The following is a 56495-nucleotide window of genomic DNA, read 5'->3' as shown; positions in this document are numbered from 1 at the left end:
GCTCAGACGCAGCGCGCAGTAGAGAACTTTCCCATCTCGGGCACCGGCCTTGAGCCCGCTCAGATCGTCGCTCTCGCCCGCGTCAAGCGTGCCGCCGCAATCGCCAACAGCGAACTCGGCAAGCTCGACCCCGCCATCGCGGATGCCATTGTGGGCGCCGCAGACCAGATCATCGACGGTCAGTTCCACAACCAGTTCCCGGTAGACACCTACCAGACCGGCAGCGGCACCTCCTCGAACATGAACATGAACGAAGTTCTTGCGCGACTCGCCACCGACTCGCTCGGCAGTGCCGTTCACCCCAACGACCACGTGAACGCATCGCAGTCGTCGAACGACGTGTTCCCCACCTCGGTGCACCTTGCCGTGACCGGTGCGCTTATCGGTGACCTCATCCCGTCGCTTGAGCACCTCGCTGCAGCGCTCGACGTGAAGGCAGAACTGTGGAAGGGCGCGGTCAAGGCTGGCCGTACCCACCTCATGGATGCCACTCCCGTCACCCTCGGCCAAGAATTTGCCGGCTACGCCCGCCAGATTCGTCTCGGCATCGCCCGCATCCAGTCGGCAATCCCCCGCGTCGCAGAGGTTCCCCTCGGCGGCACCGCCGTCGGCACAGGCATCAACACCCCACTCGGCTTCCCGCAGCGCGTCATCGAGATCCTCGCCGAGAACTCCGGTCTGCCGATCACCGAGGCTGAAGACCACTTCGAAGCTCAGGGTGCGCGCGACTCCCTCGTAGAGGCATCCGGTGCTCTTCGCGTGATCGCCGTCTCCGTTACCAAGATCTGCAACGACCTCCGCTGGATGGGCTCAGGCCCCAACACCGGTCTCGGCGAATTGCAGATCCCCGATCTCCAGCCCGGCTCCTCGATCATGCCCGGCAAGGTCAACCCGGTCATCCCCGAAGCCGTGCTCATGGTCTGTGCTCGCGTTATCGGAAACGACGCGACGATCGCGTGGGGTGGAGCATCCGGAGCCTTCGAACTCAACGTTGCGATCCCCGTGATGGGAACCTCGCTGCTCGAGTCGAGCCGCCTGCTCTCCAACTCGCTGCGCGCCCTCGCCGACAAGACCGTTGACGGTCTCGAAGCGAACCTCGAGCGCGCCCTCGCCCTTGCCGAATCATCGCCGTCGATCGTGACGCCGCTGAACAAGATCATCGGGTACGAAGCAGCGTCCAAGATTGCCAAGCACGCTGTTGCACAGTCAATTACCGTGCGTGAAGCCGTCATTGATCTCGGCTTTGTTGAGCGCGGCGAAGTCACGCTCGAACAGTTGGATGCCGCCCTCGACGTTCTGTCGATGACGACACCTGGCTAACTAGTTGTATCAAGCAGTGTGAGCGGCGTTCCGTCGAGGCCCTCGACGGAACGCTCTCCGATCACATCATTCAATGTGATCGGGATGAGCACTGAGCCGGTGAGGTCTTCACCGAGCGGGCACGCTTCTGCGTTGTCGGGCTTCGAACCATCGCTTGGCGTGGGCAAGCCATACTGAACCGCGATTTGCACGCTCTCGGGCCCCTCAACGACGACAACCCGACGAGGAACACACAGCAGCGGGCCACGCACATGAATCAAGACATCAGCTCGACCAATCGTCGAATCTGTTTCGTCGGGCTCACTGCCGATGTAGCCCGGAATGTTCGTGGTGCCTAGCCGCGAAAAGGGTTCGAGGTCGAGCAAGTACAGCGGCGCCGCCTCATCGTCGTTCACCGGGAGGTAATTCTCGATCGGTACCTCAACGAGGGCGGGATCAGGCGTCGTCGCGGGTTGGAACGTGCGGTACACGAACAACGGTGCTGGCGATCCCCACGTCTGTTCGAGAACGCTGACGTGCGAGGGCTCTTGCGGTGTGCGTGCGGTAGTAGCGATCACGGCGAAAACCACCACGAGCAGGGCGAGCCCGAGCGCAATGCCAGCGATGAGTTGGCGAGAAGCGTAAGCCGCGCCGCCTGGCTCTGAGGAGTGGGCGTTAGCTACCGACCACGAAAAAAGGCTCCGCCATTGGTTTCGGGGTGCGAGTATCGCCCACACCACGGCAACCCCAAGGGGAATTGCCAAAAACCACCACACCGAGCCCACGAGAAAACCTTACGTTGTCTGATCGCGCCGCGCTGACACTCACGCGGCGCGCTCAGACTTTGAGAGCCAATCGTTAGGCGATGTCGTTGCCCTCCAGAAGCTCGGTGACGAGGGCAGCGATTGCCGATCGTTCCGATCGCGTGAGGGTGATGTGCCCGAAGAGCGAATGTCCCTTGAGCGTTTCAATCACTGAAGCGACTCCATCGTGGCGTCCGACGCGGAGGTTGTCGCGCTGTGCCACATCGTGGGTCAACACCACACGTGAGTTCTGACCGATGCGGCTGAGCACCGTCAACAGAACATTGCGCTCAAGCGACTGCGCCTCATCCACAATCACAAATGCATCGTGAAGCGAACGACCACGGATGTGAGTGAGCGGAAGCACCTCGAGCAGTCCCCGATCAAGCACTTCCTCGAGAACGTTTTCCGAGACAACGGAGCCGAGAGTGTCGAACACTGCCTGCGCCCAGGGGTTCATCTTCTCGGCCGCATCGCCGGGTAGGTAGCCCAATTCCTGACCACCGACGGCGTAGAGCGGACGGAACACCATGATCTTGCGGTGCTGCTGCTTCTCCAACACTGCTTCCAAGCCAGCACACAGAGCGAGGGCAGACTTTCCCGTACCGGCGCTTCCCCCGAGCGAGACGATGCCCAGTTCAGGATCAAGAAGCATTTCGATCGCTAGTCGCTGCTCGGCGCTACGACCGTGCAGTCCGAAGATTTCGCGATCGCCTCGAACGAGCGACATCGTGCCGCGGGCCGTCACCCGGGCCAAGGCCGAACCTCGTTCGGAGGTGACCACAAGCCCGGTGTTGATGGGCAGATCTCCCACCGCCCGCGTCTGCAAACGCTCCTTGTCATAGAGCTCGGCGACCTGATCGCCGCTGAGTTCAATCTCAGCCTGGCCAGTCCACCCCGAGTCGACAGCGAGTTCTGCGCGGTATTCCTCGGCCGCGAGACCGATGGATGCCGCCTTCACCCGGAGGGGAAGATCTTTCGAGACGACCGTGACGTCCAGCCCCTCGTTCGCGAGGTTGAGCGCAACGGCAAGGATTCGCGAGTCGTTATCGCCCAGCTGCAGCCCGGAGGGAAGCACAGACATATTGGAGTGGTTGAGTTCGACGCGCAGCGTGCCACCGTCGTCGCCCACCGAGATGGGAAAGTCGAGGCGCTCATGCTTGACGCGCATCTCGTCGAGACTGCGCAGCGCTTGCCTGGCGAAGTACCCAATCTCGGGGTCGTTGCGCTTGGCTTCGAGTTCGGTGATCACTACAACGGGCAGAACAACATTGTGTTCAGCAAACCGCTTGATCGAGCTCGGATCGGAGAGCAAAACTGATGTATCAAGAACGTAAGTACGTTCGGCTTGTCGTTGGGCCCGCCCTCCCGCCTTCGACGTGGTGATCGTGGTCTTGGGGGTTGCTAGGTCGGCCAACGTGCACTCCATCCCCGAGTGCGAGCACTCGGATCCAGTCTGCGAAGACGGCCAGTACTTTACGAAAACGAACTTACGTGGCCGTCTCGATCAGGCGCCATACCTGATGGATTGAACGCTAAACCCGTCACGCAATCTGGGCGCAGCGACACGCCACAAGACACCATCGCGTCACATTTCGTTCGCGGTTAGGCACCGAAGCGACGGTTGCGCCGCGAGAAATCACGAAGGGCGCGCAAGAAATCGACTTCACGCAGATCGGGCCCGAGTGCTTCCATGAAATACAACTCGCTGTGGGCAGATTGCCACAACATGAAGTCGCTAATACGCTGCTCCCCCGAGGTACGGATAACGAGGTCGGGATCGGGCTGACCCTTGGTGTAGAGGTGCTCACCAATGAGTTCGGGAGTGAGAAGTTCAGCGAGCGCGTCAAGGCTGTGACCTTCATCGCTATGGTTGCGCACGATACGGCGCATGGCTTCGGCGATTTCGTGGCGTCCGCCGTAGCCGATGGCGAGGTTCACGTGCAGGCCGGTGTTGTCTGCGGTGCGCTCGTGAGCACCCTTGAGCTGCGCTTTGAGCTGCTCGGGGAGACCAACATCCGATCCCACATGCTGAACGCGCCAGTCGCGGAAGTGCGACAGATCTTCGGCAAGGTCACCAATGATTGTGAACAGCTCTTTCAGCTCTTCTGGCGATCGGCTTGTGAGATTGTCGGTGGAGAGCAGGTAAAGCGTCGCCACTGAAATGTCGAGGTCGTCGCACCACACCAAAAACTCTCGATACTTGGCCGCACCGGCTCGATGGCCGTGCGCTGCCGTCTCAAGATCTTTCAATTTAGCCCAGCGCCTGTTGCCATCAATGATCATGGCTACGTGGCGCGGCAATTGCTGGCCCTCTAGCTGGCGCCGCAGTTTTTTCTGGTAAAGACCGTAAAGAAAACCGCGACCTAATGCAGACTGTCGCTTACTCACGGGACTACGTTAGACCACTGCGGCGCTCAGCAAGTGAATCTACGTCAGGCGTAAACTGTGAGCATGAACCAAGATGCCGCCGATATCGCTGCTGCAGCGGCCGTTGAACAGGAAGACGCCTCGCGCCTTCCCGAGCTTCCGTTCGTCGATGATGTGATGACGAACGACCCGGCGGAGAAGAAGCCGACGTGGCGTGGTTGGATCCACGCGGGCACGTTCCCCGTTGCTATAGCGCTGGGCGTCATTCTGCTCGTGATGGCCGATGGCACCGCTGCCAAGGTCAGTTCAGCAGTGTTCGTCGCCTCGTCGCTCATGCTGTTCGGCATTTCTGCCCTGTACCACCGCTTCAACTGGAGCGAGAAGACGCGGATGATGCTGAAGCGTTTCGATCACTCCAATATTTTCTTGCTCATTGCCGGTTCCTATACCCCGATCACGGTTTTGGCGCTTCCGCCGGAGAAGGCGACCATTTTGCTGTGGATCGTCTGGAGCGGCGCTGCTCTCGGCATCGGCTTCCGGATCTTCTGGGTAGGGGCCCCGCGCTGGCTCTACGTTCCCCTGTATGTGCTGCTCGGTTGGGGCGCGATGATGTTTATCGTCGACTTCTTCCAAGCGAACTGGATCATGATGACCCTCATCTTGGCCGGTGGACTGTTCTACACCGTTGGTGCCGTCATCTACGGTCTCAAGCGACCGAATCCCGTGCCCGGAGTGTTCGGGTTCCACGAGATTTTTCACACGCTGACGCTACTGGCGTTCCTCTGCCACTGGGTCGGCATCTTCCTTGTGGCGACTAATCCGCCCGTTGTGTAGGCGCAGCATCATCAGCATCGCCCGCATCAGCATCGCCGGAATCAGCCGAATCATCAGCCGCACCCTCGGTGAGACCATCAGTTTTGCCGGCGGCAGCAGCCTGCTCGGCCCGGATCGTTTCCTGCGCGAGCGCCCGGTAGCGAACGCGGCGCACGCGACGGTTCATGTCCATGACGATAACCAACGTGGCGACCGCGACGAACAGGATGCCGATGAAGCCGAGCACGCCGGGAGTGACCAAGTTGGGGTCGCCCTCGTAGGCCGGGTACAGCGTCGGCTCAGGGCTGGGAGTAGCCGTCCAGAGAATCGCACTGGTTGCGAGCGAAGTGAAAGAAATCAACTGTTGTCCTCTGGGATGTTCACTCCATGATTTCATCATGCGAGTTTGCGAATAACCTTGCAGTAACAAGAATACCGTCGCAAGAAGGAGCCCCGCGTGCCCGAAGCATCCAGTAACCCCACTGGCACGGCTCGCAGCGCCGCATCCGGCACCGCAGCAGCCACCGATTTGGATGCCCGTTATGGTCGCAGCCCGAAAGCGAAACGCAACAACCGGGTGATTGTGATCGCCGTCGCAGTAGCCTTCGTTGCGGTCTTCACGGCCTGGCTGGTGTGGGGCGGCCTGTTGGAATCACCCGCTCAGTTCGAGGCAAAAGACACCGGCTACGAGCTCATTGATGACACTGCGGTCGAGGTGCGGTGGCAATTCAACGTTGCCGAGAACCAGGATGCTCGCTGTGCAGTGCAGGCCCTCAACTCCACTTTTGCCATCATCGGTTGGAAAGTCGTCGACGTTCCCGGGAGCGATCAGCGCAATCGGGAGTTGAGCACCACCGTTCGCACGACCGAACTAGCAGTGTCAGGCTTGATCTACCGGTGCTGGCTCACCTAGGCTGTAGCAAATCATCTCGAAACCGGTCGTCTTCGGCCGGTTTCTCTTTTGTATAGGGAGAAACACAGTGGCTGCAGAAAACGACGTCACGTGGTTGACCCAGGAGGCGTTCGACCGTCGCACCGCCGAACTGGAACAGCTCACGGGCGAAGCACGGTACGACATCGCCAAGAAGATTGAAGCCGCCCGCGAAGAAGGCGACCTCAAAGAGAACGGTGGCTACCACGCTGCCAAGGAAGAGCAGGGCAAAATTGAGGCCCGCATCCGCGTTCTCACCCAGCTTCTTCGCCATGCCGTAGTCGGCGACGTTCAAGATGACGACGGTGTCGTTGAGCCCGGAATTCTGGTCACGGCCGAGATCATGGGCGAAGAAAGTGTCTTCTTGCTCGGCAGCCGTGAAATCGTTGCCGAAGATAGCGATCTCGATGTTTACAGCGAGAAGAGCCCGCTCGGTCTCGCCATCAACGGGCTCAAGGTCGGGCAATCGAAGAAGTACACCGCCCCTAACGGCAAAGAGATTACCGTCAAGATTCTGAAGATCGCGACCTACTCCGGCTAACTATCTAGCCTGACTAGAAGTCGACCTGAGGGTCAAATCCTTCGTCTCTGAGCCGCGCGAGCACTGACTCCGCGTGCTCAGGGCCACGGGTTTCAATGTGCAGTTCGAGCTGAACCTGGCTGAACTGCACTTTGTTGTTGTGCCTGCTGTGCAGCACCTCAACAACGTTGGCGTTCGCTTCGGCGACGAGCGCCGAGATGCGCGCCAATTGACCGGGGCGGTCAGGCAGCGGGATGCGCAAACGCAAATAGCGTTCGGATGCCGAAAGTCCGTGACTGATGATGCGTTCCATCATCATGGGGTCGATGTTGCCACCGCTCAGCAGCACCACAGTGTTGCCGCTTGGCGAGATCTTGCCCGCCAAGATGGCAGCAACTCCGACCGCGCCCGCCGGCTCGACGACCTGCTTGGCGCGCTCTAGAAGAACGAGCACCGCGTAGGCGATCTGGTCGTCAGAGACGGTGATCACTTCATCCACGAGGTCGCGGACCATGCTGAAGTTGAGCACGCCCGGGCGGCTGACAGCGATGCCGTCAGCGATCGTGGGAGTGGTGCGCACTTCAACGATTTCGCCCTTCTCGAGCGAGGGGGTGTACGCAGACGCGTTGGCTGCCTGCACCCCGATGACGCGCACGTTACGGCCTTCGAGGCGGGCACGCTGTTTGATCGCACCGGCAACGCCGGAAACGAGTCCGCCGCCGCCGATGGGAACGATGATCGTGTCGACCTGGGGAACCTGATCGAACACTTCAAGCGCGAGAGTTCCTTGACCCGCCACCACATCTTCATGATCGAAGGGATGGATGAGCACGGCACCGGTCTCTTCAGAGAAACGGGCGGCCGCACGCAACGGCTCTTCGACGGTGTGACCGCGCAGTACGACCTCGGCACCGTAATCGCGCGTGGCCTGCAGCTTCGGCAGGGGCACGCCTACGGGCATGAAAATGGTCGACTTGATACCTAGCTCACGGGCGGCGAAAGCGACGCCCTGGGCGTGGTTTCCGGCCGAGGCGGCCACGACTCCGCGCGCCTTCTCCTCCTCGGAGAGCCCCGCAAGACGGTTATAGGCTCCACGCAGCTTGAAGGAGCCCGTGCGCTGAAGGTTCTCGCACTTGAGAAAGACGGGTGAGCCCAAGATTTCCGCGAGAAAACGCGAAGTCTGCATGGGGGTGACATCGGCAACTTCTGCGACCCGGACGCGTGCTGCTTCGTACTCAGCGAGCGTGGGGCCGGGCATCCGGTTATTTACCATTACCGAGCACGTCCGTGATCGTGGGGCGACCATTGAGACGCCAATCGCCGCTGGCGATGTATTTGGTCATGACATTGACGACCGCGACGAGCGGCACGGCAAATAGCGCGCCGGGGATACCGGCCACGAATGAGCCAGCGGCTACCGCGAAGACGACGGCGAGGGGGTGAACCTTCACTGCCGTGCCCATCACGAGCGGCTGGAGAATATGACCTTCAAGTTGTTGCACAAGCAAAACGATTCCCAACATGATCACGGCGGGGAGTGGACCCAAGAAGACGAGGGCGATGAACACCGCGAGCGCCCCTGTAACAAGTGCACCCACGACGGGGATAAACGAACCTAAGAACACGGCGACGGCAATGGGGATGACGAGCGGGAACCCACCGTAAAACAAACCGAGGATCCACGCACCGACGCCGATGCCGATGGCATCCACCGCGGCCACAAAAATTTGCACCTTGACGAACGTGGTGAGGGTGAGCCATCCCGCTACTCCGGCGCCATCGACCGCGTTACGAGCCTTGCGCGGGAAGAGTCGAACAGTCCACGCCCAGATGCCCTTGCCATCGACCAATACGAAGATGGTTGCGAACAGGCTCAAGAGCGCACCGGTGAGAACGTGACCGGCTGTGGAACCGACCGAGAGGATGCCCGAGACGAGCGCTTGAGAGTCACGCTGGATGACGTCAAAAATCTCGGTGAGGTAACCATCGAGGTCTTGGTCACTGAGCTGCAGCGGAGAGTTGCGCAGGAATTCACGCAGGTTCTCGTAGGCGGTGGCCGACTGAGTTTGAAGAGCGGGCAGCCCGGAACGGACTTGGCCGACGACGACCACAACGAGGCCGCTGACTACGGCAAAAAATCCGATCAAAACCACAGTGACGGCAAGCCAGCGCGGCCATTTAATGCGCACCAAGAAACCGACAACGGGAACGAGAAGCGCCCCGATAAGAATCGCGATCAGGAACGGAATCACGATGTATTTGAGCGTAATCACCAAATAGATGAGAACTGCGACGAGGCCCAATACGACAAGCATGCGCCAGGAGTAGGCAGCCGCTATCGAAAGCCCGGCGGGAACCTCAGCGGCGTCTGTTGTGCTGGCGCGTGACGAGACCCGACTGTCTGGTTTCTTAGGTCGACCGAATATCACGTGCCTATCTTAGTTGTGCCAGAGTGCGCACTTGCTGCGCCCCAATTCGATCGCGTGTGGCCGCTACTTCTTCACCTTGGGAGGCAGTGCACTCACGGGTGCACCCTTGAGCCGCACCGTGACAGCCTCACCGGGCAGCGGATGCCGCTCCACCTCATGCTGGATGGCAACGACCGTGTCGTCGAAGAGTCGCACGCGCGTGCGGCGCAGGGAGCCCAAGAAGCTCGACGAGATGACCGTGCCGGCGATTCCGTCGGTGGAGAGGGCGATGTCTTCCGGGCGAACGAGCGCGATGACGGGGCCATCAGGCATGGGGTCGCCGAGAAGGTTGAGGCTGCAGCCGTGGAGGGTGACTTGGCCGTCAATCAGCTCGGCGGGCATCCGGTTGCTGAGACCAACAAAGTCGGCGACGAAGGCATTGGCTGGCGTCGCATAGAGCTCTTCTGGCGTGCCGATTTGTTCGATGCGACCGTCGCGCATGACGGCGACGCGGTCGGCGACGGCGAGCGCCTCTTCTTGGTCGTGGGTCACGAAGACGGTCGTGATGCCGAGTTCAGTTTGCAGGCGACGAATCTCTTCGCGCAGCTGCACCCGCACCTTGGCATCGAGGGCACTGAGCGGCTCATCGAGGAGCAGCACTCGGGGGCGCGTGACGAGGGCACGGGCGAGAGCAACACGTTGCTGTTGGCCACCCGAGAGCTGGTGGGCGAAGCGGTCTTGGTGCTTCGTGAGACCGACCATGTCCAAGGTCTCGAGGGCACGTTCGCGGCGACGAGCGGCGGTAACCTTGCGCATCTTGAGGCCAAACTCCACGTTCTCGAGCACCGTCATGTGTGGGAACAGCGAGTAGGCCTGAAAGACCATCCCGATGTCGCGCTTATTCGTGGGAGTGTCTGCGACATCCACGCCATCGATGAGGATGCGACCGCTGTCGATGCTCTCAAGCCCGGAGATACTGCGCAGCGCGGTGGTCTTGCCGCAGCCGGAGGGACCGAGCAGCGCTACGAGTTCGCCGGGGGCAACGTCGAGGTCGATGCTGTTGAGCGCGGTGTGGCCCGAGAAAGCCTTCACGACGGCACTGAGCTGAACGGTTGCTCCCGCAGTCGGCGTGTGGGTGGCGGTGGGGCCCGTCATAGTAAACGTGGCGGTCATGATTTTCTCCTAGAGGGCGTTGCTGATCCGAGGCGGCCGATGATCAGCAGCAAGACGAAAGCGAGGGCAAGGGCGGCGAGCGCAAAGATCACAGCAACCCAGGGGTCGGACTGCGAGACCTGAAGCAGCGCGGTTTGCAGGTTGCGACGATTGAGCAGGCTCGCAATGGTGAACTCACCAAGCACGACCGCAATCGAGATGAAGGATGCCGCGAGCACTCCCCGGCGCAGGTTCGGCAGCAGGATCGTCCACAGCACGGTCAGCCAGCCGGCACCGAGAGTGCTGGCCGCTTCGCTGAGGGTCTTCACGGGGATCGCATCGAGGTTGCCCTGAATGGCGCGATAGGCATACGGCAACACGGTGATGCCATAGGCGAAAGCGAGAGTCCAGGTGGAGCCGCCGAGCACTTGCACGACCACCGAGTACACCGGCGCGAGACCGACGACGAGCACGATGGCGGGCACCGTGATGGGGATGATGCAGATGAATTCGAGGGTGCGCTTGAGGCGCGGGAACTGCATGTGCACAAGCACCATCGTCGGCAGCAGCAACACGAGCACGATGGCGACGGTGACGGCGGCGAGCACGAGTGAGTTCTCGATCGCCTGATACAGACCGCGGTAGGTGCGGGCGCTGTCTTCGGTGAAGAGTCCCGTCCAGTGGCTTGTCGTGTAGTCGCCGGCGAGGCCGTTGCGGAAGGTGAACTCGATCATCGCGATCACGGGGATCAGGAAGATACCGCCGATGATGCCGAGGATGAGTCGGCGGGCAAGCGTGCTCGGCTCGGCTCCGATGCGCACGGCTTGGTTCGCGGTTTTCGGGCTCCGCTCTGCGGGCGCTGACGCGGGAGCGGGCTCCACCGGGCTCAGCGGCGCTGCCATGTCGGCGCTCACTTTTGCCACCGCGAGGTGCGAGCCTGCAGCACGGAGTACGCCCACATGACGACGACCATGACCACGATCATCCCGAGCGCAAGAGCGCCCGCCATATTTTCGCGGCCGAGAACGGTTTCGCTGACGAGCGCCGCACGGATCTGGAGGGGCACGATTTGCGAGCCCTGGCTGATGAGGGCGGCAGCCGTGGCGAATGACGAGAAGGCGTTGGCGAAGAGCAACAGTAGCGAGCCGAGGAACGCCGGGGCGAGCACGGGGGCGGCGATGTAGCGCCAGTAGGCGAAGCGGGTGCCGCCGAGCGTTGCACTGGCTTCGGCCCACTGCGGGCGCAGCGCGGTGAGGGCGGGCAGGAAGGTGATCACTATGAGGGGAACCTGAAAGTAGACGTAGGGAAGGATGAGGCCGGGCACCTGATAGAGCCACACGCCATCCGCAAAAATATCGACGCCGAAGGTGTCACGCAGAATGACCGTGACGAGCCCTTGCACGCCGATCGTCGCGATGAACGCGAAGGCGAGCATCACGCCACCGAACTGGGCGAGCACGCTGGCCGCCGACTCGATGATCGTACGCAGTAGGCCACCAACCTTGGTGCCGAGCATCGCGTAGCAAATGAGGGCACCCACAACGGCACCGATCACGGCGGTGACACCCGAGAGCCAGAACGAGCTACCAAAGGTGGCGAGGATGGTCGGGGTAAACAGTCCCGTGATGTTGTCGAACGTCAGCGAACCGTCGTCGGAGAAGAAGCCCGTGACCACCGCAAGGATGGTGGGAAGGGCAAGGAAGATGAGAACGTAGGCCGCAAACGGCGTTAGCCCCGCATAAGCGAGGCGACGACGCCGATTCGACGGCTTGACCAGGGCCACCCGAGGATGGTGCCGAGCGGTGAGCTCGACACCATCCTGTTCGGGCGCTGGCGCGGTGGCTAGCGACACGATGTATTAGCTAAAGGTGCGTGAGGGAATCAGCGTTAGCCGATTGCCGCAGCCCACTTCTCAGCCAGGATCGTTGCGTTTTCTTCAGCCTGCTCGGGGGTCGGGGTGACAAGTTCACCCTCGAGGGCACCGAGCGCGTCGAGTGCTGCGGTGTCAACGGTTCCGGCATCCTGCAGAGCCTGAATCGTGACCGGGTAAGCGCCACCGACGATGAAGAGGTTCTGCGCTTCGGGGCTGTAGAGGAATTCTTGCCAGAGACGCGCAGCAGCCGGGTGCGGGGCATCCTTGCTGACGGCCTGGTTGTAGAAGCTCGTGTACACAGCGCCGGGAAGAGTCGTGACCTTCCAGCCGTCAACCGTTGCTGCGGCAGCGAGGTTGTTGTAGCTCCAGTCGAAGGCAACCTTGGTCTCGCCGGCAGCAATGGTTGCTCCCGTGACGTTGACCGGGATGAAGTTGCCGGCGTCGTTGAGCTCTTCGAAGAACTCGATGCCGGGCGTGAAGTCATCGAGGGTTCCACCACTGTGAACCGTGGCGAGTCCGACAGCAGCGAAAGCCGCTCCGGCCTGCGTGGGGTCACCGTTCAGCGCAACAGCGCCACGGTAGTCAGCCTTGAGCAGGTCATCGAGACTCGTGGGCTCGGGAACCGAGTTGGAGTCATAACCGATCGACATGCTGCCGGTGTAGTCGTTGACCCAGAGGCCGGTTGCTTCCTTGTTGCCCTCAGGAATTTCATCCCAGTTGGCAACCATGTAGGGAGCGAAGTAGTCAAGGCTGTCGAGCGTGACAGCGGTACCGAGGTCGAAGACGTCAGGAGCGGTGTCCTGGCCCTTGAGGTTGTCAGCAGCGGCGATTTCTTCGGCGCTAGAAACGTCGGGGTCAGCCGAGTTGACGATGATGTCGTACTTCTCTTCGAAGAGAGCCTTGATCTCGCCATAGTTTGCCCAGTTGTCAGGCAACGCAATGACATTGAGTTCGCCCTCAGCCTGCGCGGCTGCGATAAGAGCGTCCATTCCACCGAAGTCTTCAACGGTGGTGGCAGTCGATGCGTCAACATCGCCAGCAGCTGCCTCAGTGGTGCTGCAACCACTGAGTGAAATCGCCGAAGCTGCAACGAGTGCAACAGCGGCGAGGGTGCGCTTAGTGAACAAGACTTCCTCCAACGACCGTCGCAGCCGCCCGCGCTGTAAACGGGCAGAGGGTACCGAAACGATCCGGAGTTGACGGTACGCAGCCTGATGCGGCGTTCGCTTTCATCTTGGTAAACGAACGATGAACGATACAAACACAATTACTCGGTGGAGCTGTTCGGCGCCCTAGCGAGTGGATGTCGCCGCCGCTCGGTAGAGTCGAGCCGTGGTTGATTCCCTCTCTGCAGCGCAAGCACGCCGAGTGCTGCTCGCCGCCCAAGGCTTTGGGCGCGGCACCGCGACTGCGGCCAACCCCGCGGGAACGCGACAGCTCAACCTACTTTTTGACCGCATCCGGCTGCTGCAACTCGACTCGGTCAACGTGTTCGAGCGCAGTCACTACCAGCCGGTGTTCGCTCGCCTCGGCCACTACGACAAGGCCGCTCTTGATGCGCTGACGTTCCGCACGCCAACCGCGCGCATGCCCGGCCGGTACGTCGAATACTGGGCGCACGAAGCCGCGCTCATTCCGCTCGAATCGTGGCCGTTGTGGCGCTGGAAGATGGAGTCGCTGCGCGAACGCGATGCCGTGCGCTACGAATGGGTGCGTGACAACCAGCCCATGCTGCAGTGGCTGCGCGAAGAACTCGCCACCACCGGCCCCGTTACCGCCCGCGAGATCGAACACGAGGCCAACCGCCGCACCGGACCCTGGTGGGGGTGGTCTGACGTCAAGCAAGGACTCGAAATGCTGTTCCGCTGGGGCGAAGTCGTCAGCGCCGGCCGCACCCGCTTCGAACGCACCTACGCGCTGACCGAGCACCTGATTCCGGCCGAGCTGCGCGAGCGTGAGGTGTCCCGCTCCGACGCGCACCGCGCCCTGATTGCTGAGTCAGCACGGGCGCTGGGTATCGGCACGGCATCCGACCTCGCCGACTACTTTCGCCTCAAAGGCGCTGACGTTCGCCCGGCTATTGCCGAACTAGCGGATGCCGGCGAGCTCGTTCCCGTGACCGTGCGCGGCTGGGATCAGCCCGCCTGGCTGCACCGGGAGGCGCGAATCCCCCGCCGCATCGACCACGTCGCCCTGCTCTCGCCCTTCGACCCCGTGGTCTGGGATCGCAAACGCGCCGAACGCATGTTTGGGTTCCACTACCGCATCGAGATTTACACGCCCGAGCCGCAACGCCAGTTCGGCTACTACTCACTGCCTGTGCTCGTGGATGACGCCCTCGTCGGCCGCATCGACCTCAAGACCGACCGCCAAGCGGGTGTGCTTCGCGTGCAATCCGCGTGGCACGAAGACGGAATCGACGCCCTGCCCGGAGGCACCGGAGCCCTCGCCGAACGCATCGTGCCCAGCCTGCGCGAGATCGCGCACTGGCAAGGCATGGGCGAGATTGCCGTGACCGGCCGCGGCACCCTCTCCCCCGCCATCGAGGCAGAGTTGCAGCGCTAGCCAGCACCAGCTGAACGCCGCGACTGCGGCAGCCAGAATCAGCTCCGTCGGCTAGAAGCCTCCGCCGATCTTGCCAAGACGCGCAACACGGTCAGCGAGCGGCGGATGCGTGCTGAAGAGACGATCCATGATGCCCGGCTTCGTCGGATCCGAAATCCACATGTGGGCCATCGTCGAGTTTTGCTTCTGCATCGGACGGCTGTAATCCGACAGCTTCTGCAAAGCGCTAGCCAGAGCATCCGGGTGACGCGTCGTCAACGCACCAGTGGCATCCGCAAGATATTCACGCTGACGCGAAATCGACGCCTGCACTGCCGCCGCGACAAGCGGCGAAATGAGGAGAGCAGCCAGTCCAACGATAATCATCACGGGGTTCGAGTTGTTGTTATTGCCGCGACCGCCAAACAGAGTGAAGCGCAACGCAATGTCCGAAATAAAACCGACAGCAACGACGAGACCGAACACGATCATCGATACCCGGATGTCATAGTTCTGCACGTGACCCATCTCATGGGCCATCACACCCTCGAGCTCCGAATCGTCAAGCAGATCTAGGAGCCCCGTTGTCGCAGCAACAGCAGCATGTTCCGGGTCACGCCCGGTAGCGAAAGCGTTCGGCGCCGGATCGTTGACGATGTACACCTTGGGCATCGGCGTGCCTGTCGTGATCGACAGGTTCTCGACAATGCGGTACAACCGCGGATTGTCGGATTTTTGAATCTCGACAGCGCCGCTCATTGCCAACGCCTGCTTCGACGCCGCGTAGTACTGAATCAGCGTGAACGCACCGGCACCAATGATCGTGCCGATCGTGATTGTCATCGGGTCGCCCCCCATCAGGAAGCTCAGCGCAAAGCCGAGAAACCCAATGAGGATAACGAACAGGATGATGATCAGAACGGTGTTGCGCTTGTTTTTCGCTATGGCGCGATACATCTAGAACATCCTGGTCACGCGGTTAGAAAGACGAAGACTTAGAACTGCACGCGCGGCGGCTCAGCGATGGATGCGGCATCCGCAACCTCGAAGAACTCACGCTCGTGGAAACCAAGATTGCGCGCGAACAACGTGTTCGGGAAGATCTTGATCTTGGTGTTGAGCTCGCGCACACCACCGTTGTAGAAACGACGGCTGGCCTGAATCTTGTCTTCAGTGTCAACAAGTTCGCCCTGAAGCTGAAGGTAGTTCTGGCTGGCCTGCAGCTGCGGGTACGCCTCAGCGACAGCAAAGATGCTCTTGAGGGCAGACTGCATGTGGTTCTCGGCAGCAGCCGCATCGACGGGACCCTGAGCGTTCAACGACTCGGCGCGGGCCTTCGTGACGGCCTCAAAGACGCCCTTCTCGTGCGCGGCATAGCCCTTGACCGTCTCGATGAGGTTCGGCAGCAGGTCAGCACGACGCTTGAGTTGCACCGTGATATCGCTCCACGCCTCATCAACGCGCACGTTGAGCGTGACCAGCGAGTTATACGTCGACCACAGGTAGATGCCGACGATGACTGCGAGCAGGACGATTACGCCGATTACGATCAGGAATTCCATGCCTCAACTATAGAACGTGCTCCTGTGCCTCCACCGAGAAACTGGGCCACTTGCGACCCCCAATAAAGGGCGGACACACCGCTCTACTCCGGCTATGTGAACGTCTTAGTTCCCGTGATCGTGGAGGTGACGAACTTGCCAATCACCGGCGCTGTCAGCAGGGCGAGGCCCGCGCGGCGCTTCCAGAGCTGGAACAGGGTGTGCGGCAGAAAACCGTTCGCTGCCCGACGGCCAGCGGCCTGCTTATCGGCGACCAGCGGCATCCATTCTTCTTCGTATTCGGCGAAGGTGGCGCTGAGTTCTCGATCGCTCGAAATCTTTTCGGCCAAGAGCAATCCACCAGCGATCGCCAACGACGCTCCCTGCCCGGCAAGCAACGAAACCGCTTGGCACGCATCGCCCGCGAAGACAACGCGGCCACGACTCCACACGGGCAGTTCGATCTGGGCAACCTGGTCGTAGTAAATCTTGTCGGGCTCCGGGCACTTCTCGAGCGCCTCAGCAACGTCATCGCCCATGCCCGCGTAGGCAGAGCGAATGGCCGCACGCGTATCGGCAGGAAGCACCGTGTCGTTCACGCGGTGGGCAGCGAAAAGCGCCACCTTGCCATCGCGCAATCCATACAAACCGACCATGCGATCCAGCTCATCTGTTGAGATCAGAGCGTCGCCGAGCTTGGCGTGAAGGCGTGGAGAGTCGAACGTATAAGCGCAGGTGTGCATCCCCAGCTGGCGATCGAACGCCGCCGAATCACCAAAGAGATCATGCCGAACAGCCGAATGGATGCCATCCGCTGCCACCACAATGTCTCCCGAAATGCGCGACCCATCGGCGAGCACCGTGGTGACGTAATCGGTGCGGTCTTCGACCGATACAACGGCGCTGCCGAGCCGCAGTTCAACGCTCTCGGGGAGCACGTCGAAAAGGGTTTGTTCGAGGTCTTGGCGCATCAGGCTCATCAACTTGCCGCCCTCGTTGGCCGCCACAAGCTCATAATCAATTGCTTGACTGCGGCCGTTGGGGCGCACAAAACGGGCCTCGCTAATCGGGTATCGCAGCTCGCGCAAACGATCCAGAATGCCCATCTTCTCGGCGGCGTCATAGCCGGGCCCAAAGAAGTCGATCATGTAGCCCTGCGTGCGGCGCTCGGGAGCAGCCTCCAGAAGCACAACCTCCCACCCGCGTTCAGCCAGCTGACCGGCGACCGTGAGTCCAGCGATTCCTGCTCCACACACAATGGCTTTGATAATCGCGCCCTTTCTCGTACTGCTCGACTCGTGCATTAAAGCTTGAGCCGCTATCGCCCCAACACTTGGCGCAGATAGTCGTTCGCAAACACGCGACCAGGATCAAGCCGATCGCGAATGCTCAAGAACTCATTGAAACCCGGATACGCCGCCGCGAGCGATTCGGCTTGCCGGTTATGCAATTTTCCCCAGTGAGGTCGCCCATCGTGGGCCATCATGATCGCCTCCACCTCCCGAAAATACTCGGCCGGGTCTTCGCGCCAATACCGGTGCACCGCGACATAGCCGGTGGCCCGCCCCGACGCGGTCGACAGCAGCAATGAGTCCGCAGCAGCCGAACGCACCTCGATCGGGAATGAAACTTTCCACCCTCGATCGGCGATCAGCTTCTGGATGGCGCGCACGGCATCCGGAACAGCCTCGATGGGGAGGGCATATTCCATTTCGCGAAAGCGTACGGTGCGATCGGTGACGAAGACGGTGCTCGAGACGTCGGTGAACTCGCGATTGCCCGAGAGCTTCACGGCGAGACGATTGATGGGCGGGATGATCGCTGGCACGGTTTTACCCGCCGCGCAGATCGCGCGGAAAACGCCGTTGGCCATGAACTCGTCATCGACCCAGCGGGAGAACTTCGTGAGCGGATGCCGCGGCGCATCACCCGGTAAGCGTGTGTTGCTCTTGGTGAGAGCCGTCTCGGTGTGCGGCCAGACGTAGAACTCAAAGTGGTCAGTTTCGGCACTGCGTTGCAGCCACTCAGCGAGGACGGTGGCAGCGGGTTCAGGGCGCTCCACTGCGTGCAGCAAAAAGGTCGGCACGCATTCGATCGTGACATCGACGAGGATGCCGAGGGCGCCAAGGCCGAGGGCCGCGGCCGGGAGCAGTTTTGGGTTTTCGGTCGCGTTGATGCGCAGCACTTCGCCGGCGGCGGTCACGAGCGTGACGCCGCGCACGGAAGTGGCGATGCCGCCGAACTGGGCACCGGTGCCGTGAGTGCCGGTGGAGATCGCGCCGGCAATCGTCTGGCGATCGATGTCGCCCATGTTGGCGAGGGCGAGCCCGAGTGGTTCGAGCAGCGCCGGGAGCTCGAAGAGGTGTGTGCCGGCACCGAGCGTGACGTGCGTTCCTTCGACCGCCAGCACCCCGGCGAGTGCACCGACGTCGAGATGCACGCCATCGGTTGCCGCAATCGAGGTGAAGCTGTGGCCGGCACCCCAGGCCTTGACAGTCACGCCGTTCTCGCGCGCGAAGTGCACCGCCGCGATGACCTCGTCGACGCTCTCCGGGCGAGCCGCGAACTCGGGACGCGAACGCTCAGAACGGCCCCAATTGCGCCACACGGAACCGGGACTCAGGGATGCCGGAGTCGGGCTCGACGCGCGGCGCTCGGCTGGCGGCATCCACTCGGGAGTCGTCACAGGAAGGCTTTGCCTTCGCCGCGGTAGGTCGGAACGGTATCGACGATGCGACCGTCAGCGACGACCGCGAACTCGTTGAGGTGCTCAGACAGCTCGCCCGCTTTCGTGTGGCGGAACCAGACGCGGTCTCCGATCTGGAGGTGCTCCGCTGCGGGGCCCGTGAGCGGTGACTGCACTTCGCCGGCACCCTCGCGCGGCACATACTTGAGCCCTTTCGGCCAGGTGGGCTGGGGCATCCGGTCGACGCCCGCTTCACCCGAGGCGATCCAGCCGCCACCGTGCACTGTCGCAATATCGAGGGAGTATTTGCGGTCGACCGCGAGCGCGAACGCGGCGGCCGGCGCCGGGGTGAAGTGGCTGTAGTTGTCGAAAAGGTGCGGGCCGAAGAGTCCGCTGCCCGCCGCAATCTCAGTGACCGCGGTGTCTTCGGCAGTGGACTCAAGCGAGCCGGTTCCCCCACCGTTCACGAACTCGAGTTCGGCAATCTCGCTGATCGAGGCGACAATCTCGCCCCGACGTTCGCGCAGTTCCTTGGCGGATGCCGTCTGCATGACATCGAGCAGGCGGCCATAAGCGGCCTTGTGCGGCGGGCGATTGCCCACTCCCGCGATCTGCGCTTCGTACGCCATCACTCCGACCAGCGTGAATCCGGCACGATCGACGACCGTGCTCGCGAGCGTGCGCGCTTGCGCCGCCGAGCGCACGGGAGAGCGGTGCGCACCGACGTGACCGAGCAGGGGCGACTGGAACGAGGCATCCACATCAATGCAGACGCGGATCGTTTCGCGGTGCTGAGGAGACACCACTGAGTCAACAAAATCGAGGTGCTCAACCGAGTCGATCATGAGCGTGACGCGTTCGGCGAGCGCCGGGCTCGTGCCGAGGGCTGCAATTGCCGCACGATCCACCGCGGGGTAGCCGACCACCACATCGTCAATGGTCTCGGCCAGCCAGAGAGCCTCGGTGAGCGTGTAGGCGAGAACGCCCCGGAACTCGTCGAGCTCGAGCACGGCATCCATCACCGCACGAACTCGAATCGACTTGCTCGCCACCCGAATCGGCACCCCGGAAGCCCGGCGAACCATATCGGCAGCATTGTGTGACAGCGCCTCGAGCGACAGCACCCCATACGGAGCGTCGAGGGAGTGCGTGGCATCCGCGAGGCTCTGCCAATAGCTCTCGGGGCTGTGCCAGAGCGGTGCGGGGGTGCTGAGCAGCTTCACGGGTTCCTTCGGGCAGGGCGTGGGCGGTCCTGCGCTGATGCAACCTGCTGCGGCACCAGCGCCTTAGTTGCTCAACTTTCCCAGAACCCTGCGCGCAGCACAATTGCCGCGAACCACTGCGGCGAGCATCCGGTGCGAAGTTACGACCCCAATTGGCCGACGGCGTGGGCGATCACAAGGGCGAGCATGATGAAGGCACCCAGCGACTGCACCAGCAACAACAGCTTCACGCGCGGCGAGAGCGGCATCGCGGCACCGGGGCTGAACGCCATCGATCCGATGGCCGATTCGTAGAGATAGTCGGTGAAGGATGGCGTCCAGCCGATGGCGGCGGATGATCGGCCTTTTACCTCATCAATCGCATCATGGTCTTCGTCCTGGGCGAAGCGAAAGTCGGCGAGCGGAAGCGCAGATCGATCACTCGTGTGACGCGTGACCGGACCACCGCGATCCAACTCCCAATAGACAAGCGCAAACGCAATCATGTTGGTGAGCCAGACCTGCGTGGCGGCCAAGAGCATCGAGGGGCCATCCTTCGCCCCGGTAGTGACGAGCACAATCACCACAAAGACGAGCGCGGCCACGTTGGCGATGGCGAGCAACAGCGCGAGACCCACCGACAGAGTGCGTGACCATGAGGTTTGCTTCACCAGCCGCACCGGATTGAGGGCGATCACGGGAATCAGCATGACCAGGCCAAGCGCTACGACCACAATGCGCACGGGGACCGGCATGATCACGGTCGGCAAGAAGGCATAGCTGGCCAATACCACCAGCACACCGGCAGCGGCCGGCCACCGATGCTCACCGCGAGCATGGCGTTTGATGAGTTTGTCTTGCTGGGCGTCGACGTCAGTTTCGTCGCGAGATTTCTTGGGCACGGCTCATTATCACTCCGCCCTTGACGAATTGGCTGAGGTGATTTTAGGTAAGAGGATGACTTTCGCAAACGTAGGCACCATCGGAGTGCAGCCCGGCCACCGCGACGAAGTTGTGGCCATCCTCACGCGCCGCAGCACAGACCTCGATAGCGCCGGATGCCTCAGCTACGAGGTGGGCGTCAGCGACGAGTATCCCGACACCGTGTTCGTTTCGGAGCTCTGGGAATCGGCCGAAGCCCACCAACTTTCGCTGCAACTCGCGAGCGTGCAGGCAGCGATCAAGGAAGCACTTCCGCTACTGAGCGGTGAAATGGGCGGCCACCGTTTCGAAGTAGTCGGGTCACCGCTGCGCAGCTAAGCGATACGTCGTTCCGGGAAGACCCAGCGCACCAGCCCGAAGCCGATCGCCGCACCGATGAGCTGAGCCGCGATGAAACCGGGAGCCGAGCCTGGGGCGATTCCTGCGAACGTGTCGCTGAACATCCGGCCGATGGTGATGGCGGGGTTCGCAAAGCTCGTGGAGCTCGTGAAGAAATAGGCGCCGCCGATGTAGACGCCAACAGCGATAGGCGCCAGGTTCGCGCGACCGGTGCGCACGAGGGCGAAGATCACCATGATGAGTCCGGCGGTTGCCACGACCTCGCTCAAGAAATGCCCCGGTGTGAGTCGCACGGTCGTGCTGATGGTCACGGCGGCCTGCCCGAACATGAGGTTCGCGAGAATCGCGCCGACGATGCATCCGACAATCTGGGTCGGAATGTAGAGGGCGGTGTCACGCCACGAGCGCAGCCCGCTGAGCGAATCGACGATCGACACGACCGGATTGAAGTGGGCGCCGCTGACGGTCATGAAGACCAGAATGAGCACGCCAAGACCGAAGGCGGTTGCGAGGGCGTTCTCGAGAAGCTGCAGGCCGACATCGTTGGGGGAAAGCTGTTGGGCGGCAATTCCGGAGCCGATAACGACGGCGGCAAGGCCGGCGCTTCCGAGGAATTCGGCGGTGAGGCGTCGGGCCACGGCAAAGGAATGGGTCGCAGTCATTCCGCGATCATACCCAAACATTGATAACTGTCTATGAATCGGATGTTGTCCTTTAGACTTCTACCCATGCCAGCGACCGAGTCACCCGCCTCCGCTCGCGAAAGCGAACGCGCCATTGCCGAGCGCATCGCTCACAGCATGCGCGCCATTGCGGATCCCACCCGGGTGCAAATATTGCGTCTGCTTATGGATGCCCCGGATGGCCGCCGCGGGGTCACCGACCTTGCCGCCCGCCTCGGCCTCACGCAACCGACCGTGAGCCATCACGTGCGCATCATGGCCACCGACGGAATCTTGCAGAGCACTCAAGAGGGCCGCCAGGTCTGGTATTCGCTCGTGCAATCCCGCCTCGCCGACGTCTTCGACTTTGTGCAGCACTCCCCCGCTGACGCCTCCGCCGCTGCCGTCGATCCTGCGATTCTGGCCCGCATCACCGACGACCTCGCCCTGCGCTTCGCGGGGGTCTTCTCTCGCGAAACCGTCGCCGAGTATGTGGCGAGCAGCTACGAACTGCTGCGCCAGGGCGCGCCGCGCGATCGCCATTTGTCGTCGCACACCTCCCGGTTCGCCGCCGACCGTCTGGGGTCGCTTGCGCTTGCTGACTCCGACGAGGTGACGGATGCCGCGGCATCCGGTGCGCCAACCGACGTGCTGTTTGTGTGCGTACAGAATGCGGGTCGCTCGCAAATGGCATCCGCAATTTTGCGGTCTCTTGCTGGCGATCGGGTGCGCGTGCTCACCGCCGGATCAGAGCCCACCGAGACCATCAATCCGAAGATCGTGGCGGCTCTCGACGAGATTGGCGTCTCGGTCGATGGTGAGTACCCGAAGCCGCTCACTGACGAGGTCGTGCGGGGTGCGGATGTCGTGATCACGATGGGCTGCGGCGATGCGTGCCCCATTTATCCCGGCCGTCGCTACCTCGATTGGGAACTCCCCGACCCCGCCGAGCTCGGCATGGATGGCGTGCGAGCCGTGCGTGATGACATCGACGCGCGAGTGCGTGCGCTGCTTCAGTCGCTGCCGCCGGTGAACGCTGCGTGAACTAACTCACGCTCATCCTGTCTTCGTTCGCGCGAGACATAGACCTTCATCTATGCTTTGTGCATGACTACTGAGACCGCCACCACCGCCAAGCCCGTCGTTCTGTTCGTGTGCATCCACAACGCTGGCCGCTCGCAAATGGCCGCCGGCTACATGACGGCGCTATCGGATGGCGCGGTCGAGGTGCGTTCGGGAGGTTCTGAGCCCGGCAACGAAATCAACCCCATCGCGATTCAGGCCATGGCCGAAGAGGGCATCGACATCTCGAAGGCAGTCCCCCAGCTCATGACCACCGACCAGGTGCAGGCCTCGGATGTTGTCATCACGATGGGCTGCGGCGACGTCTGCCCCATCTTCCCCGGCAAGCGCTACGAAGACTGGGAACTCGTCGACCCGAAGGGCAAGGGCCTCGACGAGGTTCGGCCGATTCGTGATGACATCAAGGCGCGCATCCAGAAGCTGCTGGCGGAGATCCTTCCCGCTTAAGGATTGATTAAACGAGTAAAGGCGGTCGCTGTGCGACCGCCTTTACTCGTTAACTCGTGCAGTGCCCCGACAGGGACTCGAACCCTGACTGTGATGATTTTAAGTCATCTGCCTCTGCCAATTGGGCTATCGGGGCACGCCCCACGCTTTCGCGTGGAGCATGCAGTCACGCTACTTGGGGCGTGAAGCGAATTCTTCGAATGCGCGGCGCGGTTCTACGCGTGCCTCGAGCGAAATGGTGTCGCGACCCCAGAAGAAGTTCGTGATCCAGTTGCTGAAGACGCGAGCCTTGCGCTCGAACATTGGCATCGCCATGCCGTGGTAGCCACGGTGCATGAACCACGCTGGGAAACCCTTGACCGCGATCTTGCCCGACTGGAAAACGCCGTGGTAGAGACCGAGACCGGCAACGGCACCCTGGTTCTTGTGGAAGTAGTCCTTGGTCTCTTCGCCGCGAAGCGAAGCCACAATGTTCTTGGCCATGAGCTTGGCCTGGCGAACAGCGTGCTGAGCGTTCGGAACGCAGAAGCCGCCAACGCCACCACCGGTGAGGTCAGGAACAGCACACACGTCGCCGGCACCCCAGGCACCCTCGACAACACCGTCATCGTTGATGACACGGAGGTCTGCCTGTACGCGGATGCGTCCACGCTCTTCGATGGGAAGGTCAGTGCTACGCACGACCGGGTTGGCCATAACGCCAGCGGTCCACACGATGGTGTCTGACTCGAAGCTTTCGCCGGTCGACAACTCAACCACGCCATCCACAGCCGACTTCAGCTGGGTGTCGAGGTGGATCTGTGCGCCACGGTCAGCGAGGTTCTTGATAACCCACTTGCTCGTCTCGAGCGACACCTCGGGCATGATGCGGCCCATGGCTTCGATGAGGTGGAAGTGAGTGTCTTCGAAGTTAAGGCTCGGGTAGAGCGGCAGCAGTGACGAGGCAAGGCTGCGCATTTCGCCGAAGGCTTCGATACCGGCGAAGCCGCCACCGACAACGACGAACGTCAGCAGACGGTCGCGCTCGGGGCCTGCAGGCAGGTTGGATGCCTTGTCAAAGTTGGTGAGAAGACGGTCACGAACGGCAACAGCCTCTTCGATCGTCTTCATGCCGATGGCTTCGTCAGCAACGCCCGGGATCGGGAAGGTGCGCGAAACGGCGCCAGCGGTAACGACAACGAGGTCGTAGTCGATCTCCCACGAGTCACCCACTTCAGGCTGAATCGTTGCAGTCTTCGCCTCGTGGTTGATTCCGGTGACCTTCGCCGTGACGACCTTGGTGGTCTTCAAGTGGCGACGGTGCGGAACAACCGCGTGGCGAGGCTCAATGGAGCCTGCTGCAACCTCAGGCAAGAAAGGCTGGTACGTCATGTAGGGAAGAGGGTCCACCATGGTGACCTCAGCTTCGCCGCGACGCAGCCACTTTTCGAGCTTACGAGCAGTGTAAAAACCGGCGTAACCGCCGCCGACAATCAAGATTTTTGGCACGAGTTAGAGTCTCCTAAAAGGGAAGTTCGCCACCAAACTTACTCTGTCTCGCGCAGACTCCTAAACCGACGCCAAGCTAAGACGCCCGAACCGGCCAAAATCATCAAGAAAATCGCATAAATTGCAAGTGGTACGCCCACATTACGAAGCATGCTCACGGTAGGGAGCACGGTTCCGAGCGGACTGACCGGCCCCGCGACATCCGGAGCCACCTCAGGAATCGGCGTAGCCGTCGGGCTAAAGCTCGGCACCGGAATCGGCGTTGACGCCGCGCGACGGTAGATCGTGATCCACTCCGCGAGACTGCCCATCGGGTTCTCGTCGACGAGCGGAACGTTTGCTGTCACCGCTGCTTCGGCGTCGATCAGACCAAAGCCGTAAATCGCGTCTGCGCCGGGAGCACCCGTGTCATGTGCCGTCGACACAATGCGATTAATAACGTTGTTCGCATCCAGTTCAGGATGCGCGGCCCGCACGAGCGCAACGACACCGGCCACAATCGGGGTTGCCCCGCTGGTGCCGTTCCACAAAACGTGCGAACCGCCGGGAGCGACGCCGACCAGATCTTCGCTTGGCGCGGCCACACCAATCGTGATGCCCTGAGTGGAGGCGTTGAAACTCGCGACGCCGTTAACGTCGACACCCGCAACGGTCAAAACACCGGGCATCGTCGCAGGCGCACCCACCGAGGCGGTTCCGCTGCCACGGTTGCCCGCCGCCGCCACGACAACAACGTCATTGTCCATTGCGTACAGGAATGCGCTGTCCCAGCTGAGCGGCCAGTCCAGAGTCTCGCGGGTCAGCGACAGATTGATGACATCAGCGCCCTGATCGACCGCATAGCGAACTGCCTGAGCGATCTGGTCATCCGAACTGATCGGACCACCCGTGAAGCCGATAGAGATCGCCAAAATGTTAGCTGCGGGAGCCGCACCAATCACGCCAGCGCCCGTGCCGGTGCCACGGCCAGCCGCGAGCGACGCCACGAGTGTGCCGTGGGCCGGATTGTCGTCGCCTACCGGCGTTTGGCCGTCAGGTGAACCCTGGCCCGAGAAATCTGTTCCCCCCGTGACAGCTCCGACGAGCTCTTTCACCGAGCCGTCAACACCGGTGTCGATCACGGCGATCGTGACGCCGGCACCCTTGGTGGTCTTCCACGCGGCTTCGATGCCGTACTCCTGAAGCCAATATTCTTGGTCGCGCACCGCATCCGCGTGGGCAGGAGTCGCCACCAATAGCGAAGCGAGGCTCGCCATCAGTATCGCGCCAGCAGCCCACCGCTTCACTGTTGTGTCTCCCCCGCCGCCTTCGCTGAGGCGTTTGTCGTCGCGGAGGTGCCAGCGCTGGCCACCCCTGAATAGTCGGGGCACTGGCACACGGTCGGGCTCCACGAGGCGCGCTCAAGAGCAATGTCGCCAATCGGGTTGACGCCAGGGCCTGCTGCCAGTGAATGCCCGACGAGAGCGTGCAAGCACTTCACTCGCGTGGGCATGCCGCCAGCAGAAACGCCGGCCAGCTCGGGAACGACCTCGATGCCATCCCGGTCGGCAATGTAAGCCTCGTGGGCAGCCTGATACTGCGCAGCAATCTCACCCTCAAGCATTGCCGCAAGTTCAGGCATCTGGCCCTCAGCTTCAAGCGTCGACACGGATGCCGTGGCCGCCGGGTGGCACAGGTAATAGATCGTGGGGAACGGTGTTCCATCGCTCAGGCGCGGTTTCGTCGACACGACAGTGGGAGCTCCGCACACGCAGCGCGCGGCAATGCCGATCACATCGCGAGCGGGGCGGCCGAGTTGAAGCGACACAATGCGCACATCTTCATCGCTGACGGCGTCAAACGGTGGGGTGGTCATTGCTTGGGTCCTTCAATCACGGGGGCGGTCAGCTTGTCGGGCGCGTCTTCAGTGAGACCAGCAGTGTAAATGGACGATACGAGAGTTTGTACCCAATCAATTTGGGTGGTTTGGATGGTCGCGCTCACCGGAACACCATCATTGGTGGTGACATCGGCCGCTTCACCGGTCACTAGGTAGCTCACTTCGCCCGGGTACACGTAGTACAGCCGGTCGCGGGCTTGGGACTCGATGTAGGCGCGGTCATCCCAGCGGGCAACGTTTTCGGTAAGGCTGTCGACAGACTCTTGAGCCTCTTCTACTTCAGACTGCAGTTGCGCAATTGTCTGCTGTTGCTCGATCAGAATGCGCAGGTTGGGCGCAAGAACGATGACGGCGAGTATGAGCAAACCAAGCATGAGCACGGTGAAGCCCGAGAAGCGGATCGTGCGCAACCAGTGTTCGGGCGCGCTCTCCTCGGGCAGCGACACCGCTACCTTTTTTGCTCGTACTCGCCTAGCCATGCGTTCGATGCTAGACGACGCTGATGGGCGCTAGCCGTTGAACCGCGGGAAGGCGGTGCGACCAGCGTAAACAGCGGCATCGCCAAGCTCTTCTTCGATGCGCAGCAGCTGGTTGTACTTAGCTACGCGCTCGGAGCGAGCCGGTGCACCAGTCTTGATCTGGCCCGTGTTGAGCGCGACCGCGAGGTCAGCGATCGTGGTGTCTTCGGTCTCACCTGAACGGTGCGAGATGACGGCCGTGTAACCAGCGCGCTGGGCCATAGCCACAGCGTCGAGGGTCTCGGTGAGCGAACCAATCTGGTTCACCTTGACGAGGATCGAGTTTGCCGTTGCGAGTTCGATTCCCTTGGCGAGACGCTTCGGGTTGGTGACGAACAGGTCGTCTCCGACGATCTGCGTCTTCGAACCGATCTCGGCGGTGAGCTGAGCCCAGCCCTCCCAGTCGTCTTCGTCGAGCGGGTCTTCGATCGACACGAGGGGGTACGCGGCGACGAGCTCGGCGTAGTACGCACTCATCTCGCCAGCCGACTTCGAGGTGCCCTCGAACGTGTAGGAACCATCCTTGTAGAACTCGGTCGCAGCAACGTCGAGGCCAACAGCGATGTCCTTGCCCGGCGTGAAGCCAGCCTTCTCGATTGCTTCCATGAGCAGGTCGAGTGCAGCGCGGTTGCTGGAGAGGTCGGGGGCAAAGCCACCCTCGTCGCCGAGGCCGGTGCTGAGGCCCTTGCTCTTGAGCAGTCCCTTGAGCACGTGGTACGTCTCAACGCCCCAGCGAAGGCCTTCACTGAAGGTGTCTGCACCGTGCGGAAGGATCATGAACTCTTGGATGTCGACATTGCTGTCGGCGTGCGAGCCACCGTTGATGACGTTCATCATCGGCACGGGAAGCACGTGAGCGTTGGGGCCACCGAGGTAGCGGAAGAGGGGCAGGTCTGCCGAGTCAGCAGCAGCCTTCGCCACGGCGAGCGACACACCGAGGATCGAGTTAGCGCCGAGGTTCTTCTTGTTCTCGGAACCGTCGACGGCGATGAGCTCAGCGTCAATGAGGCGCTGGTCGGAGGCGTCGAGGCCTTCGATTGCGGGGCCGAGGTCGTCGATAACCGCGTCAACGGCCTTCTGAACGCCCTTGCCGAGGTAACGGTCCTTGTCGCCATCGCGAAGCTCGTAAGCCTCGAATGCGCCAGTGGATGCTCCCGAAGGAACTGCGGCGCGGGAAACTACGCCGTCGTCGAGCAAAACCTCAACCTCGACCGTGGGGTTACCACGGGAATCAAGAATTTCGCGGGCGCCAACTGCTTCGATCAAAGCCACAGGGGGTCTCCTTAAAGAAAGTTTGTTTGGACTGGAAGTGGTGGATGTCCGTGTGAAAGCCTACTCCGCGCCAGCGACGGGCGCTGACTCGTTACGGCTAACAGTCGGTGACGGGGCTGGCGAGCGAAACTGCCCGGTGACCAACAGGACGATCACGAGAACGATCGGGACGAGCCATCCGGTCCAGCCCAAAATGCTGGCCTGAAGGGGGTCGAAAGACTCGCCAACCATGATGAAAATGATTGAAAAACCAGCTGCTGCGTTGAAGGCACCGTGAGCCAAGGCGGCAGGCCACACCGATGCCGAACGGATGCGCAGCCACGCGAACACACCGCCAACGACGATCGTCATGCCGACCATGGCGGTGAGGGCGAGCCAGCCGGGAGCACCAGGGTAGTTGTAGCCGAGCAGGATGAGCGGGGCGTGCCACAGGCCCCAGATCACTCCCGAGATGAGGATGGCCGGAACGATGCCGAGGGGCAGCAGCTTGGGCAACAGCCAGCCGCGCCAGCCGAGCTCTTCACCGAACGCGGGAATCGTATTGATGACCGCACCGATCAACACGTTCACGAACTGCAGCGCGACCAACAGGCCAATCGGAACCGGCAGCGGCTCTTCGCCAAGCGCTGCGAGCTGGCTATCGACCATCGCTTGGAAGCCGGAGAAGTTCACAAAGTCGGCGGGGTAGACCCCCACGATCGCACCGACGACGAGCGCCGCCAGGATCAAGGCGGGTGGAACGACGAGCGCCAACGCCAAGTAGCGCAGGAACCGGCCGACGGGGCGCACCGAACCCAGCCCCAGCGCCGCGCGTCGTGCGCGAGCATCCGGATGCTTCTCGACAAAGAAGACGACCACGAGCGCCGCGAGCGCCGGCGTAAACATCATCGCGAGTGCAAACACGGTGAAGAACGGATTCTCGAGACCGCCCGTGAACCAGAGAGGAAGGGCAAAGAGCCACGCGAGCCCGAAACTGACGCCCACAAAAACAAGAATGGGTGTTGCTCTGACGTTCACGGCTTCTCCCTCGAAGGCTATGTTCCGCTAGCCACCCAGCGGCTTGAACTCAAGGCTATCAAAACTCACGTTTTCGGCACGGACCGTTGCGAAACTGGTGAAACCGGCAGCCTTCAACTGGTCGAGAAGCTGCGGCAACTTCTTCGGTCGAGCTTCGAGTCGCACGCGTTTGCCATCCCGAATCAACGCGGCTTGCAAGCGCACGAGGGTCGCAGCATCGACATCGGCGTCGTAAATCAACGCAAGCTGGTCATCATTGTCTGCATCGCCGAGCTCAACGAGATCGACAAGGCGTTCGAAGCCGAGCGAGAATCCCACAGCGGGCACATCGCTGCCTAAGAAGCGACCGATCATTCCGTCGTAGCGGCCACCGCCACCGAGCGAATACCCGAGCGACGGATGCGCGACCTCAAAGATTGCGCCCGTGTAATAGCCCATCCCCCGCACCAGCCACGGGTCGAACTCAATGAGAGAGCCGGAGTCGCCGCGGCCCGATTCAACCGCCTGGCCGATCGCCGCGAGTTCGAGAATGACCTCCTCGGTGACGCCTGCGGGCAGAGCGGCACGGATGGCATCCGCACCGAACTCAGGAGTAGTTTCGGGGGCCGGACGCGTCAGGAATTCGGCGAGCGCCGCCACCGGACCATCGGGGAAGGCACGTTCGCGCAGCTCAGCGACCACGCCGTCGGCACCGAGCTTGTCGAGCTTGTCGACCGTGATGAGCACCGCTTCGTGTTCCTTCGCGGGGAAGCCGAGGATGCTGAGCGAACTCGTGAGCAGTCGACGATCGTTCACGCGAATGGTGCACCCGTCAATGCCGAGAGCATCGAGTGTGGCAGCCGTGGCGGTGATCAGTTCAATCTCGGCGCTGGGCCCGGCCTCGCCCATGATGTCAATGTCGCACTGCACGAACTGGCGGTAACGCCCCTTCTGCGGGCGCTCGGCACGCCAGACGGGCGCCAGCTGAATCGCCCGGAAGACCTTCGGCAGCTCAGCACGGTGGGTGGCATAAAAGCGAGCGAGCGGCACCGTGAGGTCAAACCGCATTCCGAGGTCAGCGAGTTCAAGTGCATCGGATGCCGCCTGCAGCTTCTCACTCGTGAGCCCTCGCTTCATGACAGCGAATGCGAGCTTCTCGTTGTCGCCGCCCAAGCCGGCGTGCAAGCGTGAGCTGTCTTCCATCACGGGGGTTTCGATCTCGTCGAAACCGTGAGCGCGATAGCTCGCCCGGATCACACCGAGCACACGTTCGCGCTGAGCTTTTTCTGCGGGAAGGAAATCCCGCATGCCGCGGGGAGGATTAACAGTGGACGCCATGCTTCCTATTCTCTCGCACCGACGAGGCGCGTGCGGCTACCGAGCTACTTCGGCCATGAGTTGTTCGACCCGAGCGCGGTGGTGCGCGATCGCCGTCTCAAAGACGGCGTTAGAGGCATCGATATTCTGGTTGAGCACGAGGTCGAACTGCACCCCGTGGAAGGTGTTGACGAGCAAGCGAGCCTCCACCTCGGCCGCGCCGCGTTCTACTCCTAGAGCCACTAGCGCCGCTGTGCCCATCGCGATCCATCGCCCAAAGTAGTCGCGCGTGATCGAAAGCTCGTCGCGTTCAACCGCTTCAAGCAGCCCTGCTTCGAGCTCAAGGCGTTGACGGTGCAGGTTCTCGGGCAGTTGCGTCCATCGCCACGACTGCGAGAGGCTCGCAAAGTAATCGTCAAGGGTGCCGGCCGGAAGCATCACTGCTTCGTGGGGGCTCACTCCACGCGCATTCATACGCACGATTTCTCGAACCAGCTCTGCACGCGTTCCAAAATGGTAAACAAGTGTGAATGTGCTGACGTCGAGTGCTCGTGCGAGCGAACGAAAAGTGAGACTAGACAGCGGTTTATCAGCAAGATAGGCAATAGTTTGCTGAAGAAGAGCTGGCTTGCGCGTCGGGTCGGGTCTACGGGCCATAAAATAAACATAACGGTTGTTTGCTAATGAGATCGGCAGTGGTTATGATTTCTCCTTGTGCCGGAAACCTGTTAACGGCGCCACATCTACTTGAATCCCCCTCACCAGGGGCTTCTCCAACGCTGGATCGGTAGGCCGGGTAATCCCACCGATCCTTCAGCGCGCGATGCCATTCAGTAGACGATCGACGTGCGATCACATGTCTCGTTTGCCGGCGTTGCGCCGGTGCCCTCCTTATTCGGGTTAAGGGGGGCACCACCCTTCGGGGTGTTAGCTCGCTGAATCAGCCTGAGCGGTCGACACTTCATAATCCTTGATCTCTTCGGTGAGCTGGCGCAGCGCCGTGCGCAGTGCCCGCTCCGAATCCAAACCGTTTGCCTTCGCGGATGCCACAATCGCGAGCAGTAGCGGGCCGAGTTCGTCTTCTTCCGTGACGTTGATCGCCCCCGGTGTAGTGGCATCCAAGAGTCCCACCTTGTGGGCTCGACCGAGCAGCTTGTCGGCGAGCGCCAACGCCGGCATCTTTTGCGGGATGCCGTCGGTGACACTGGTGCGTTCAGGTTTCTCTGTCTTCTTGAGTTCGTCCCACGCTGCCACGACGTCATCAGCAGTCTCTGCGGTGGCGTCGGCAAACACGTGAGGGTGACGGCTCACCATTTTGGTGTTCATGTGAGCGGCGACATCTTCGAGAGTGAAGCGCCCCGCCTCGGTCGCAATGTCGGCATGAAAAAGCACTTGGTAGAGCACATCGCCGAGCTCTTCGACCATGTCGGCGGTATCGCCACCTTCGATCGCATCTACCAGCTCGTAGGTCTCCTCCACGAGGTGCTTCACGAGCGACTCATGCGTCTGATCGCGATCCCACGCGCACCCTCCCGGCGCACGCAACCGTTCGAGAGTTGCAATAAGGGTGTCGAGTTCGGGATGAGGCGCAGCAGGCTCGGTCATGCCCACCATTCTCCCACTTCTCAAATTAAGCTAAAATCACGTTCCTTATTTGGGTATGTCCTCCGACGCGACCGTCGAACTCTCCCCCACTATGTGTCGTGTGGACCCGAAGAACACGTCTCCTGAGCGTGCCACCGGTGTGCCTTCAGGAGGCCGACTCGCAGAGCGTGCGAGAGGCCGACTGATCCAATTATTTCGCCCACTTCTCAAGGTGAGCTGGATCGCCTACCGGGTCGAGGTCGCGGGCTCACTTTTTCCTAGCGATCCGCCAGAGGGAACAGTAGACGGCCACAACGCCTACCGCATGCTGTTTATCGGCGATACTGCGGCATCCGGATTAGGTGTGCTCAATCACGGGCTCGCCGTCGTCTCACAGACTGCACGCTTCGTCGCGCGCGAGCACAGCGTCGGATGCTCCTGGACGACAATGACCGACACGGAACTCACCATGGCTCGTGCCGCGCGACAGCTTGCCGAGACACCAGTCGAGGTGGATGCAGTAGTCGTCGTTCTGGGCATACCCGACGTGCTCCAAGGGACATCCGCCGCCACCTGGCGCAACGAACTCGTTGCCCTCACGACGGCTGCACGCCGAAACACCCGCCCCGACTGCCTCATCGTGGTAGCCGCCGTTCCACCGATGCACCACTTTCGTCCACTGCCCCGGATGGTGAAGCGCATACTCTCCCTGCAGATTTCTCGACTGAACGACGCATCATTGAGCGTCGCCGAGTCGATTCCTGGAGTGACCTACTCACCTTTTCCGGGCGTGGCCCCCGGTTCACCTTTCATTCGCGAAAGTCGGAACTGGAAAAGCGCCCATTCACTCTGGGGAAAGACGCTCGGCGCAAGCACTGCTCTCGCGCTCAGTGCGCAACGACGCCCCGAGAGCCCTGGACCGAGCGACCACAACTAGGTAACGTTCGCGAGCAGGAGCCGCTCGATTCGTTGAGTGCGCGCCACAACATGCAAGAATCTTCCCGTGGCAGCCTCCCCTCACCGTCCCCGCACTCTTGGCACTCTTGTCGTTGTCGTGCTCGTCGCGGTGATCGCGATTGCCACCTACTTCGGCAACGGAACACCGGGCTCCACTCCCGACGATTCTGAGATCGCTGGCACCCCGAACGGCTCGAATTCCGCTCCCGAAAGCGCGCCCGAGACCGCAGACGCTGACGCCGAAAACACCGACGCAGCGAGCGCCACCATCGGCATCCCGACTGACGCTTTCGCGGCGACCGTCAATTATGTGCACGACGGCGACACCCTTTATCTCCAGAACGGCAGCGCCGAATTGAAGGTGCGCCTCATCGGCCTTGACACCCCCGAACTTTCCAGCCAACAAAATCCGGATGCCGAAGAATGCTACGGAATCGAAGCGCGCGAGCTGCTGCGCGACTTTCTGCCCGAAGGCACCACGGTGTGGGCCGCTGAGGATCGCGAACCCGAGGACCGCTACGGCCGCTCGCTGCTCTACGTCTACCTGCAAGACGGCACGTTCGTGAACTTAGCCATGGTCGAGCTCGGCGCCGCTGAAGCCCTCAAGGTCGGACTCAACGATCACTACTGGCCCGAGCTGCGCGACGCTGAAGATGACGCCTACGCGGCGAAACTCGGCATGTGGGGTTCCTGCTAGATCGACTCCCCCGCGCCCGGCGTCGGTCACTCAGCCGCCCCATGGCACGATTGGAGCATGCTCGACCCCGCTAACCCCCTCATGCTCGCGCTGCTCTGGCTTACGCTCGGTGGGGTTCTGACAGTTCTCGCTGTGCGCACCTTCCGCCGGGATCAGCGAGAGTACCGTCGCTTCAAGCGTTTTCGCACCACCAAGCGTCGCCAAAAGATGTTGCGACGCTGGTTACTGATCTCCTTCACACTGTTTGGCGGACTCGCGCTCCTTACTCTGCTCGCGAGCGGAGCCTTCGCCGCTCCCCTCCTCGCCGATGTTCAATCGTGGCCGTGGGTGTCCTGGTTGCTTGGCGTGCTCGCCGCCCGGCCCTCCCTCACCGCCGGAGTGCTCGTGGGCCTCGCGATCGGCGTAATCGCTGTCACAGTCATTGCGATCATCTCGGTACGTAACGAGGGCGACGAAGTCGTGAGCCTCGGTGATGTTCAAGCGATACTCCCCCGCAATCGCCAAGAGCTCGTACTGGGCGGATTGCTCTCCATCAATGCCGGGATCGTTGAAGAGTTGCTTTTCCGCCTCGCTCTGCCGGCGCTGCTTTTTGCCACCACCGGCAATGCGATCGTCGCGGTGGTGCTGAGCCTTCTCCTATTCGGGCTCATGCACTCCTACCAGGGACTCACAGGCATCATCGTCACGACGGTGCTCGGCGCAGTCTTCATGGCCATCTACGTGCTCACCGGAAGCATCCTCATCACGATCATCGCTCACGCGCTTCTCGACCTGCGCTCGCTCGTGTTGATCCCGATGGCGATCGGGGGCGTGCACCGAATCGACGGTCGACGAAACCCACTTGCGTTCAAACCGACGGCGAAGCCTGCGACGCTTCCCGAGGCCGAGGGTGCGGCCAAGCCTGCTTCGAGCGACACAGCAGCCGAAGCCGCGGCACCCACGCCGGAACCAGCGCCGGAGACGGCGCCCTAGTTCTTAGCTCGCGCCAGACGTACCGGACGTGCCGGACGCAGCGGCAGCATCCTTCGTCTCTTTTGCTTCCTTCGCTTTGGCTGCTGCCTTGTCGGCCGCAAGCTTTTCGGCCGCTTCGGTCGCAAGCGCTACCTCAGCAAGTTCAGCTGCAGTGTCTTGAGCGCCGAATACTGACACCAGCAGCTCTTTGGCCCACTCGATGAGCTGACCATCGCTTGCGCCGGTTGGCAGTGGAATGATCGCCGTGGAGGCGGCCGAGTGATACTTCGATCCTGGATACATCCGCTGCAGACGGATCTGCTTAGAGTCGAGCAGATCGGCGGGCGCGATGCGTAGCTTGTCGCCCATGACGACAACCTCGCTGAGCCCGAGTCGCTGCGACATCCGCCGCAAGCGAGACACCGCAATCAGGTGCTTCACTTCCTCGGGTGGTTCGCCATAGCGGTCAGTGAGTTCTTCGAGCACACGGTCAATGCTGTCGGCGGATGCCGATGGGGCGCTTGCCGTGGAGAGCTTTTGGTAGGCCTCAAGGCGCAGGCGCTCGCTCTCGACGTAGTCCTCGGGGATGCTGGCATCCACGGGCAACTCAAGCCGCAGCTCGGTCTGGCCCTCGGCAACATCACCACGGAATGTGGAGACGGCTTCGCCGATCATCCGCAAATAAAGGTCGAAGCCGACACCAGCAATGTGGCCAGATTGTTCACCACCGAGCAGGTTTCCGGCACCACGAATTTCGAGGTCCTTCATCGCGATCTGCATACCGGCACCCAGCTCATTGTTGGCCGCGATGGTGTCGAGACGTTCGTGCGCGGTTTCGCTCAGCGGCTTCTCTTCGTCGTACAGGAAGTAGGCGTAGGCCCGCTCACGGCCACGACCCACTCGACCGCGCAACTGATGCAGCTGGCTGAGGCCATATTTGTCGGCCCGGTCGATGATGAGCGTGTTGGCATTGGGGATGTCGAGCCCGGTTTCCACAATCGTGGTGGAGACGAGCACATCAAACTTTCGATCCCAGAAGTCGACCATCACTTGCTCAAGAGCCGCCTCGGGCATCTGGCCGTGAGCAATCGCGATGCGAGCATCCGGCACCAGTTCGGCAATCTTGGCCGCTACCCGGTTGATGGAGCTCACGCGGTTGTGCACGTAGAACACTTGGCCCTCGCGCAGCAATTCGCGCCGAATCGCAGCGCCAACCTGACGCTCTGAATACGGGCCAACGAAGCTGAGGATCGGATGCCGGTCTTCTGGTGGAGTCGCGAGCGTCGACATTTCGCGGATGCCCGTGACCGCCATCTCGAGCGTGCGCGGAATCGGGGTCGCTGTCATCGCCAGGATGTCGACGTTGGTTTTGAGCTTCTTGAGAGCATCTTTGTGTTCAACACCGAAGCGCTGCTCTTCATCGATGATGACGAGGCCGAGGTCTTTGAAGGCGATGCTCTTCGAGAGCAAACGGTGCGTTCCGATGACGACATCCACAGTGCCGTCGGCGAGGCCGGCGATCGTTTCGCGCGACTCTTTCTCGGTCTGGAAACGGCTGAGAGCCCGCAAGTGCACGGGGAAGCCCGCAAAACGATCGGCAAACGTCTCGACGTGCTGGCGTACGAGCAGCGTCGTCGGCACGATCATCGCGACCTGTTTGCCGTCTTGCACAGCCTTGAACGCGGCGCGCACCGCAACTTCCGTCTTGCCGTAGCCGACGTCACCGCTCAGCAGGCGGTCCATCGGCACTGGGCTCTGCATGTCGGCCTTCACCTCATCGATTGTGGTGAGCTGGTCAGGAGTTTCCGCAAAGGCAAAAGCCTCCTCGAGCTCACGCTGCCACGGGGTATCGGGCCCAAAGGCGTACCCCTTGCTGGCCATGCGGGCGCTGTAGAGCTTGACCAGCTCGACAGCGATATCGCGAACGGCACGACGTGCTTTGGTCTTAGCGGCCGACCAGTCGCTGCCGCCCATCTTGTTGAGGGCCGGCGATTCGCCGCCGACATAGCGTGAGAGCAGGTCGAGCTGATCGGTGGGCACATACAGTTTGTCGCCAGGGTAGCCACGCTTATTCGGCGCGTACTCGAGCACCAAAAACTCGCGCTGAGTCTTGACCGCATTGCGGCCGCCCGTGCTGACCTCGCGCGACACCAACTCGATGAACTTGCCGATGCCGTGCGTCTGGTGAACAACGTGGTCGCCGCTCGAGAGTTGCAGCGGGTCGACAACGTTCTTGCGTCTGGCCGCGAGCTTGCGTGCCGGGCGCGAAGCGTAGCCGACCGACCGACCGAAGAACTCGCCCTCGCTCAGCACCGCAAGCTTCGCCTCGGGCATCGCAAAACCATGATCGACGGATGCCCGCAGCAGATACGCCACTCCCGGCTCGGTCTCGGCGGGGAAGGCCTCAACGGCACGCCCCGCCAATTCGCGTTCGGCCAGAAGGCCCGCCGTGCGCTCCACGAGCCCGGCTCCCTCGGCAACGATCGCTACCGTCCAACCGTCGGCGAGCAAGTGACCAACGTGGTCGAGGGCGCCATCGAGAGTTCCCGCAAACGAGGGGGTTGCCGTGGCAGCGATTCGAACATATTCGGATGCCTCTTCCGCACCATCCAGCAGGTCGACGGCATCCGCTGCCCCCGAGTCGAAGGTGCTGAGGGTCCACCAGGGGCGATCCCCCGCGGAGGCACGGAGTGCGTTGAGCGTGACAAAGTCACCGGCATCCAAGTCAATGGGCGCTTCGGCGCCGGCCGTTGCCGCGTTCCACGCCGCACTCAAAAACTCTTGGTTCGTCTCAGCGAGGCTGATCGCGCGCGACGACACTTTCTCGGGCGAGAGCACCGCTATGGCAGCATCCGCCGGAAGGTAGTGAGTGATCGGCACCAACTTGTCGACCAACGCGGGCGCTAGCGATTCCATGCCATCAACCGGGATGCCCTCGGCGATCTTCGCGAGCATCGTAGAGAGACTCGGAAATTCGTGCTGCATTTCGCGGGCACGCTGACGCACCGCATCGTTCAACAACAGTTCACGACTCGGCACCAACTCGACAGACTCAACATCACCCTCGATGGAGCGCTGGTCGGCAACCGAGAACTCGCGCAACTGCTCAAGCTCATCGCCAAAGAATTCGAGGCGAAGCGGATGCTCGTGGTTGGGCGCAAACACGTCGAGGATGCCACCACGCACCGCAAACTCTCCGCGCCGCGTCACCATGTCGACGCGGGAATATGCCAGAGCCACGAGTCGTTCCGACAGCGCCGAAAGATCGTAGTTGCGGCCGCCCTTGGTGAGCTCGACCGGTTCGATCGTCGTGAGGTTATCGGCGATGGGCTGCAGCGCTGCCCGAACGGATGCCACCAGCACAAACTGACCGACCGGGTTCGCTTGCCACTTGGCCAAGTCGCGCAGGGCCTGCATCCGCTTGCCGACCGTTTCGGCACTCGGGCTCAGCCGTTCGTGCGGGAGCGTCTCCCACGCCGGAAATTCGACGATCTGAGCATCGGGCAGATAGCTCGTGAGCGCACGGCGCAGTGATTCGGACTCACGACCGGTCGCCGTGACCGCCAACAGCGACCGCGGTGCATTCGACTTCGTGAGCAGCCCGCCGAGCAGGGGGGCACGCATGCCATCAACGAGCGAGAAGTCTGCGCTACGTTCAGAGAAACGAAGGGCGCTCTCTACGGTTTGGGCGCGCGAAAGTGCTGAGATAATTCCGTCGAGAGTCACCGGTTTACTCTACTCGCGGCCACTGACGCTCCGGTGCGAGTTCACCCACAGCGCATCAACGCTAAGGCAGGCAACGCTGCGTGGGCTCCACGGCTTCAGCGCGACTGCCGCACTCGCAGGAACTAGCGCGGGCTATGGAACCGCTGCTGCGCAGCTTCGAGGCCTTCGCGCGCCACCATCGTGACGGCATCCGCGGCATCGCTCAAGAGATTCGGCAACGCTTTGCGTTCTTCGCCCGAGAAGTCGCGCAAGACGAAATCTGCCGCGGGCTGGCGACCAGGAGGACGCCCGATGCCCACGCGCACCCGCGTGAAGTCGGGAGAGCCGACAGCGGCAGCAATATCGCGGATGCCGTTGTGGCCTCCGTGACCGCCACCGGTCTTGAGCTTCACCGTGTCGAAGTCGATGTCGAGTTCATCGTGCACGACGATGAGACGCTCGACAGGGATCTTGTAAAACCGCAGCAGCGCCGCGGTGGGGCCGCCCGAAAGATTCATAAAAGAATTGGGCTTCGCCAGAATCAGCTTGGGGCCGTCGCCAAAACTGCGGCCTTCAGCGACCGCAGCGTTAGCTTTGTGGTTCTTGAACGTGGCAGACAATTCGTCTGCCAGATGGGCCAACACCATATGGCCCACGTTGTGGCGATTACCGGCGTAGCCGGGCCCGGGGTTACCGAGCCCGACTACTAACCATTGGTCATCCACGATTTCTCGCTTACGAAAGAATCTGATTATTCAGCAGCCGCGGTGCTAGCAGCCTCGGCAGCAACTGCTGCGGCTTCTTCTTCAGCAGCTTCAGCTTCGACCGACGAACGCGGGGTGCTGACACCAATAACGAGAAGCTCGGGGTCGGAAAGCAGGTCCGAACCTTCGCTGAGCGTGATGTCCTTGGCGTAGATGTGAGCGCCGTCTTCGCGGCCCTCGATGTCGATGGTGAAGAACTCAGGAATGTGAGTTGCTTCAGCCTCAACCGAGATGGTCGGTGCGTCGAGGTTGGCGATGGTGCCAGGAGCCGACTCGCCGGTGACGTGGATCGGCACGTCAACGATGACCTTTTCACCCTTGCGGATGACAACGAGGTCGATGTGCTCGATGATCTGGCGAACGGGGTCCTTCTGAACATCCTTGACCAGTGCGAGCTGGCTCTTGCCGTTGATGTCGAGGTCCAAGATCTGGTTCGACTTGCGGAGGATGAGCCCGATCTCGTGACCCGGGAGGGCAACGTGGATGGGGTCGGTGCCGTGACCGTAGATGACGGCGGGGATCTTGCCTGCAGCGCGGAGCTTGCGAGCAGCACCCTTGCCGAAGGATTCACGGGCATCCGTGACTACGTGGTTAACGCCTGGCTTAGCCATTGTTATCTCCTAGTAAGACCGAAGTCTGTTGTGGGCCCGGTGCCTGCAACGAGCGGAGTGCTCGTGGCGGGCGCAGCGCCCAGATCATTGTCTGTAGTTCAACTCGAACGCCGGCAGACCAAAGATCTGCCACGTGAGGAAAAGCCCTGTGACTTGCCCGCCGCGTCGATAACGGAACCAAATGGTTCCCTCGCCGAAGTTCAACTGCCGAGTTTACACGGTTAATGAGCGACTGCACTCCGTATTTCTGCGGCCCTGAGCGCCGCCCTTCGCGGGAGCCCTCACCCGCTACTGTAGGAGCATGTCCGGAGGTCTTCACGCACGCGTGCTTAACGATCTCGGGCTCAGCATCGTCTCGGGCGAGATCTCCCCTGATTCTACGATCCTCGCCGAACAGCTCGAAGAGCGGTACAGCGTCTCCCGTTCGGTCGTGCGCGAAGCGGTACGCGTGCTGCAATCGCTCGGGATGGTCGCCTCAGTGAAGCGCGTCGGGATGCGCGTCAAGCCGATGTCCGAGTGGAGTCTGTATGACCCGCTCGTGATTCGGTGGCGGCTCGAACAGACCGAGAACGGGCGCCAGCTGCGCTCACTCACTGAACTGCGCAGCGCTATCGAACCTCAAGCCGCGCAGCTCGCCGCGCAACACGCATCCAACGAGGCTGCCGGTGAGCTACTGGCGCTGGCCGCGCGCATGCGGGCCGTCGGTCGCTCAGGCGACCTTGAGCTATTTCTTGAGCTCGACATCCGCTTTCATTCGCTCGTTCTGGCGGCGAGCGGCAACGAGATGTTCGCACGCCTCGACCGGGTGATCGCCGAAGTGCTGACAGGGCGCACCAACCGCGGCCTCATGCCATCGACCCCGCACGAAGAGGCGCTGCAGTTGCACGTGGACGTGGCGGATGCCATTCAGGGCAAGCGCCCCCACGACGCCTTCGCCTCCATGGAGCGCATCATGACGCGCACCATTGAAGAGGTTGAGCCCATCTGGGCTGGCGAACCCCGCATCTTCCTCGACTAAGAGGCGTGCTGGGCTAGGCGGCGCGCTCGGCTAGAAGCGCAGCAACACCTTGCCGCTGTTTTCCGAGTCCTTGGCTACAGCAAACGCTTCATGAGCATCGGATGCCGCGAACTCGTGAGTCACGATTGGCCCGACAACGAGGCTGCCGTCGGCGAGCGCCGCGATGACCTCGTCAATTTCGTCGTTGAAGCGGAATGACCCGACGAGTTCCAGCTCGCGCGTGATGGCAAGCGAGATGAGTGCGGGCTGCTGGCCGGAGGGCAAGAGCCCCACCATGACAACGCGGCCGCCACGAGTTGCGCCCCGCACGGCAGACTCGAGACCGCGATAGCTGCCCGATGATTCGAAGACGATGTCGGCGTCGACTGCGGCGATGGCATCCACGTCGGTGGCGTGAAGAGTTTCGGTTGCACCGACCTGGCGAGCGATGGCGAGCGGGCCGGCGAACATGTCAACGGCCACGATCTCATTGGCACCCGCGCGCTTGAGAACGGCGACGATGAGGGCACCGATGGGGCCGGCACCAATGACGAGAGCCCGTTTTCCGCGAACGTCACCGGCACGCGAGACTGCATGCCAGGCCACGCTGGCGGGTTCGACGAGCGCGGCATCGCGCAGGGTCAACGAGTCTGGGAGTGCTCGCAGCATCCGGCTGGGCAGAGTAACGAACTCGGCGAAGGCACCCTCAGTGTGAGGGAAGCGTGCTGCGCTGCCGAGGTAGGTGCAGCCGGGCGAAAGATTGGGGCGGTCTTCGGGCCACCGTGGCTCGGTTCCGCCGGGAGTTGCGGGGTGCACGGCGACGGCCGTCCCCGCCACAGGGCCGCTGCCATCAGCGGCCTGCTGAATGACGGTGCCAACAACTTCGTGGCCGAGAATCATCGGAGCCTTGAGAATCGACTCCCCCGCGGCACCGTGCGACCAGTAGTGCAGGTCAGACCCGCAGACCCCGCCGAACGCAATCTGAATCACGGCTTCGTCGGCGGCCGGAGCGGCCAACGGAATGCTCTCCACGCGCAAGTCATCTTGAGCGTGGATCGTGACCGCGAGAGTGTCGGCGGGGGCTGCACTTGTCATGACAATCTTTTCTGTAGAACGGTGCCGGCAGCGACGCGCGGCGATAGAGCTGGAGGTTAGACGACGACCGTCATGCCGCCATCGATGAAAATGACTTGGCCGTTGACGTAGTCAGAACCGCTCGAGGCGAGCCAGACGGCAGGGCCGCCCAGGTCGGCAGGAGTACCCCAGCGACCGGCAGGCGTGCGCCCGAGAATCCACTTGTTGAAGGTGTCGTCGTCGACGAGCGCCTGCGTCATCTCGGTGTGGATGTAGCCGGGGGCGATCGCGTTGATCTGCAGGCCGCCGTTGGCCCACTCTGCCGTCATGGCACGAGTGAGATTACGGATGCCGCCCTTCGAGACCGTGTACGGCCCGATGGTCGGTCGCGCAAGGTCGGTCTGCACCGAAGCGATGTTGATGATCTTGCCCTCACCGCGAGCCAGCATGTGCCGGGCAACTTCGCGCCCAACGAGGAACGCGCTGGTGAGGTTGGTGGAGATGACCCGGTTCCAGTCCTCCACGTCGAGGTCGAGCATCGGTTCGCGATGCTGGATGCCCGCGTTGTTCACGAGCACCCCGATCGCGCCGATGGATGCCTCGATCTCGGCGATTGCGGTGGCGACAGCCGTGGCATCCGCTACGTCAAACGCGCGAGCGTAGACGCGGTCGGCCCCAAACTCGGAGCTGAAGTCGGCGTGAGTGGCAGCGAGCCGCTCTTCGTCGCGACCGTTCAGCACGATCGTTGCTCCGGCTTCGGCGAGGGCTTGCGCAATGACGCGCCCGATTCCTCGACTTGATCCGGTAACGAGGGCAATGCGCCCGGTGAGGTCAAACATGGTGGATGCCACAGCTATCTCCTAGAACATTCCGGCGACGATGAAGATGACGAACGCGATCGCGAAGCCCATGACACCGATCAGTGCCTGACCGACGGTCCAAGTGCGAAGCGTGGTCTGGGTGTCCATGCCGAAGAAGCGGCTGACCAACCAGAAGCCCGAGTCGTTCACGTGACCAGCAAACACCGAACCGGCGGCGAGCGCGAGCACGATGGCAGCGAGTTCGACGGGGTTGAGGCTTGCGTCAGCGAGTACGACAGGCTGAATGAGCGCGGCCGAAGTGGTGAGCGCGACTGTTGCGGAACCTTGGGCGACGCGGATGATCGCGGCGATCACGAAGCCGGCAACGATCAGCGGCATACCGATCGACTCGAGCGAGGTTGCGATGCTGGCGCCGATTCCGCTGGCGCGCAGTACGCCACCGAACATTCCACCGGCACCGGTGATGAGGATGATCGAGCTAACCGGGCCGAGGGCGCTGTCAACGATGGTCTCGATGAGGGTGCGCTTCTTGTTGCGCTTCCAGCCGAGCAGCCACATGGCGAACACGACAGTGATGAGCAGAGCAATGGGAGTTTCGCCGAGGAGACGAAGCGCCTGAACGAGCGGGCTCTCAAGGTCAACGACGCCAGCGGTTGCGAGGGCGTTGAGGCCGGTGTTCATGAAGATGAGCACGAGAGGAAGGAGGAGGAGGAAGAGGATGGTGCCGAGCTTGGGGTTCGACTTGAACTCTGCAGCCTTCTCGTCGTCGTGAACACCGAAGAGGATGTCGGGAATCGCAATATCAAAGCGCTTACCGGTCCAGGTGCCGAACTTGTAACCGACGACGTACCAGGTGGGGATCGCGACGATGAGACCAAAGATCAGAACGAGTCCGACGTCAGCGCCAAGAAGACCGGTTGCTGCAACGGGGCCGGGGTGCGGCGGCACGAAGATGTGCATGACCGAGAACGCCACTGCGGCGGGGAAGGCGTAGAGCAGGAGCGATCCGCCGAGGCGACGAGCAACCGTGAAGATGATCGGCAGCATAACGACAAGACCGGCGTCAAAGAAGATGGGGAACCCCATCATGAGCGACGCTACAGCGAGAGCCAGCGGCGCACGCTTTTCACCGAAGCGGTTGATGAGTGAATCGGCGAGCACTTGCGCTCCGCCACTCATCTCGAGCATCCGACCGAGCATCGCTCCTAGACCGACCAGTAGCGCAACGCTGGCGAGAGTGCCACCGAAGCCCGACGTGAGCGTCGGAATTATCTGGTTCGTGGGGATACCTGCGGCGAGCGCAGTCACGAGGCTGACGATGATCAGCGAAAGGAACGCGTGAACGCGCCCCACAATGATCAATACAAGCAGGAGCGCAATGGCGCCTGCAGCGAGCAGCAGCAGGCCCCACGTGGGCAACTCCCACAGCAGTTGGAGATCGGTCATCATTGTCCTTTTTCTCTAGTGCAGCTCAGCCGACGTAGTTGTCGGTGAGGTCTTTTTTGATGGACCGGACGATGTCATCCGGAGTCTGAGTGAGGTCGACGAGCACACCGCGCTCATCGGCCTGGAGCGGTTCGAGAGTGTCGAACTGGGAGTCGAGCAGGCTGTTGGGCATGTACTCGTGGTTGCGGTGCGACTGACGCTCTGCGATGACTTCGCGGGCTCCCTGCAAGTGGACGAAGACCGTCGAGGGAGCGTGCGCGGTGAGGATGCGGCGATACGACCGCTTGAGCGATGAGCACGCGACGATGATGGGGGTTCCCTCAGCGAGTTCGGCGCCGATACGGTCAGCGATGATCTCAAGCCACGGAGCGCGGTCTTCGTCGTTCAGAGCGTGGCCTGCAGCCATCTTCTCTTTGTTAGCTCGCGGGTGAAGGTCGTCACCGTCGATGAACTGCATTCCCAGAGATTCACTGAGGGCAGCGCCAACGGTCGATTTACCGGATCCCGAGACACCCATCACGATGAGGGGTGGAAATTGTGAAGCCACTGTTTTCCTAACATTCGACGCATCGTTACGTCTGATATCAATCTGACCAGTGTGCCTTAAAGCAGACTTAATGCAAAGTTGTTGAGAATATATCTCCGAAGGCCCGCACGCGGATGCCTCCAGTGCTGCCCACTAACCGCGCATTTCCCCGCAACAAAGGCTGGTAACTCGCGGACCACAGTGGGAGAATTGGGCCACGGAAGGATCACTCCATGAGCGAGAATCTGAATGAGCCAGTTGAAGAATTAGCGCTGGAAACCTGTTGGGAATTGCTGCGCACCGCCGATCTGGGCAGGATCGCCGTCAGCTTTCAGGGAGAACCTGACATTACGCCCGTCAATTTCATTGCGGTCGGCGAGCGGCTGCTCTTGCGTACGTCGCAGGGGACAAAGCTTCTCAAACTCACCATCAATGAGCGCGTCGCCTTCGAAACCGACTTCGTGGGCCCGCACACTGCGTGGAGTGTCGTAGCCAAAGGCACCGCGCGCGTCATCGAATCTCAGGATGAGATTTACGAAGCAGACCAACTGCCGCTTCGCCCGCTCATTCCTACGCTCAAATACATTTGGGTCGAGATCACTCCCACCGAGATCAGCGGGCGACGCTTCCTCTTGGGCCCTGAGCCCGAGCGGTACTAGAACGAGGCGCTGCTGCGCCCGCACACACGAACGCGTCGATCGGTTGCGCCCAGAAGACGCAATCGATCGACGCGGAACAGTGAGAAGAACGCTGCCGCTTAGAGCGCACCCTTTCCCGTGGTGCCGATGGGGATGGGTGACATTCGCGTCACGGCAACCTCGGCCGTGAGGTACTGACCGATCTCGCCGACAAGAGCGGCGACAGCCGGGCTTTGCCCGTGAGCATCAAGAAGTGCCTCCGACTCCCACTTCTCGATCATGACAAGCGTGCCGTCTGCCGTCTCGTGGATGGCGTAGAGCTCGCAACCGGGCTCCTCATGCACGAGCGGAAGTGCGGTGTGAAGTGCCTCGACAACGGCATCGCGGCTATCGGGTCGAATGTGAAAAATGGCGGTAACGATCACTGGCTGGCTCATACCCCCACGCTACTCCTCAGATCTCGTACGTTGTCTGGGACGACTACGGCGTCAGGCTCCCTGCGGCTTCCCCGCGGCCGTGAAGCCTGAATGGATGCCGCGAGGCTGTTCCGCGGTGTGCCCTAGGCTTGATGATTGGGCCAACCAGTCGTGAGCCCGCCACTTTGTCCCAGAGTCAAGGAGTGAACGATATGACCGCTGCTGAGCAAGCATCCGCAAACATTGGCGTAGTAGGGCTCGCAGTTATGGGCTCCAACCTCGCCCGTAACCTCGCGAGTCGCGAAGGCAACACCGTTGCCATCTACAACCGTTCCTACTCGAAGACCGAGACGCTGCTCACCGAGCACCCCGAAGCTAACTTCGTTCCCGCATCCACGTATGAAGAATTTGCGGCGTCGCTGTCGAAGCCACGCACCGCGATCATCATGGTGCAGGCCGGCAAGGGCACGGATGCCGTGATTGACGCTCTGACCGAAGCGTTCGAGCCCGGCGACATCATCGTCGACGGCGGCAACGCGCTCTTCACCGACACCATCCGTCGCGAGAAGGCAGTGCGCGAGACCGGCATCAACTTCGTCGGCGCTGGCATCTCTGGCGGCGAAGAGGGCGCGCTTCTCGGCCCATCGATCATGCCTGGCGGTTCCGCTGAAGCCTGGGAGACCCTCGGCCCGATCCTTAAGTCGATCGCCGCAATTGCCGAAGGTGAGCCCTGCGTCACCCACGTCGGCACCGATGGTGCTGGCCACTTCGTCAAGATGATCCACAACGGCATCGAATACGCCGACATGCAGCTCATCGCTGAGGCCTACGACCTCATCCGCCAGGGCACCGGCGCCACCCCCGCCGAAATCGCTGACATCTTCGCCGAGTGGAACAAGGGCGAGCTCGAGAGCTACCTCATCGAGATCACCGCTGAAGTTCTGCGCCAGGTCGACGCCAAGACTGACAAGCCCCTCGTCGACATCATCCTCGACCAGGCTGGTTCCAAGGGAACCGGCGTGTGGACCGTGCAGACCGCGCTCAACCTTGGAGTCCCCGTATCGGGTATCGCCGAAGCGGTGTTCGCTCGCGCTGTCTCCTCGAAGCCCGCCCAGCGTGCGGCCGCCAGCGCCCTCCCCGGACCGAGCTCGGTGCCTACCGTCGAAGACAAGGCCGCGTTCATCGAAGATGTTCGCCAGGCTCTCTACGCCTCGAAGATCATCGCGTACAGCCAGGGCTTCGACGCCATTGTTGCCGGCGCTGAAGAATACAACTGGGACATCAAGAAGGGCGAGATCGCCAAGATCTGGCGCGGTGGTTGCATCATCCGTGCGCGCTTCCTCAACCGCATCACCGAGGCCTACGCCGAGAACCCCGGCCTCGTGGCCCTCGTTACCGCGCCGTACTTCACCGACGCGATGGCAGGCACGCAGGACTCGTGGCGTCGTGTTGTGGGTGGCGCTGCCGCTGCCGGCATCCCCACTCCAGCATTCTCCTCGTCGCTCGCCTACTACGACAGCCTGCGCGCACCGCGCCTTCCTGCCGCCCTCGTTCAGGGTCAGCGCGACTTCTTCGGCGCTCACACCTACAAGCGCGTCGACATGGATGGCACCTTCCACACACTGTGGTCGGGCGATCGCACCGAGATCGAAGCGACTGACTCGCACTAATCGAGATGGCGGCGAACCGTGGGTTCGCCGCCATTCGTGTCTTAAGTCGGCGACAGTAACGTCGCCACCAGCTGCAAGTGACAGAATGGCCAACGATGAGCACCTCTGATGAGCACCCCGAGCTCGATGGCTACGAGCCGCACAACGAACGACCGTTGCGCTCGCGCACCTTCGTATGGGTGATGCGCGTTGTTGTCGTCTTAGGACTCATCGGGCTCGTGGTTCCCGGCATCGTCTCTGCTGCCGCCACCGCCGACAACACAGCCAATCGCACCTGCGCGACCTACGTGCAGTATCTGGCACCCCAAGCGGTGTCGTATTCGGTGCGTTTCGAGCTCACCGGCGATGGCGATCCCGGCTGGAAATGCTACGCAATCGCCTTCAACGGCAAAGAGACATTGCTTCGTTCGCTGGGGTTGATTCCCGGGCCTGCGGTGATTCCGACAAGCCCGGCCGATAACACCTAGCGGTTAGCGACGCCTACCGGTCAGCGACTGCTACCGGTCAGCGAGCAGTTCGTCGCGAACCTGGCGGCGCAACACCTTGCCGATGAGCGACCGCGGAAGATCCTCGACGCTCACGATCGTTTTAGGAACCTTGTAGGCCGAGAGATGCTCGCGCAGGTAGCTGCGCACAGCCTCCTGGTCGAGGCTTTCGCCGTGCGCGAGAACCACGGCCGCAGCGACATCTTCACCACTGTGCTCGCTCGGAAGCCCCACCACGGCGGCATCCGCGATGGACGGATGACTCCGCAGCGCTTCTTCGACCTCGCTCGGAGCAACATTGAAGCCACCCGTGATGATCAGTTCTTTGATGCGATCAACGATCGTGACGAAACCATCGGAGTCCACCGTGACGATATCGCCCGTGCGGAACCACTCTTTGCCGTCATCCGATGCGGGCGCAAACACTTCCGCGGTCTCGTCGGGCTTGCCCCAGTAACCCGAGAACACCTGAGGCCCGCGAACGATGAGCTCGCCCTCCTCCCCCAGCGCACGGTCGACGGTGGGGTTGTCGGGGTCAACAACGCGGATCTCGGTATTGGGCAGCGGCAGCCCGACGGTGCCCGCGCGTCGCGTGGGCCCGACCGGGTTAGCGATGAGGATCGGGCTGGTTTCCGAGAGACCGTAACCTTCGACGAGCGTGCCGCCAGTGCGTTCTTCCCACGGCTCTACGACGGCGGCCGAGAGCGGCATCGCACCAGAAATGGCAATCTCGATACCTTTGAGTGATACCCCGGCAGCGTCAGCTGCCTCCGTGAGACGCGCATAGATGGGCGGCACGGCCGGGAAAAATGTGGCGGGACGCTTCTTGACCACAGCGAGCACGAGGTCGGGATCGAACTTGGGGAACAACACCAGCCGCGCTCCCATGCTCGTAGTGAACGTGAGGCAGAGCGTGAGGCCGTAAGCATGGAACATCGGCAAGACGGCGTAAACGACAGAGGTTCCCCGAGGCACCGCCGGCACCCAGGCACGCGCCTGCGCAGCGTTGGTGAGCAGGTTGAGGTGCGTGAGCATGGCTCCCTTGGGGAAGCCGGTCGTGCCGCTGGTGTACTGAATAAGTGCAAGGTCGTCAGACCCTGGCCGCACGATGTGCGCGTCGATCGGATTCGACGTAATCAACTCTTCCCACGTGATCGTGCCGCGCACCCTCGTGGTCAATGCAGCGCGTGACTCCCGCGCTTTCGCGATGGGCAACCGCAGCAGCGCTCGCGTAACGAGGCGCATCGCCCGAGGCACGTCAACCGAGATGATGGTCTCGAGCGCGAGGTCATCCGGGAAATCTTGCAGGGTCTCTACCGCGTTATTCCAGGCGATGACGACACGCGCACCATGATCTTCGAACTGATGGCGGAGTTCCCGCGCAGTGTAGAGCGGGTTGTGCTCGACCACGATCGCGCCGAGACGCAACACCGCATAGAACGCCGCAACATGTTGAGGACAGTTGGGCAGCACGAGGGCGACACGATCACCCTTTTGTACACCAAGAAGGCGAAGGCCTTCCGCCGCACGGTCGATTTGTGCGCCCAGCTCACCGTAGGTGGTCTCTTTGCCAAAAAACTCCAGCGCAACACCGCGCGGATACTCAGCGATGGATGCCTCGACCAGATCGTAAAGTGATCCGTCGGGGAGCGGAATTTCTTGGGGTACACCGTCGGCATAGCTCTTAAGCCACGGGCGGTCGGACAACGCAGTCATACGTTAACTGTATGCCTGTGAGACGCACTCAAAAAACACAGTGCGCCGGGCAAATGCCGTGGTTGCTTAGGCAGCGCCGTCGAACATCGAGGTAACCGAACCATCATCGAAGACTTCGTGAATGGCGCGCGCCAGCAGCGGAGCAATCGGCAGAATGGTGAGGGTGGGGAACCGCTTGTGCTCCGGCACCGGCAGCGTGTCTGTAACAACGACGGAGTCGATGAACTCGCTCTGCAAAATGGTGGGAGCGGGGTCAGAGAAGATGGCATGAGTTGCAGCCACAACGACCTTGAGCGCCCCGGCGCGCTTGAGCGCTTCGGCAGCTTTCACAATGGTTCCGCCGGTGTCGATCATGTCGTCAACGAGCAAGCACACGCGACCGTCGACATCGCCGACGATGTCGTGAACGGTGACCTTGTTGGGAACCAGAGGATCGCGACGCTTGTGGATGATCGCCAGCGGCGCACCAAGCTTGTCGCTCCAGATATCGGCAACGCGCACGCGGCCCATGTCAGGGCTCACCACGGTGAGAGTGGAGGGGTCGAGCAGCTTCTGGAAGTGCTCAAGCAGAACCGGCATCGCGAACAGGTGGTCGACGGGGCCGTCGAAGAAGCCCTGGATCTGGGCGGCGTGAAGGTCAACGCTCATGATGCGGTCAGCACCGGCGGCTTTGTAGAGATCCGCAATCAGGCGAGCGCTAATCGGTTCGCGACCGCGGCCCTTTTTGTCTTGGCGGGCGTAGGGATAGAAGGGCGAGACGACGGTGATGCGCTTAGCGGAAGCGCGCTTGAGGGCATCCACCATGATCAGCTGTTCCATGAGCCACTCGTTGATGGGCTCGGTGTGCGACTGGATGACGAACGCATCGCAGCCACGAACACTTTCGTCGTAGCGGGCGTAGATTTCACCGTTTGCAAAGGTGCGAGCATCGGTGGGAACCAGATCGCTGCCGAGCTCTTCAGCGATGTCGAGCGCAAGCTGGGGGTGAGCTCGTCCGGAGACGAGCACGAGTCGCTTCTGACCGGAAACTTTAATGCTGGCCACGTGGGGACTCGCTCTCTGCCGTGGTTACGGCGTACTTCGGTCAGGCGTCGTTTTCGTCGTGTGCTGCGGCAGCTGCCTGAGCCGCTGCAGTACCCGCCCGATTGGTTTCAACCCAGCCACTGATATTGCGCTGCGGAGCAACATTGATTGCCAGAGACCCCGCCGGTACATCTTTTCGGATGACCGACCCGGCTCCGGTATACGCTCCATCAGCAATTCTAACCGGAGCGACGAAGACGTTGTGCGACCCACTTCTCACGTGCGAGCCAACTACTGTGCGGCTCTTGTTCACTCCGTCGTAATTTGCCGTGATTGTTCCCGCACCGACATTGGACTGAACACCCACTTCGGTGTCACCGATGTAGCTGAGGTGAGGCACCTTGCTTCCCTCACCGATAGTGGAATTTTTGGTCTCGACGAACGTACCGATCTTGCCGCCGACACCGAGCTTGGTGTTGGGGCGGAGATAGGCAAACGGGCCAACGGAGGCGTTTGCTCCGATCACGCTGAGGGTGGCATCCGTGCGCTTCACGACAGCATTCTCGCCAACCTCACAGTCAACGAGGGTCGTGTCCGGGCCGATGATGGCGCCAGACTGCACGAGCGTTGCGCCCTTGAGCTGGGTTCCGGGCAGAATTTCGACGTCAGCGTTGAGTGTGACATCCGCATCGATCCAGGTCGTGGCTGGATCTTCGATCGTGACTCCGGCGCGCTGCCACTTCTGCACAATGAGTTCGTTCATGCGACGAGCGGCTTCGGCCAGCTGCACGCGGTCGTTGACGCCGGCGACCATCCAGCCAGCCGTCACAGGCATCGCAGCAACCGTGGCTCCAACGCCACGAAGCAGCCCGACGACGTCGGTGATGTATTTCTCGGCTTGGGCGTTGTCGGTCGTCAAACGCACAAGTTGCTCACGCAGCGGGCCAACACGGAACGCGTAGGTTCCCGAGTTGATTTCGGTGATCGAGAGCTCGTCGGTGTTTGCATCTTTTTGCTCAACGATGCGATCGAGGCCGCCCTGAGCGTCACGCACAACACGGCCATAGCCGGTGGCGTCGTCAAGAATGGCGGAAAGCACGGTGGCGGCAGCAGACTGCGCGCGGTGCTGCTCGAGCAGCGCCGCCAGAGTGGCCGAATCGAGAAGAGGAACGTCTCCGCTGACCACAACGACATCCCCGTCGAAGTCAGCAGGCAAAGAATCGACCGCGACCTCAACGGCACGACCAGTGCCGGCGACATCGTCTTGGTCAACGATGAGGATGTCGGGCATGAGTTCCGTCAAGCTCGCTACAACTTCGTCACGCTGGTGTCGCACAACGGCAATCACATGATCAGGGTTCAGCTCGCGGGCGACAGCCACCACGTGCCCAATGAGTTCGCGACCGGCAAGGCGGTGCAACACTTTGGGCTTAGCGGACTTCATGCGGGTGCCTTGGCCTGCAGCGAGAACAATGACGGCGAGTTTGTGTTCGGTCATAGACCTATTCTGCCCTGAATGAGCGGCACTCAAAACGCCGCCGCCGAAGTCGGGAAAAGCTGGAGAAAAAGCTCCGCCTCTAGGATTCGAACCTAGACTGGACAGCTCCAAAGGCTGCCGTGCTGCCATTACACCAAAGCGGACCGCACCCGAAGGCGCTAACCAATTCTGCCATGTCCTTGGCACTCTGTCGTGCACCTAGCCTCATTCGGAGCGTTCACACACGCTCACGGCGCCTTTCGGGGCGGTTTAGCTGCACACATCCGTGTCGTGAAACTGGGATAATGACCGGATGCCCCAACGCGACGAAGTCGACCGAATTGTCGAAGCGTGGTCCCGCGAGCGTCCTGATCTCGACTTTGCGCCGCTGCATGTTCTCAGCCGGGTTGGTCGCCTCGCCAAGCACTTGGAGCGCGCCCGTCGGTCGGCGTTCGCTGTTGCGGGTGTTGAGCCGTGGGAGTTTGATGTGTTGTCGGCGCTGCGCAAGGCGGGCGCTCCGTACCAGTTGAGCCCCACCGCTCTCGTGCAGCAGACGATGGTGTCGAGCGGAACCATGACAAATCGCATTGATCGTATGGTCTCGCGCGGTCTCGTTCAACGTCGTACCGACCCCAATGATGGTCGTGGTGTGATTGTGAGAATGACGGCGAGCGGTCGCGAAAGCGTCGATGGCGCCATCACATCCTTGGTGCATGACGAAACGGCACTACTGGCCCGCATGTCTCCTGCAGAACAAGAGCGATTGAGCGGACTGCTCAGAAAGTTGAGCCTCGACGGTGAATAACGCCCCCGCGCAAACCGCATTCCGACGCAACATTCCCGGACTGGGGTTGGCACTAGGGGCATTCGGGCTCGCGCTACTCATCAGTTTTCTGGTGCCGGCGATCCCCACCCTCACGGCGTGCGTGGTGTTGGGCATCCTGTTCACGGCCCTGCCGTGGCGTCATGCCGTTCGCGCCGAGGTGAAGCCAGGGCTCGCCATTGCTGCTCGCCGCTTGTTGCGCATCGGCGTGGTGTTGTTGGGCTTCAAGTTGAGCCTCGTCAACATCGCCGAGCTTGGCTGGTTGGTGCTCGGCATGATTGTGGCGATCGTGGTGATCACGTTCTTCTTCACCTGGGGGCTCGGCCGGATGATGCGCCTCCCCGGTCAGCAGTCCGTCTTGATCGCTGCCGGGTTCTCCATCTGTGGCGCTTCGGCCATTGGAGCCATGGCGGGTGTGACGCGCGCCAAAGACTCTGACACGGCAACCCCAATCGCGCTTGTCACTCTGTGTGGCACTCTCGCGATCGCGCTCCTTCCTGCCTTGCGCCCGCTCCTCGGTCTCGATACCGCGGAGTTCGGGATGTGGGTGGGCGCGAGTGTGCATGATGTCGGCCAGGTCGTCGCTACGGCTCAAATCGCCGGAGCAACAGCCCTCGCGGTCGCTGTTGTCGTGAAGCTCACCCGGGTCGCGATGCTCGCGCCGATGGTCGCTCTTGCTGGTGTTGTTGCCGCGCGCGTTGACCGCAAAGAGGCCGCCGCAGCGGCAGCATCGGGAGTACCCGTTGCCGACGGCGGTGCCGTGAAGCGCCCCGCGATCCTGCCGCTGTTCGTTGTTGGCTTCCTCGCCGCCGTGCTCGTGCGCACTTTCGTGCCCGTCTCCGACGGCTTCCTTGAGGTGGCCAGCTACGGTCAAGAACTCATGCTCGGAATGGCGCTGTTCGGGCTTGGCGCCGCGATCAACATTGGCAACCTCATCCGCACCGGTGGTCGTTCACTGGTTGTCGCCCTCATCTCGTGGGCGTTTATCGCACTGATCTCGCTCGGCGCGGTCGAGATCGCCCGCGCCGCGGGAGTCGCAGCTCTCGGCTAGGTCTCCTGTCGGCTAGGTCTCCTGTCGGCTAGGTCTCCTGCTGGCACGCGAAACGGCCCGCAGCCCGCAGAGTGCGAGCAACGGGCCGTGAACGACACCTCGTGGATCGTCGAAGCCGACTAGAGCCAGCGACGAACGGGTGCTGCGAACCAACGAGATTCTGGCTTCTTTCGAAGAACCAGCTTTTCGATGATGGTCGTCACCGACAGTCGTGAAGCACTGACCACGAACGCCGCAACAACGACCGAGAGGGCAAGCATGATCGGGTACTCCTCGATCAGCTGGTCGGCCGACCAGTACGACAGGAGTGTCACCGCACTCATGAGCGCGGCGGGGAAGGTCAGCACGCCCACGATCAGGGCGATACCCAGCCCCACTTCGAGAGCGGGAATGGCCCAGCCGAAAAAGCCGGGGGCACCACCAAGGAAAGTGGCAGTGAAAGCCTCGAAACCATCAGCCACCCGATTATTGGATGCCGTGCTTTGAACGACCAGACCGATGTCGGCCCCGTCGAATCCTGCCTTGATCTTGAAGAGACCTTCGTTCAGCCACAGGATGCCGAGGCCCACCCTCGCCGCTCCCGTGATGACGGAAGCGACGAGGGAAAGCGCGCGGTTCATCATGAGAGGAGTGCTGATCCGAAGATTGCCTTGACCTTGTCGCAGTAGATGACGACGGTGTCGTAGCCGGAGATATCCATGGCGTCGAAGGTGAAGGTCTGGCTGGCTTCGTCGAACACGACGGAGTCGATCTGCATGCCTGCTGCTACGGCATCTTCATCGGCACCGTTGGTGAGATAAATGTTCAGGTCGGGACCCTCGTCGGAGGAATAGCCCGAGAGCACGATCTCAATGTCGCTGACAGTGACGGTTCCTTCGACGGAGTGTTCACCGGCGCCCTCGAAGGTTCCTGTGACCTCTTCGTGCATCATCTCCGTGTCGGTTTCGGTCTCCGAGGATTCCGGAGCCGTGGATTCACTGCTCGACGTGTCAGTGGCTGCACCGCTGCAGGCACTAAGCATGAGGGAGAGCGCGAGAATTGCTGCGGCTGGAATAGCTGTTTTTCTCATGAGGGAGTTCCTAAGTTCGTGAGGTTATGGGTGATGCCTCCGAGTCGATGACGCGGTGACGGTTACGAAGGTAAGCCGCGGCATCCCTGAAAATGACGAATGTTTCAAGAGCGTAAGAATTGAAACCCGTTACGCCGCGACCGCTCAATCTAGGCTGGGGTTATGGAAAACCAGCCGAGCGTCATGATCGTCGAAGACGATGCCACCGTGCTCTCGGTTGTCACCGAATTTCTGCGCGCACGTGGATATTCCGTTACCGGCATCAGCGATGGCCTTCAGGCCCGCGATGCCTTGCGCGGTCCATTGCCCGATGTTCTTATTCTCGATCGGATGCTGCCCGGCGTCGCGGGCGACGAACTCTGTCGCCAGGCGCGTGCGGAATCCCCGCAACTGCCGATCATCATGTTGACCGCTCTGGATGCCGTCGAAGAACGCATCGATGGTCTCGAACACGGTGCCGACGACTACATCGCGAAGCCCTTCTCGCTGCGCGAATTGCAGCTGCGGGTGGACGCGATGGTGCGTCGCACGCGCAGCTCGCACGTGTCATCCGAACCGTTCGCTCTCGGGCAGTTTCGGGTTGATCCGGCGCATCGCAAGATCTTGCTCGACGGCCACGACATGACGCTGACCACCCGCGAATACGAGCTGTTTCTCTTTCTGCTGCAGAACCCCGAACGCGTGCTGAGCCGCGACGATATTTTGCGCGAGGTGTGGGGCTGGAGCTTTGGCGAGGCCTCCACCGTTACCGTGCACGTTCGCCGCCTGCGCGAAAAGATTGAACCCGAACCGCGCTACCCCCGCTACCTCCTCACGGAGTGGGGCAAGGGGTACCGCTTCACCGTGAAGGATGCCGCATGATCCTCAACTCCAGCGAGCTGCTCTTCATTCTCGCCATTGCTGCCGCCT

General features: G+C 61.8%; 58 protein-coding genes, 2 tRNA genes and 1 pseudogene (2 of these 61 only partly in view). 19 read left to right on the top strand and 42 right to left on the bottom strand.

Annotation, left to right across the window (positions count from 1 at the left end):
- Positions 1 to 1320 carry the 3' portion of a class II fumarate hydratase gene (locus ACWFSR_RS03545; protein ID WP_197107433.1) on the top strand. The gene continues 78 nt to the left of window position 1, outside the view, so only the last 1320 of its 1398 coding nucleotides appear in the window; the start codon falls outside the window, past its left edge; the stop codon is at positions 1318 to 1320.
- Here ACWFSR_RS03545 and ACWFSR_RS03540 read toward each other — a convergent pair.
- The 3 genes from ACWFSR_RS03540 to ACWFSR_RS03530 all read right to left on the bottom strand — a co-directional run bounded on the left by ACWFSR_RS03540 (position 1317) and on the right by ACWFSR_RS03530 (position 4493).
- Entirely contained in the window at positions 1317 to 2063 is a 747-nt protein-coding gene (locus ACWFSR_RS03540; RefSeq protein WP_231604136.1) for a fumarate hydratase, read from the bottom strand. The two genes, ACWFSR_RS03545 and ACWFSR_RS03540, sit on opposite strands and share 4 nt — an antisense overlap.
- Before the next feature lie 94 nt (positions 2064 to 2157).
- A complete protein-coding gene (locus tag ACWFSR_RS03535) occupies positions 2158 to 3531 on the bottom strand; it encodes a PhoH family protein (protein WP_374059110.1) in 1374 nt (457 codons plus the stop codon).
- Positions 3532 to 3707: 176 nt separating this feature from the next.
- Positions 3708 to 4493 (bottom strand): isoprenyl transferase, encoded by a 786-nt coding sequence (locus ACWFSR_RS03530; RefSeq protein ID WP_197107439.1) that lies wholly within the window; start codon positions 4491 to 4493, stop codon positions 3708 to 3710.
- Between the two features lie 63 nt (positions 4494 to 4556).
- Between ACWFSR_RS03530 and trhA the strand changes: the two genes are divergently transcribed.
- On the top strand, positions 4557 to 5306 hold the full coding sequence (trhA, locus tag ACWFSR_RS03525; RefSeq protein ID WP_447523079.1) for a PAQR family membrane homeostasis protein TrhA: 750 nt from the start codon (positions 4557 to 4559) through the stop codon (positions 5304 to 5306).
- Here the strand turns inward: trhA and ACWFSR_RS03520 are convergent.
- Complete coding sequence (locus tag ACWFSR_RS03520) at positions 5287 to 5646, bottom strand: hypothetical protein (protein WP_447523078.1); 360 nt, start codon at positions 5644 to 5646, stop codon at positions 5287 to 5289. The two genes, trhA and ACWFSR_RS03520, sit on opposite strands and share 20 nt — an antisense overlap.
- A 96-nt stretch (positions 5647 to 5742) precedes the next feature.
- Here ACWFSR_RS03520 and ACWFSR_RS03515 point away from each other — a divergent pair, with 96 nt between their 5' ends.
- Positions 5743 to 6198 carry a DUF4307 domain-containing protein gene (locus tag ACWFSR_RS03515; protein ID WP_197110306.1) on the top strand — a complete coding sequence of 152 codons (456 nt, stop codon included), beginning with the start codon at positions 5743 to 5745 and terminating at the stop codon, positions 6196 to 6198.
- A 67-nt stretch (positions 6199 to 6265) separates the two neighbouring features.
- On the top strand, positions 6266 to 6757 hold the full coding sequence (gene greA / locus ACWFSR_RS03510; RefSeq protein WP_197107447.1) for a transcription elongation factor GreA: 492 nt from the start codon (positions 6266 to 6268) through the stop codon (positions 6755 to 6757).
- A gap of 13 nt (positions 6758 to 6770) precedes the next feature.
- Here the strand turns inward: greA and ilvA are convergent, their stop codons facing one another.
- The 6 genes from ilvA to ACWFSR_RS03480 all read right to left on the bottom strand — a co-directional run bounded on the left by ilvA (position 6771) and on the right by ACWFSR_RS03480 (position 13296).
- A complete protein-coding gene (ilvA, locus tag ACWFSR_RS03505) occupies positions 6771 to 8009 on the bottom strand; it encodes a threonine ammonia-lyase (RefSeq protein ID WP_231600025.1) in 1239 nt (412 codons plus the stop codon).
- The gene (locus tag ACWFSR_RS03500; RefSeq protein WP_307783918.1) at positions 7999 to 9165 is read right to left on the bottom strand and encodes an AI-2E family transporter; all 1167 of its coding nucleotides are present in this window, start codon (positions 9163 to 9165) and stop codon (positions 7999 to 8001) included. Before ACWFSR_RS03500 ends, ilvA begins: the two co-directional genes overlap by 11 nt.
- Positions 9166 to 9228: 63 nt before the next feature.
- Positions 9229 to 10317 carry an ABC transporter ATP-binding protein gene (locus tag ACWFSR_RS03495; protein WP_197107449.1) on the bottom strand — a complete coding sequence of 363 codons (1089 nt, stop codon included), beginning with the start codon at positions 10315 to 10317 and terminating at the stop codon, positions 9229 to 9231.
- Positions 10314 to 11210, bottom strand: a complete 897-nt coding sequence (locus tag ACWFSR_RS03490; protein WP_447523077.1) for an ABC transporter permease — start codon at positions 11208 to 11210, stop codon at positions 10314 to 10316. The genes ACWFSR_RS03495 and ACWFSR_RS03490 overlap by 4 nt, the downstream gene beginning before the upstream one ends.
- Positions 11207 to 12148, bottom strand: coding sequence for an ABC transporter permease (locus ACWFSR_RS03485; RefSeq protein WP_447523076.1), 942 nt, complete (start codon positions 12146 to 12148; stop codon positions 11207 to 11209). The genes ACWFSR_RS03490 and ACWFSR_RS03485 overlap by 4 nt, the downstream gene beginning before the upstream one ends.
- Before the next feature lie 35 nt (positions 12149 to 12183).
- The gene (locus ACWFSR_RS03480) at positions 12184 to 13296 is read right to left on the bottom strand and encodes an ABC transporter substrate-binding protein (protein WP_197107455.1); all 1113 of its coding nucleotides are present in this window, start codon (positions 13294 to 13296) and stop codon (positions 12184 to 12186) included.
- Positions 13297 to 13501: 205 nt separating this feature from the next.
- Between ACWFSR_RS03480 and ACWFSR_RS03475 the strand changes: the two genes are divergently transcribed.
- Positions 13502 to 14734 (top strand): winged helix-turn-helix domain-containing protein, encoded by a 1233-nt coding sequence (locus ACWFSR_RS03475; RefSeq protein WP_447523075.1) that lies wholly within the window; start codon positions 13502 to 13504, stop codon positions 14732 to 14734.
- A gap of 51 nt (positions 14735 to 14785) precedes the next feature.
- Here ACWFSR_RS03475 and ACWFSR_RS03470 read toward each other — a convergent pair whose 3' ends face one another.
- The 6 genes from ACWFSR_RS03470 to ACWFSR_RS03445 all read right to left on the bottom strand — a co-directional run bounded on the left by ACWFSR_RS03470 (position 14786) and on the right by ACWFSR_RS03445 (position 21044).
- Entirely contained in the window at positions 14786 to 15670 is an 885-nt protein-coding gene (locus ACWFSR_RS03470) for a M48 family metallopeptidase (RefSeq protein WP_447523074.1), read from the bottom strand.
- A 38-nt stretch (positions 15671 to 15708) separates the two neighbouring features.
- Positions 15709 to 16275: a LemA family protein gene (locus ACWFSR_RS03465; RefSeq protein WP_197107474.1), complete on the bottom strand. Its 567-nt coding sequence runs from the start codon at positions 16273 to 16275 to the stop codon at positions 15709 to 15711.
- A gap of 92 nt (positions 16276 to 16367) precedes the next feature.
- Positions 16368 to 17510 carry an FAD-dependent monooxygenase gene (locus ACWFSR_RS03460; RefSeq protein ID WP_197107476.1) on the bottom strand — a complete coding sequence of 381 codons (1143 nt, stop codon included), beginning with the start codon at positions 17508 to 17510 and terminating at the stop codon, positions 16368 to 16370.
- A 62-nt stretch (positions 17511 to 17572) separates the two neighbouring features.
- Positions 17573 to 18922 (bottom strand): D-arabinono-1,4-lactone oxidase, encoded by a 1350-nt coding sequence (locus ACWFSR_RS03455; RefSeq protein ID WP_447523434.1) that lies wholly within the window; start codon positions 18920 to 18922, stop codon positions 17573 to 17575.
- A gap of 14 nt (positions 18923 to 18936) precedes the next feature.
- Complete coding sequence (locus tag ACWFSR_RS03450) at positions 18937 to 20163, bottom strand: amino acid deaminase/aldolase (RefSeq protein ID WP_447523073.1); 1227 nt, start codon at positions 20161 to 20163, stop codon at positions 18937 to 18939.
- 140 nt (positions 20164 to 20303) lie between these two features.
- Positions 20304 to 21044, bottom strand: coding sequence for a hypothetical protein (locus ACWFSR_RS03445; protein ID WP_231600026.1), 741 nt, complete (start codon positions 21042 to 21044; stop codon positions 20304 to 20306).
- 55 nt (positions 21045 to 21099) lie between these two features.
- Here ACWFSR_RS03445 and ACWFSR_RS03440 point away from each other — a divergent pair, with 55 nt between their 5' ends.
- Positions 21100 to 21402 carry a putative quinol monooxygenase gene (locus ACWFSR_RS03440; RefSeq protein ID WP_197107480.1) on the top strand — a complete coding sequence of 101 codons (303 nt, stop codon included), beginning with the start codon at positions 21100 to 21102 and terminating at the stop codon, positions 21400 to 21402.
- Here ACWFSR_RS03440 and ACWFSR_RS03435 read toward each other — a convergent pair.
- Positions 21399 to 22085, bottom strand: a complete 687-nt coding sequence (locus tag ACWFSR_RS03435) for an aquaporin (RefSeq protein ID WP_197107482.1) — start codon at positions 22083 to 22085, stop codon at positions 21399 to 21401. The two genes, ACWFSR_RS03440 and ACWFSR_RS03435, sit on opposite strands and share 4 nt — an antisense overlap.
- A gap of 66 nt (positions 22086 to 22151) precedes the next feature.
- Here ACWFSR_RS03435 and ACWFSR_RS03430 point away from each other — a divergent pair, with 66 nt between their 5' ends.
- Both ACWFSR_RS03430 and ACWFSR_RS03425 read left to right on the top strand, forming a co-directional pair.
- Positions 22152 to 23129, top strand: a complete 978-nt coding sequence (locus ACWFSR_RS03430; RefSeq protein ID WP_197107490.1) for a metalloregulator ArsR/SmtB family transcription factor — start codon at positions 22152 to 22154, stop codon at positions 23127 to 23129.
- Positions 23130 to 23192: 63 nt separating this feature from the next.
- On the top strand, positions 23193 to 23615 hold the full coding sequence (locus tag ACWFSR_RS03425) for an arsenate reductase ArsC (RefSeq protein WP_197107492.1): 423 nt from the start codon (positions 23193 to 23195) through the stop codon (positions 23613 to 23615).
- Positions 23616 to 23677: 62 nt separating this feature from the next.
- Here the strand turns inward: ACWFSR_RS03425 and ACWFSR_RS03420 are convergent.
- From ACWFSR_RS03420 to mazG, 11 genes and pseudogenes are all read right to left on the bottom strand, one after another.
- Positions 23678 to 23751 (bottom strand) — tRNA-Leu (locus ACWFSR_RS03420).
- 35 nt (positions 23752 to 23786) lie between these two features.
- Positions 23787 to 25103: an NAD(P)/FAD-dependent oxidoreductase gene (locus tag ACWFSR_RS03415; RefSeq protein ID WP_197107494.1), complete on the bottom strand. Its 1317-nt coding sequence runs from the start codon at positions 25101 to 25103 to the stop codon at positions 23787 to 23789.
- A 38-nt stretch (positions 25104 to 25141) separates the two neighbouring features.
- Positions 25142 to 26359, bottom strand: coding sequence for a S8 family serine peptidase (locus ACWFSR_RS03410; protein ID WP_197108547.1), 1218 nt, complete (start codon positions 26357 to 26359; stop codon positions 25142 to 25144).
- Positions 26360 to 26385: 26 nt separating this feature from the next.
- Positions 26386 to 26958: a DUF501 domain-containing protein gene (locus tag ACWFSR_RS03405; protein ID WP_231600027.1), complete on the bottom strand. Its 573-nt coding sequence runs from the start codon at positions 26956 to 26958 to the stop codon at positions 26386 to 26388.
- On the bottom strand, positions 26955 to 27461 hold the full coding sequence (locus tag ACWFSR_RS03400; RefSeq protein ID WP_231600028.1) for an FtsB family cell division protein: 507 nt from the start codon (positions 27459 to 27461) through the stop codon (positions 26955 to 26957). Before ACWFSR_RS03400 ends, ACWFSR_RS03405 begins: the two co-directional genes overlap by 4 nt.
- Before the next feature lie 30 nt (positions 27462 to 27491).
- Positions 27492 to 28772 carry a phosphopyruvate hydratase gene (gene eno, locus ACWFSR_RS03395; RefSeq protein ID WP_197107496.1) on the bottom strand — a complete coding sequence of 427 codons (1281 nt, stop codon included), beginning with the start codon at positions 28770 to 28772 and terminating at the stop codon, positions 27492 to 27494.
- 60 nt (positions 28773 to 28832) lie between these two features.
- Positions 28833 to 29789: a CPBP family intramembrane glutamic endopeptidase gene (locus ACWFSR_RS03390; protein WP_447523072.1), complete on the bottom strand. Its 957-nt coding sequence runs from the start codon at positions 29787 to 29789 to the stop codon at positions 28833 to 28835.
- 27 nt (positions 29790 to 29816) lie between these two features.
- Positions 29817 to 31106, bottom strand: a complete 1290-nt coding sequence (hisS, locus tag ACWFSR_RS03385; protein WP_447523071.1) for a histidine--tRNA ligase — start codon at positions 31104 to 31106, stop codon at positions 29817 to 29819.
- A 36-nt stretch (positions 31107 to 31142) separates the two neighbouring features.
- Entirely contained in the window at positions 31143 to 31559 is a 417-nt protein-coding gene (locus ACWFSR_RS03380) for a hypothetical protein (protein WP_447523461.1), read from the bottom strand.
- Positions 31560 to 31577: 18 nt separating this feature from the next.
- Positions 31578 to 31742 (bottom strand): annotated as a pseudogene (locus tag ACWFSR_RS03375) (TetR family transcriptional regulator); the annotation flags it as partial.
- A 270-nt stretch (positions 31743 to 32012) separates the two neighbouring features.
- A complete protein-coding gene (mazG, locus tag ACWFSR_RS03370) occupies positions 32013 to 32690 on the bottom strand; it encodes a nucleoside triphosphate pyrophosphohydrolase (RefSeq protein WP_197107502.1) in 678 nt (225 codons plus the stop codon).
- Between the two features lie 211 nt (positions 32691 to 32901).
- Here mazG and ACWFSR_RS03365 point away from each other — a divergent pair, with 211 nt between their 5' ends.
- The 3 genes from ACWFSR_RS03365 to ACWFSR_RS03355 all read left to right on the top strand — a co-directional run bounded on the left by ACWFSR_RS03365 (position 32902) and on the right by ACWFSR_RS03355 (position 35295).
- The gene (locus ACWFSR_RS03365; protein WP_447523070.1) at positions 32902 to 33606 is read left to right on the top strand and encodes an SGNH/GDSL hydrolase family protein; all 705 of its coding nucleotides are present in this window, start codon (positions 32902 to 32904) and stop codon (positions 33604 to 33606) included.
- Positions 33607 to 33672: 66 nt separating this feature from the next.
- Complete coding sequence (locus ACWFSR_RS03360; protein ID WP_447523069.1) at positions 33673 to 34323, top strand: thermonuclease family protein; 651 nt, start codon at positions 33673 to 33675, stop codon at positions 34321 to 34323.
- A 57-nt stretch (positions 34324 to 34380) separates the two neighbouring features.
- The gene (locus ACWFSR_RS03355; RefSeq protein WP_447523068.1) at positions 34381 to 35295 is read left to right on the top strand and encodes a CPBP family intramembrane glutamic endopeptidase; all 915 of its coding nucleotides are present in this window, start codon (positions 34381 to 34383) and stop codon (positions 35293 to 35295) included.
- 3 nt (positions 35296 to 35298) lie between these two features.
- Here the strand turns inward: ACWFSR_RS03355 and mfd are convergent, their stop codons facing one another.
- The 3 genes from mfd to ACWFSR_RS03340 all read right to left on the bottom strand — a co-directional run bounded on the left by mfd (position 35299) and on the right by ACWFSR_RS03340 (position 40354).
- Complete coding sequence (gene mfd / locus ACWFSR_RS03350; protein WP_447523067.1) at positions 35299 to 39000, bottom strand: transcription-repair coupling factor; 3702 nt, start codon at positions 38998 to 39000, stop codon at positions 35299 to 35301.
- A gap of 122 nt (positions 39001 to 39122) precedes the next feature.
- Positions 39123 to 39704, bottom strand: a complete 582-nt coding sequence (pth, locus tag ACWFSR_RS03345; protein WP_197107506.1) for an aminoacyl-tRNA hydrolase — start codon at positions 39702 to 39704, stop codon at positions 39123 to 39125.
- Positions 39705 to 39730: 26 nt separating this feature from the next.
- Positions 39731 to 40354, bottom strand: coding sequence for a 50S ribosomal protein L25/general stress protein Ctc (locus ACWFSR_RS03340; RefSeq protein ID WP_197107507.1), 624 nt, complete (start codon positions 40352 to 40354; stop codon positions 39731 to 39733).
- Positions 40355 to 40655: 301 nt separating this feature from the next.
- On the opposite strand from ACWFSR_RS03340, the gene ACWFSR_RS03335 reads away from it, so the two are divergent.
- Positions 40656 to 41372, top strand: coding sequence for a FadR/GntR family transcriptional regulator (locus ACWFSR_RS03335; protein ID WP_447523066.1), 717 nt, complete (start codon positions 40656 to 40658; stop codon positions 41370 to 41372).
- A gap of 30 nt (positions 41373 to 41402) precedes the next feature.
- Here the strand turns inward: ACWFSR_RS03335 and ACWFSR_RS03330 are convergent, their stop codons facing one another.
- From ACWFSR_RS03330 to ACWFSR_RS03315, 4 genes are read right to left on the bottom strand one after another with little or no spacing between them, the layout of a single operon-like run.
- Entirely contained in the window at positions 41403 to 42446 is a 1044-nt protein-coding gene (locus ACWFSR_RS03330) for an L-idonate 5-dehydrogenase (RefSeq protein ID WP_447523065.1), read from the bottom strand.
- Positions 42447 to 42502: 56 nt separating this feature from the next.
- A complete protein-coding gene (locus tag ACWFSR_RS03325; protein WP_447523064.1) occupies positions 42503 to 43276 on the bottom strand; it encodes an SDR family oxidoreductase in 774 nt (257 codons plus the stop codon).
- A gap of 9 nt (positions 43277 to 43285) precedes the next feature.
- Positions 43286 to 44695: a GntP family permease gene (locus ACWFSR_RS03320; RefSeq protein ID WP_197125597.1), complete on the bottom strand. Its 1410-nt coding sequence runs from the start codon at positions 44693 to 44695 to the stop codon at positions 43286 to 43288.
- A 22-nt stretch (positions 44696 to 44717) separates the two neighbouring features.
- On the bottom strand, positions 44718 to 45239 hold the full coding sequence (locus tag ACWFSR_RS03315; protein ID WP_447523063.1) for a gluconokinase: 522 nt from the start codon (positions 45237 to 45239) through the stop codon (positions 44718 to 44720).
- Between the two features lie 212 nt (positions 45240 to 45451).
- Here ACWFSR_RS03315 and ACWFSR_RS03310 point away from each other — a divergent pair, with 212 nt between their 5' ends.
- The gene (locus tag ACWFSR_RS03310; protein WP_197107518.1) at positions 45452 to 45877 is read left to right on the top strand and encodes a pyridoxamine 5'-phosphate oxidase family protein; all 426 of its coding nucleotides are present in this window, start codon (positions 45452 to 45454) and stop codon (positions 45875 to 45877) included.
- A gap of 98 nt (positions 45878 to 45975) precedes the next feature.
- Here ACWFSR_RS03310 and ACWFSR_RS03305 read toward each other — a convergent pair whose 3' ends face one another.
- Positions 45976 to 46293, bottom strand: coding sequence for a putative quinol monooxygenase (locus tag ACWFSR_RS03305; RefSeq protein WP_197107520.1), 318 nt, complete (start codon positions 46291 to 46293; stop codon positions 45976 to 45978).
- A gap of 191 nt (positions 46294 to 46484) precedes the next feature.
- Between ACWFSR_RS03305 and gndA the strand changes: the two genes are divergently transcribed.
- A complete protein-coding gene (gene gndA / locus ACWFSR_RS03300; RefSeq protein ID WP_197110559.1) occupies positions 46485 to 47942 on the top strand; it encodes an NADP-dependent phosphogluconate dehydrogenase in 1458 nt (485 codons plus the stop codon).
- Positions 47943 to 48037: 95 nt separating this feature from the next.
- Positions 48038 to 48409, top strand: coding sequence for a hypothetical protein (locus ACWFSR_RS03295; protein WP_197107522.1), 372 nt, complete (start codon positions 48038 to 48040; stop codon positions 48407 to 48409).
- 30 nt (positions 48410 to 48439) lie between these two features.
- Here ACWFSR_RS03295 and ACWFSR_RS03290 read toward each other — a convergent pair whose 3' ends face one another.
- The 4 genes from ACWFSR_RS03290 to ACWFSR_RS03275 form a co-directional block, all read right to left on the bottom strand.
- Positions 48440 to 50143, bottom strand: coding sequence for a long-chain-fatty-acid--CoA ligase (locus ACWFSR_RS03290; RefSeq protein WP_197107524.1), 1704 nt, complete (start codon positions 50141 to 50143; stop codon positions 48440 to 48442).
- Positions 50144 to 50209: 66 nt separating this feature from the next.
- The gene (locus ACWFSR_RS03285) at positions 50210 to 51187 is read right to left on the bottom strand and encodes a ribose-phosphate diphosphokinase (RefSeq protein WP_197107527.1); all 978 of its coding nucleotides are present in this window, start codon (positions 51185 to 51187) and stop codon (positions 50210 to 50212) included.
- Between the two features lie 40 nt (positions 51188 to 51227).
- Entirely contained in the window at positions 51228 to 52664 is a 1437-nt protein-coding gene (gene glmU / locus ACWFSR_RS03280; RefSeq protein ID WP_197107529.1) for a bifunctional UDP-N-acetylglucosamine diphosphorylase/glucosamine-1-phosphate N-acetyltransferase GlmU, read from the bottom strand.
- A gap of 71 nt (positions 52665 to 52735) precedes the next feature.
- Positions 52736 to 52807, bottom strand: a tRNA-Gln gene (locus ACWFSR_RS03275).
- Between the two features lie 149 nt (positions 52808 to 52956).
- Between ACWFSR_RS03275 and ACWFSR_RS03270 the strand changes: the two genes are divergently transcribed.
- Both ACWFSR_RS03270 and ACWFSR_RS03265 read left to right on the top strand, forming a co-directional pair.
- A complete protein-coding gene (locus ACWFSR_RS03270) occupies positions 52957 to 53448 on the top strand; it encodes a MarR family winged helix-turn-helix transcriptional regulator (protein ID WP_197107535.1) in 492 nt (163 codons plus the stop codon).
- Entirely contained in the window at positions 53441 to 54517 is a 1077-nt protein-coding gene (locus ACWFSR_RS03265) for a YeiH family protein (protein ID WP_447523062.1), read from the top strand. Before ACWFSR_RS03270 ends, ACWFSR_RS03265 begins: the two co-directional genes overlap by 8 nt.
- A 119-nt stretch (positions 54518 to 54636) precedes the next feature.
- On the opposite strand, the gene ACWFSR_RS03260 is transcribed toward ACWFSR_RS03265, so the two are convergent.
- A complete protein-coding gene (locus tag ACWFSR_RS03260; RefSeq protein WP_197110323.1) occupies positions 54637 to 55140 on the bottom strand; it encodes a DoxX family protein in 504 nt (167 codons plus the stop codon).
- Complete coding sequence (locus ACWFSR_RS03255; RefSeq protein ID WP_197110324.1) at positions 55137 to 55586, bottom strand: DM13 domain-containing protein; 450 nt, start codon at positions 55584 to 55586, stop codon at positions 55137 to 55139. Before ACWFSR_RS03255 ends, ACWFSR_RS03260 begins: the two co-directional genes overlap by 4 nt.
- Positions 55587 to 55748: 162 nt before the next feature.
- Here ACWFSR_RS03255 and ACWFSR_RS03250 point away from each other — a divergent pair, with 162 nt between their 5' ends.
- A complete protein-coding gene (locus ACWFSR_RS03250) occupies positions 55749 to 56447 on the top strand; it encodes a response regulator transcription factor (RefSeq protein ID WP_197107539.1) in 699 nt (232 codons plus the stop codon).
- A protein-coding gene (locus ACWFSR_RS03245; RefSeq protein ID WP_447523061.1) for a sensor histidine kinase crosses the window boundary here: on the top strand, positions 56444 to 56495 show its 5' end (the start). 1097 nt of this gene lie beyond the right edge of the window; the window shows 52 of its 1149 coding nt (coding positions 1-52); the start codon lies at positions 56444 to 56446; its stop codon lies beyond the right edge, outside the window. Before ACWFSR_RS03250 ends, ACWFSR_RS03245 begins: the two co-directional genes overlap by 4 nt.

The organism is Salinibacterium sp. NYA9b, from assembly GCF_976973725.1.
The sequence above is the reverse complement of the archived record's forward strand: the minus strand, read 5'-3'. Positions and strand labels throughout refer to the sequence as shown.

Coding starts and splice junctions, on each gene's coding strand:
- ACWFSR_RS03455 (WP_447523434.1), bottom strand. CDS start 18,922: ATGCCGCCAGCCGAGCGCCGCGCGTCGAGCCCGACTCCGGCATCCCTG.
- ACWFSR_RS03405 (WP_231600027.1), bottom strand. CDS start 26,958: ATGACCACCCCACCGTTTGACGCCGTCAGCGATGAAGATGTGCGCATT.
- ACWFSR_RS03440 (WP_197107480.1), top strand. CDS start 21,100: ATGACTTTCGCAAACGTAGGCACCATCGGAGTGCAGCCCGGCCACCGC.
- mazG (WP_197107502.1), bottom strand. CDS start 32,690: ATGACCGAGCCTGCTGCGCCTCATCCCGAACTCGACACCCTTATTGCA.
- ACWFSR_RS03310 (WP_197107518.1), top strand. CDS start 45,452: ATGAGCGAGAATCTGAATGAGCCAGTTGAAGAATTAGCGCTGGAAACC.
- ACWFSR_RS03435 (WP_197107482.1), bottom strand. CDS start 22,085: ATGACTGCGACCCATTCCTTTGCCGTGGCCCGACGCCTCACCGCCGAA.
- gndA (WP_197110559.1), top strand. CDS start 46,485: ATGACCGCTGCTGAGCAAGCATCCGCAAACATTGGCGTAGTAGGGCTC.
- ACWFSR_RS03410 (WP_197108547.1), bottom strand. CDS start 26,359: ATGGCGAGCCTCGCTTCGCTATTGGTGGCGACTCCTGCCCACGCGGAT.
- ACWFSR_RS03465 (WP_197107474.1), bottom strand. CDS start 16,275: ATGGAATTCCTGATCGTAATCGGCGTAATCGTCCTGCTCGCAGTCATC.
- ACWFSR_RS03425 (WP_197107492.1), top strand. CDS start 23,193: ATGACTACTGAGACCGCCACCACCGCCAAGCCCGTCGTTCTGTTCGTG.
- trhA (WP_447523079.1), top strand. CDS start 4,557: ATGAACCAAGATGCCGCCGATATCGCTGCTGCAGCGGCCGTTGAACAG.
- hisS (WP_447523071.1), bottom strand. CDS start 31,106: ATGGCGTCCACTGTTAATCCTCCCCGCGGCATGCGGGATTTCCTTCCC.
- ACWFSR_RS03295 (WP_197107522.1), top strand. CDS start 48,038: ATGAGCACCTCTGATGAGCACCCCGAGCTCGATGGCTACGAGCCGCAC.
- ACWFSR_RS03430 (WP_197107490.1), top strand. CDS start 22,152: ATGCCAGCGACCGAGTCACCCGCCTCCGCTCGCGAAAGCGAACGCGCC.
- ACWFSR_RS03255 (WP_197110324.1), bottom strand. CDS start 55,586: ATGAGAAAAACAGCTATTCCAGCCGCAGCAATTCTCGCGCTCTCCCTC.
- ACWFSR_RS03320 (WP_197125597.1), bottom strand. CDS start 44,695: ATGATGACCGATCTCCAACTGCTGTGGGAGTTGCCCACGTGGGGCCTG.
- ilvA (WP_231600025.1), bottom strand. CDS start 8,009: ATGGTAAATAACCGGATGCCCGGCCCCACGCTCGCTGAGTACGAAGCA.
- ACWFSR_RS03290 (WP_197107524.1), bottom strand. CDS start 50,143: ATGACTGCGTTGTCCGACCGCCCGTGGCTTAAGAGCTATGCCGACGGT.
- ACWFSR_RS03335 (WP_447523066.1), top strand. CDS start 40,656: ATGTCCGGAGGTCTTCACGCACGCGTGCTTAACGATCTCGGGCTCAGC.
- ACWFSR_RS03400 (WP_231600028.1), bottom strand. CDS start 27,461: ATGGCTAGGCGAGTACGAGCAAAAAAGGTAGCGGTGTCGCTGCCCGAG.
- ACWFSR_RS03330 (WP_447523065.1), bottom strand. CDS start 42,446: ATGACAAGTGCAGCCCCCGCCGACACTCTCGCGGTCACGATCCACGCT.
- glmU (WP_197107529.1), bottom strand. CDS start 52,664: ATGACCGAACACAAACTCGCCGTCATTGTTCTCGCTGCAGGCCAAGGC.
- ACWFSR_RS03250 (WP_197107539.1), top strand. CDS start 55,749: ATGGAAAACCAGCCGAGCGTCATGATCGTCGAAGACGATGCCACCGTG.
- ACWFSR_RS03340 (WP_197107507.1), bottom strand. CDS start 40,354: ATGGCTAAGCCAGGCGTTAACCACGTAGTCACGGATGCCCGTGAATCC.
- ACWFSR_RS03355 (WP_447523068.1), top strand. CDS start 34,381: ATGCTCGACCCCGCTAACCCCCTCATGCTCGCGCTGCTCTGGCTTACG.
- ACWFSR_RS03495 (WP_197107449.1), bottom strand. CDS start 10,317: ATGACCGCCACGTTTACTATGACGGGCCCCACCGCCACCCACACGCCG.
- ACWFSR_RS03260 (WP_197110323.1), bottom strand. CDS start 55,140: ATGATGAACCGCGCGCTTTCCCTCGTCGCTTCCGTCATCACGGGAGCG.
- ACWFSR_RS03470 (WP_447523074.1), bottom strand. CDS start 15,670: ATGTATCGCGCCATAGCGAAAAACAAGCGCAACACCGTTCTGATCATC.
- ACWFSR_RS03305 (WP_197107520.1), bottom strand. CDS start 46,293: ATGAGCCAGCCAGTGATCGTTACCGCCATTTTTCACATTCGACCCGAT.
- ACWFSR_RS03535 (WP_374059110.1), bottom strand. CDS start 3,531: ATGGAGTGCACGTTGGCCGACCTAGCAACCCCCAAGACCACGATCACC.
- ACWFSR_RS03270 (WP_197107535.1), top strand. CDS start 52,957: ATGCCCCAACGCGACGAAGTCGACCGAATTGTCGAAGCGTGGTCCCGC.
- ACWFSR_RS03380 (WP_447523461.1), bottom strand. CDS start 31,559: ATGAATGCGCGTGGAGTGAGCCCCCACGAAGCAGTGATGCTTCCGGCC.